Annotated in this window: 39 protein-coding genes and 19 pseudogenes; 18 read left to right on the forward strand and 40 right to left on the reverse strand. The window is 71.6% G+C overall.

Annotated features, from left to right (window positions below; all coding sequences use genetic code 11):
- Nucleotides 1-548 precede the first annotated feature (548 nt).
- Both UG55_RS11785 and UG55_RS11790 read left to right on the forward strand, forming a co-directional pair.
- Complete coding sequence (locus UG55_RS11785) at nucleotides 549-1,298, forward strand: PfkB family carbohydrate kinase (RefSeq protein WP_066067021.1); 750 nt, start codon at nucleotides 549-551, stop codon at nucleotides 1,296-1,298.
- 48 nt (nucleotides 1,299-1,346) lie between these two features.
- Nucleotides 1,347-1,751 (forward strand): PPOX class F420-dependent oxidoreductase, encoded by a 405-nt coding sequence (locus UG55_RS11790; protein WP_066067023.1) that lies wholly within the window; start codon nucleotides 1,347-1,349, stop codon nucleotides 1,749-1,751.
- Between the two features lie 699 nt (nucleotides 1,752-2,450).
- Here UG55_RS11790 and UG55_RS35790 read toward each other — a convergent pair.
- From UG55_RS35790 to UG55_RS47040, 3 pseudogenes are all read right to left on the reverse strand, one after another.
- Nucleotides 2,451-2,694, reverse strand: a pseudogene (locus UG55_RS35790) (aldehyde dehydrogenase); the annotation flags it as partial.
- Nucleotide 2,695: 1 nt separating this feature from the next.
- Nucleotides 2,696-3,836 (reverse strand): annotated as a pseudogene (locus UG55_RS47035) (aldehyde dehydrogenase family protein); the annotation flags it as partial.
- A pseudogene (locus UG55_RS47040) lies at nucleotides 3,836-4,311 on the reverse strand (phenazine antibiotic biosynthesis protein); the annotation flags it as partial. The pseudogenes UG55_RS47035 and UG55_RS47040, both read right to left, overlap by 1 nt.
- A gap of 840 nt (nucleotides 4,312-5,151) precedes the next feature.
- Here UG55_RS47040 and UG55_RS27195 point away from each other — a divergent pair.
- Together UG55_RS27195 and UG55_RS11810 are read left to right on the forward strand one after the other, a co-directional pair.
- Nucleotides 5,152-6,012 carry a toll/interleukin-1 receptor domain-containing protein gene (locus UG55_RS27195; RefSeq protein WP_083986696.1) on the forward strand — a complete coding sequence of 287 codons (861 nt, stop codon included), beginning with the start codon at nucleotides 5,152-5,154 and terminating at the stop codon, nucleotides 6,010-6,012.
- Between the two features lie 80 nt (nucleotides 6,013-6,092).
- A complete protein-coding gene (locus UG55_RS11810; RefSeq protein WP_066067028.1) occupies nucleotides 6,093-6,563 on the forward strand; it encodes a thioesterase family protein in 471 nt (156 codons plus the stop codon).
- 570 nt (nucleotides 6,564-7,133) lie between these two features.
- Here the strand turns inward: UG55_RS11810 and UG55_RS11815 are convergent.
- From UG55_RS11815 to UG55_RS11860, 15 genes and pseudogenes are all read right to left on the reverse strand, one after another.
- A pseudogene (locus tag UG55_RS11815) lies at nucleotides 7,134-8,249 on the reverse strand (TerD family protein); the annotation flags it as partial.
- Complete coding sequence (locus tag UG55_RS11820; protein ID WP_066067032.1) at nucleotides 8,246-8,764, reverse strand: hypothetical protein; 519 nt, start codon at nucleotides 8,762-8,764, stop codon at nucleotides 8,246-8,248. The pseudogene UG55_RS11815 and the gene UG55_RS11820, both read right to left, overlap by 4 nt.
- A 47-nt stretch (nucleotides 8,765-8,811) precedes the next feature.
- A partial coding sequence (locus tag UG55_RS35805; protein ID WP_242424201.1) for a toxic anion resistance protein occupies nucleotides 8,812-9,183 on the reverse strand: 372 nt, incomplete at its 5' end.
- Nucleotide 9,184: 1 nt separating this feature from the next.
- Nucleotides 9,185-9,235: pseudogene (locus UG55_RS35810) on the reverse strand (hypothetical protein); the annotation flags it as partial.
- Between the two features lies 1 nt (nucleotide 9,236).
- A pseudogene (locus UG55_RS35815) lies at nucleotides 9,237-9,704 on the reverse strand (toxic anion resistance protein); the annotation flags it as partial.
- Nucleotide 9,705: 1 nt separating this feature from the next.
- Nucleotides 9,706-10,038 (reverse strand): annotated as a pseudogene (locus UG55_RS35820) (toxic anion resistance protein); the annotation flags it as partial.
- A 264-nt stretch (nucleotides 10,039-10,302) separates the two neighbouring features.
- Entirely contained in the window at nucleotides 10,303-11,052 is a 750-nt protein-coding gene (locus UG55_RS11830) for a 3'(2'),5'-bisphosphate nucleotidase CysQ (RefSeq protein WP_066067036.1), read from the reverse strand.
- On the reverse strand, nucleotides 11,049-11,515 hold a 467-nt coding region (gene cysC / locus UG55_RS35825; protein WP_242424202.1), incomplete at its 5' end, for an adenylyl-sulfate kinase. The genes UG55_RS11830 and cysC, both read right to left, overlap by 4 nt.
- A gap of 1 nt (nucleotide 11,516) precedes the next feature.
- Nucleotides 11,517-12,971 (reverse strand): annotated as a pseudogene (gene cysN / locus UG55_RS11835) (sulfate adenylyltransferase subunit CysN); the annotation flags it as partial.
- A complete protein-coding gene (cysD, locus tag UG55_RS11840) occupies nucleotides 12,971-13,873 on the reverse strand; it encodes a sulfate adenylyltransferase subunit CysD (RefSeq protein ID WP_066067095.1) in 903 nt (300 codons plus the stop codon). The gene cysD and the pseudogene cysN, both read right to left, overlap by 1 nt.
- A 61-nt stretch (nucleotides 13,874-13,934) precedes the next feature.
- On the reverse strand, nucleotides 13,935-14,735 hold the full coding sequence (locus tag UG55_RS11845) for a nitroreductase family protein (RefSeq protein WP_066067041.1): 801 nt from the start codon (nucleotides 14,733-14,735) through the stop codon (nucleotides 13,935-13,937).
- A gap of 163 nt (nucleotides 14,736-14,898) precedes the next feature.
- A partial coding sequence (locus UG55_RS47045; protein ID WP_242424203.1) for a hypothetical protein occupies nucleotides 14,899-15,917 on the reverse strand: 1,019 nt, incomplete at its 5' end.
- A 226-nt stretch (nucleotides 15,918-16,143) separates the two neighbouring features.
- The coding region (locus UG55_RS35835) for a sulfotransferase (protein WP_242424204.1) at nucleotides 16,144-16,539 on the reverse strand (396 nt) is incomplete at its 5' end.
- 1 nt (nucleotide 16,540) lies between these two features.
- Nucleotides 16,541-17,295: pseudogene (locus UG55_RS11855) on the reverse strand (sulfotransferase family protein); the annotation flags it as partial.
- A 36-nt stretch (nucleotides 17,296-17,331) separates the two neighbouring features.
- Complete coding sequence (locus UG55_RS11860) at nucleotides 17,332-18,132, reverse strand: SDR family NAD(P)-dependent oxidoreductase (protein WP_066067044.1); 801 nt, start codon at nucleotides 18,130-18,132, stop codon at nucleotides 17,332-17,334.
- A 96-nt stretch (nucleotides 18,133-18,228) separates the two neighbouring features.
- Here UG55_RS11860 and UG55_RS11865 point away from each other — a divergent pair, with 96 nt between their 5' ends.
- On the forward strand, nucleotides 18,229-18,876 hold the full coding sequence (locus UG55_RS11865) for a TetR/AcrR family transcriptional regulator (protein WP_066067046.1): 648 nt from the start codon (nucleotides 18,229-18,231) through the stop codon (nucleotides 18,874-18,876).
- A gap of 29 nt (nucleotides 18,877-18,905) precedes the next feature.
- Here the strand turns inward: UG55_RS11865 and UG55_RS11870 are convergent, their stop codons facing one another.
- From UG55_RS11870 to UG55_RS11875, 3 genes and pseudogenes are all read right to left on the reverse strand, one after another.
- Nucleotides 18,906-19,835, reverse strand: a complete 930-nt coding sequence (locus UG55_RS11870) for a Sir2 family NAD-dependent protein deacetylase (RefSeq protein WP_083986697.1) — start codon at nucleotides 19,833-19,835, stop codon at nucleotides 18,906-18,908.
- A gap of 747 nt (nucleotides 19,836-20,582) precedes the next feature.
- On the reverse strand, nucleotides 20,583-20,679 hold a 97-nt coding region (locus tag UG55_RS45305; protein ID WP_255360468.1), incomplete at its 5' end, for a hypothetical protein.
- 1 nt (nucleotide 20,680) lies between these two features.
- Nucleotides 20,681-22,145 (reverse strand): annotated as a pseudogene (locus tag UG55_RS11875) (AMP-binding protein); the annotation flags it as partial.
- Between the two features lie 252 nt (nucleotides 22,146-22,397).
- Between UG55_RS11875 and UG55_RS11880 the strand changes: the two are divergent.
- Complete coding sequence (locus UG55_RS11880) at nucleotides 22,398-23,093, forward strand: DUF2599 domain-containing protein (protein ID WP_066067050.1); 696 nt, start codon at nucleotides 22,398-22,400, stop codon at nucleotides 23,091-23,093.
- 72 nt (nucleotides 23,094-23,165) lie between these two features.
- Here the strand turns inward: UG55_RS11880 and UG55_RS11885 are convergent, their stop codons facing one another.
- Nucleotides 23,166-25,409 (reverse strand): glycosyltransferase family 39 protein, encoded by a 2,244-nt coding sequence (locus UG55_RS11885; protein ID WP_066067053.1) that lies wholly within the window; start codon nucleotides 25,407-25,409, stop codon nucleotides 23,166-23,168.
- A 549-nt stretch (nucleotides 25,410-25,958) separates the two neighbouring features.
- Here UG55_RS11885 and UG55_RS11890 point away from each other — a divergent pair.
- On the forward strand, nucleotides 25,959-26,435 hold the full coding sequence (locus UG55_RS11890) for an HIT family protein (protein ID WP_066067056.1): 477 nt from the start codon (nucleotides 25,959-25,961) through the stop codon (nucleotides 26,433-26,435).
- Between the two features lie 59 nt (nucleotides 26,436-26,494).
- Here the strand turns inward: UG55_RS11890 and UG55_RS11895 are convergent, their stop codons facing one another.
- The 8 genes and pseudogenes from UG55_RS11895 to UG55_RS35855 form a co-directional block, all read right to left on the reverse strand.
- On the reverse strand, nucleotides 26,495-26,863 hold the full coding sequence (locus UG55_RS11895; RefSeq protein ID WP_066067102.1) for an RNA-binding S4 domain-containing protein: 369 nt from the start codon (nucleotides 26,861-26,863) through the stop codon (nucleotides 26,495-26,497).
- Between the two features lie 116 nt (nucleotides 26,864-26,979).
- Nucleotides 26,980-27,801, reverse strand: coding sequence for an SDR family oxidoreductase (locus UG55_RS11900; protein ID WP_066067058.1), 822 nt, complete (start codon nucleotides 27,799-27,801; stop codon nucleotides 26,980-26,982).
- A gap of 85 nt (nucleotides 27,802-27,886) precedes the next feature.
- The coding region (locus tag UG55_RS35840) for an aldo/keto reductase (protein ID WP_242424205.1) at nucleotides 27,887-28,373 on the reverse strand (487 nt) is incomplete at its 5' end.
- Between the two features lies 1 nt (nucleotide 28,374).
- Nucleotides 28,375-28,846 (reverse strand): annotated as a pseudogene (locus UG55_RS35845) (aldo/keto reductase); the annotation flags it as partial.
- 137 nt (nucleotides 28,847-28,983) lie between these two features.
- Complete coding sequence (locus tag UG55_RS11910) at nucleotides 28,984-30,933, reverse strand: ABC transporter ATP-binding protein (protein WP_066067060.1); 1,950 nt, start codon at nucleotides 30,931-30,933, stop codon at nucleotides 28,984-28,986.
- Entirely contained in the window at nucleotides 30,930-32,666 is a 1,737-nt protein-coding gene (locus UG55_RS11915; RefSeq protein ID WP_066067062.1) for an ABC transporter ATP-binding protein, read from the reverse strand. The genes UG55_RS11910 and UG55_RS11915 overlap by 4 nt, the downstream gene beginning before the upstream one ends.
- 432 nt (nucleotides 32,667-33,098) lie before the next feature.
- Nucleotides 33,099-33,352 (reverse strand): annotated as a pseudogene (locus UG55_RS35850) (hypothetical protein); the annotation flags it as partial.
- A 1-nt stretch (nucleotide 33,353) separates the two neighbouring features.
- Nucleotides 33,354-33,566: pseudogene (locus UG55_RS35855) on the reverse strand (hypothetical protein); the annotation flags it as partial.
- Nucleotides 33,567-34,046: 480 nt separating this feature from the next.
- Here UG55_RS35855 and UG55_RS11925 point away from each other — a divergent pair.
- From UG55_RS11925 to UG55_RS11935, 3 genes are all read left to right on the forward strand, one after another.
- Nucleotides 34,047-35,192, forward strand: a complete 1,146-nt coding sequence (locus UG55_RS11925) for an acyl-CoA dehydrogenase family protein (RefSeq protein WP_066067106.1) — start codon at nucleotides 34,047-34,049, stop codon at nucleotides 35,190-35,192.
- Nucleotides 35,193-35,467: 275 nt separating this feature from the next.
- Nucleotides 35,468-36,646, forward strand: a complete 1,179-nt coding sequence (locus UG55_RS11930) for a serine hydrolase (protein ID WP_066067065.1) — start codon at nucleotides 35,468-35,470, stop codon at nucleotides 36,644-36,646.
- Nucleotides 36,647-37,552: 906 nt separating this feature from the next.
- On the forward strand, nucleotides 37,553-38,359 hold the full coding sequence (locus UG55_RS11935) for a hypothetical protein (RefSeq protein ID WP_066067067.1): 807 nt from the start codon (nucleotides 37,553-37,555) through the stop codon (nucleotides 38,357-38,359).
- A gap of 28 nt (nucleotides 38,360-38,387) precedes the next feature.
- Here UG55_RS11935 and UG55_RS11940 read toward each other — a convergent pair whose 3' ends face one another.
- The 4 genes and pseudogenes from UG55_RS11940 to UG55_RS35865 all read right to left on the reverse strand — a co-directional run.
- Nucleotides 38,388-38,906: a methylated-DNA--[protein]-cysteine S-methyltransferase gene (locus tag UG55_RS11940; protein ID WP_066067068.1), complete on the reverse strand. Its 519-nt coding sequence runs from the start codon at nucleotides 38,904-38,906 to the stop codon at nucleotides 38,388-38,390.
- Between the two features lie 36 nt (nucleotides 38,907-38,942).
- Nucleotides 38,943-40,631: an AlkA N-terminal domain-containing protein gene (locus UG55_RS11945; protein WP_066067070.1), complete on the reverse strand. Its 1,689-nt coding sequence runs from the start codon at nucleotides 40,629-40,631 to the stop codon at nucleotides 38,943-38,945.
- A 143-nt stretch (nucleotides 40,632-40,774) separates the two neighbouring features.
- On the reverse strand, nucleotides 40,775-41,403 hold a 629-nt coding region (locus UG55_RS35860), incomplete at its 5' end, for an EAL domain-containing protein (protein WP_242424207.1).
- A 1-nt stretch (nucleotide 41,404) separates the two neighbouring features.
- Nucleotides 41,405-42,997 (reverse strand): annotated as a pseudogene (locus UG55_RS35865) (diguanylate cyclase domain-containing protein); the annotation flags it as partial.
- A 652-nt stretch (nucleotides 42,998-43,649) separates the two neighbouring features.
- Here UG55_RS35865 and UG55_RS11960 point away from each other — a divergent pair.
- From UG55_RS11960 to UG55_RS11975, 5 genes are all read left to right on the forward strand, one after another.
- A complete protein-coding gene (locus tag UG55_RS11960; protein WP_066067072.1) occupies nucleotides 43,650-44,057 on the forward strand; it encodes a YccF domain-containing protein in 408 nt (135 codons plus the stop codon).
- Nucleotides 44,058-44,308: 251 nt separating this feature from the next.
- Nucleotides 44,309-44,434 carry a hypothetical protein gene (locus tag UG55_RS45310; RefSeq protein WP_255360467.1) on the forward strand — a complete coding sequence of 42 codons (126 nt, stop codon included), beginning with the start codon at nucleotides 44,309-44,311 and terminating at the stop codon, nucleotides 44,432-44,434.
- On the forward strand, nucleotides 44,431-45,822 hold the full coding sequence (locus UG55_RS11965; protein ID WP_066067074.1) for a cystathionine beta-synthase: 1,392 nt from the start codon (nucleotides 44,431-44,433) through the stop codon (nucleotides 45,820-45,822). The genes UG55_RS45310 and UG55_RS11965 overlap by 4 nt, the downstream gene beginning before the upstream one ends.
- A gap of 67 nt (nucleotides 45,823-45,889) precedes the next feature.
- On the forward strand, nucleotides 45,890-47,047 hold the full coding sequence (locus UG55_RS11970) for a cystathionine gamma-synthase (protein WP_066067076.1): 1,158 nt from the start codon (nucleotides 45,890-45,892) through the stop codon (nucleotides 47,045-47,047).
- A 293-nt stretch (nucleotides 47,048-47,340) separates the two neighbouring features.
- Nucleotides 47,341-48,336 (forward strand): hypothetical protein, encoded by a 996-nt coding sequence (locus UG55_RS11975; RefSeq protein ID WP_066067078.1) that lies wholly within the window; start codon nucleotides 47,341-47,343, stop codon nucleotides 48,334-48,336.
- Nucleotides 48,337-49,118: 782 nt separating this feature from the next.
- On the opposite strand, the gene UG55_RS11980 is transcribed toward UG55_RS11975, so the two are convergent.
- The 5 genes and pseudogenes from UG55_RS11980 to UG55_RS11990 all read right to left on the reverse strand — a co-directional run.
- Nucleotides 49,119-49,445: a hypothetical protein gene (locus UG55_RS11980; protein ID WP_396230877.1), complete on the reverse strand. Its 327-nt coding sequence runs from the start codon at nucleotides 49,443-49,445 to the stop codon at nucleotides 49,119-49,121.
- A gap of 268 nt (nucleotides 49,446-49,713) precedes the next feature.
- Nucleotides 49,714-49,821 (reverse strand): annotated as a pseudogene (locus tag UG55_RS35875) (acyl carrier protein); the annotation flags it as partial.
- A 1-nt stretch (nucleotide 49,822) separates the two neighbouring features.
- Nucleotides 49,823-49,950: pseudogene (locus UG55_RS35880) on the reverse strand (acyl carrier protein); the annotation flags it as partial.
- Nucleotides 49,950-50,257: pseudogene (locus tag UG55_RS35885) on the reverse strand (methoxymalonyl-ACP biosynthesis protein FkbH); the annotation flags it as partial. The pseudogenes UG55_RS35885 and UG55_RS35880, both read right to left, overlap by 1 nt.
- A gap of 1 nt (nucleotide 50,258) precedes the next feature.
- Nucleotides 50,259-52,070: pseudogene (locus UG55_RS11990) on the reverse strand (HAD-IIIC family phosphatase); the annotation flags it as partial.
- A 750-nt stretch (nucleotides 52,071-52,820) separates the two neighbouring features.
- Here UG55_RS11990 and UG55_RS11995 point away from each other — a divergent pair.
- The 3 genes and pseudogenes from UG55_RS11995 to UG55_RS47050 form a co-directional block, all read left to right on the forward strand.
- Entirely contained in the window at nucleotides 52,821-53,381 is a 561-nt protein-coding gene (locus tag UG55_RS11995) for a flavin reductase family protein (RefSeq protein ID WP_066067086.1), read from the forward strand.
- A gap of 33 nt (nucleotides 53,382-53,414) precedes the next feature.
- Nucleotides 53,415-53,872: NADPH-dependent FMN reductase (locus tag UG55_RS12000; protein ID WP_242424210.1), on the forward strand; the 458-nt coding region annotated here is incomplete at its 3' end.
- 1 nt (nucleotide 53,873) lies between these two features.
- Nucleotides 53,874-53,963: pseudogene (locus UG55_RS47050) on the forward strand (NADPH-dependent oxidoreductase); the annotation flags it as partial.
- 54 nt (nucleotides 53,964-54,017) lie between these two features.
- On the opposite strand, the gene UG55_RS28455 reads toward UG55_RS47050, so the two are convergent.
- Complete coding sequence (locus tag UG55_RS28455; RefSeq protein ID WP_128422951.1) at nucleotides 54,018-54,944, reverse strand: hypothetical protein; 927 nt, start codon at nucleotides 54,942-54,944, stop codon at nucleotides 54,018-54,020.
- Nucleotides 54,945-55,225: the final 281 nt, after the last annotated feature.

Consider the following 55,225-nt stretch of genomic DNA (forward strand, 5'->3'; position numbering starts at 1 on the left):
GTCCCGATCCCGCCCGCGGACACCCGGGCCGGCGACCACCCGCAGAAGTGCGACTGGCCGGGCCGCCGGCCGCCCGCAGACCTCGCCGCAACGGCGCTACCAGGGCTTTCAGAGCACCCACAGGCCCCGCAACACCCGTCGCCCACCCCCGCGCCACGGATCCGCGAGGATTCGCCGACAGCGACTGAAGAGCTTTGCGTGTCCTTCGCCCGCAGGGGTTGCGGCCCCTGCGCCACCGTGGTCGTCAAGACGTTTCGGCAGGAGACACAAGGAGCCCTTCAGGCGCGCGATCGGCACTCCCGCGCACGCACCCGAAACACCACCCACCATCGTCAGATCACCGCACGCACCCGCCCGGAACCCGCCGAGCACTCGCCCGCGCCCCGAGCAGCACCCGCACGGTTCAAGATCCACGGGAAGTGCCCGGCCTTGACGCTGGGCCGGCCCCAGCGCCAGACCCGGCGCTGACGCGCTATGAACCAGCTGACGAAGCTCGAGCTGAGCGCCATTCTTACTGGGGATGACGACATCCGCCGCCAACAGCGGCCATGCTGCCCAGGTCGGTCGGGACGCGCACAGCGATCGGGCGGATCGGGGGCGACGCGGTCGGCGCCGTCATCCGGGCGGCCCTCGCCGATGACGGGGTCGACACGTCGGGCCTCGTCACCGTCCCGGGCGCCCCGACGCCCGTCTGCGTCGTCTACACCCGGGCTGACGGGGAGAACGCCATGGTCTGGCAGGTGCCGCCCGGGTTCGCCGTCACCGCCGACGCCCTGCTCGTCACCTTCGACTCTCCCGAAGAGGTTGGACGCCTCATCTCGGCGGCCGGCGAGCGGGGCCTGCGCGTGGCGCTGAATCCGGTGCCGCTGGCGGCGGACCCGTCGGTCCTCGGCGACGTCCCGTGGGAGAAGGTCGACATCGTGGTGCCGAACGAGGTCGAGGCCCGCGCGCTGCTGCATGGGCATCGCGCCGCGGACGGGCCGGCCCACCGCCTCGCGGACGCCATCGCGGACGAGCTCGGCGTGCCCACGGTCTGCGTGACCCTCGCGGAGCGCGGCTGCGTGCTGCGCATCGGCGGGACGACCACCGCCCACCCGGCGCCGCCCGCGGACGTCGTGGACACCACGGCGGCCAGTGACGCGTTCACCGCGGTGCTCTGTGCCCGACTCATCGTCGGTGACGGCTCCGCGGCCGCCGTCCGCGAGGCGCAGCGGGCGGCTGCTCTCACCGTCGCCCGTCCCGGGTCGTACGAGGCGCTGCCGACCGCGGCCGAGCTGCGCGGCGGTCCGGGAATATGAAATCCAGGTACTTGCCATGAAGTGCGGTTGAGGTAGCAGGATCGGCGCATGATCTTCACCGATGCCGAACTGGGATATCTCGCCGGCCAGCGACTCGGGCGGCTGGCCACGGTCGCGCCGGACGGCACACCCCAGAACAGTCCGGTCAGCTTCCGGCATAATCCCGACACTGACACTATCGACATCCACGGGTTCAAACTGGGCGCCAGCCGGAAGTTCCGGAACGTCGCGGCCACCCGGGTGGTGTCCTTTGTCGTCGACGACGTCGTTTCCGTCGATCCGTGGCGGGTGCGCGGCCTGGAGATCCGCGGGGAGGCCTCCGCCCTGGCTGGCGAGGAACCGCCGGCCAGTTACCTGAGCCCGGAGGTCATACGAATTCACCCACGCCGGATCATCAGCTGGGGAATAGCGGCCGAGGAGGCGGGACTGCGGGCCCGCGACATCTCGGCCTGATTAGTTTCCGACCGCTCCGGGTATCCCGGACCAGCAATGCCTGCCGGAACTTCCTCGATGCATTGGCGCACTGGCGCCGGAGGGAGCACAGATGGCGCACCGAACAGACAATTCGCTCCGAAAGGGCCGGCCGGTCCGGCTGTTGATCGCCACCGCGGCGCTGGGTTCAGTACTGTCCGCGGCTCCCGCCCAGGCGGCGCTGGCGGCGCCCTCAACGTCGCCACCGACCCACAGCCCCGGCAACAGCAACAGCGGTGGCAGCGGAAACTGGAGTGGCGGCGGCAGTGGTGGCAGTGGCAGTGGGGGCAGTGGCGGCGGCGGTAACTGGAGTGGTGGCAGTGGCGGCGGGAGCAGTGGCGGCGGCGGTAACTGGAACAACGGTGGCGGCAAGGGCGGCGGCAAGGGCGGCGGGTCCGGGCACGGACACAAGCAGCGCTGCTTCTGGCGCCACGTAAGCGGCCACTGGGTCTGGTCGAACGGCCATCGACACTGGGTTCCGCCGCGGTCCGTCTGGGTCTGCCGCTGGTAGTTCCGGTTGGCGGTTGCCGGTTGGCGGTAGCCGGTAACCGCCGGCGTGCCGGTAACCGCCGGCGGGACCAGCGGCAGATGTCGGGTCGGCGGGGCGGCCAGCGCACTTTGGCTCGCCCCGCCGACCCATCCGGTGCGGTCTCCCCGATTTTCGGGTGCGGTCTCCCGGGCTCAGTCCCGGACGACGGCTTTGCTTTCCATGAGGAAGTCCGCGAGATAGCCGTCGTGCGGAACGCCGACCGCCATCCAGACGGTGGGCTGGTCACCCAGATAGACGTTTCGGATGGTCGGCTCGTTCAGCAGGTCGTCGATGAGCTGGCCGTCCCGCGTCAGCACGGTGAGCACCAGGGAGTCACGCAGCGGAGCGATTCCCGCGGCCCGGGTCCACGGCGCGATCCACACGCAGGGAAAGGCCNGTTCCACACCTGCCTGCGGGGCGGTCGGTGAGTCCAGCTCGTGGACGGCGGGGCGCAGCACCGCGCTGCCGTCGCCGAGGTCGTCGACGATGCCGTCGCCGCCGAGCCAGGCCCGGGTGCCCACGGCACGTCGGGCCAGGTGAGCCTCGACGGCCCGGGCGCCGGGCAATGTCTGGACCGGGAGGGCCGCCGCGTCGTCCTCGGGAGGCAGGCTGGGCAGCCGGGCCAGCCGGTCGGCGACGGCTTCGGCCAGCGGCGCCGGATCACCCTCGACGAACACCGCGGTGGCGTTGATGCAGCCGGTGCCGCCGCCACGGGCGACGGAGTCGACGATGACGTCCAGATGGTCCCGCCAGTCGGTGTCGGCCGTGATGAGGATCTTCGACCGGCCGGGGCCCTGGGGCAGGATGCTGCGGTCGGAGCCGAACCGGCTCACCACCCCGTCACCGCCGTAGACCAGCCCGAGGTCCGCCGCGCGCAGGATGGCCTCGGCTCCGGCGTGATCGGTGGGCAGCAGCGCGGCCTGCTCGTTCGCGGCGCCGGCGAGCCGCAGCGCGGTGATGAGCCGGTGCGGGGTGAACGGGTCACGGCGGGACGGGCGCACGGCGACCCGATAGCCCAGCGTGAGTGCCTCCGGCCAGAGGGCGTGCGTGCCCGGATGGTTGCCCGCGGCGTGCACCGCGAACACCTCACCGCGCCGCGCCCAGACCGCGCGCCCGGACCGGGTCGACGGGTCACGCCAGTCGCTGGCCGTCCCCAGCGGGCAGGCCCGCTGGACGCTGTCACAGGCCCGGGTGATCCACTCCATGATGGTGGCGGTGGACGTCCGGACGGTGGAGATCGGCAGGCCGCCGACCCGGCTGACCAACCGCTGGTAGTCCCCGACCGACAGCCCGTCGAGGGTGGCCGTCCCGAAGAGCCGGGCCGCGCCGGCCAGCACCTGCATCCAGGCGTCGGCGGGCAGGCCGCGGGCGGCCCGCATCCGGCTGACGGCGCGGCGGGCGAACAGCGGCGGGACGAGGCTGAGCCGGGCCGCCTGCTGCCCGCTCACGTCGGTGACCAGGAGCTGGTTCCGGCCGCGGAACTCGCCGTCGGGGCCGAGGGCGGCCAGTTCGACCGGGGCCGCGAGGGTGGCCGACATCAGTACACCCCTTCGATCACGGTCTCGTTCTCGAAGCTGGCGACCGGGGCGACGTCGGCGACCGCGTCACCGACGTCGCCGTCGAGCGATCTGACCCGGGTCGCGGTGTCGCGTTCGAGGTTGTTCGGCAGCAGGAACGACCGGCTGACATGGCTGACCAGCACCTGGCCGCGCTCCCCGTAGTCGACGGGCGCGCCGGTCTGCGGATCGACGACGTCGAAGGTGATGTACGGGGAGTACGGGTCGAAGATGCAGGGCGCCTGCGCGGGCAGCCCGGGTCGCTGCGACGCGCTGCCGAGGAACATCGTGCTGCCGTACTGGCCGAAGAAGAGCGCCCGCGGGAACACCTGGGTTCGCAGGATGTCGAGGGTGTCGGGGTCCAGGTGGGCGCCGGCCCACATGATGGCGCGCACCTTCTCGTTCACCAGGTCGACCAGGTCCTCGCGCCCGGCCAGCCGCTCCAGCAGCGGCGGGGNGATGTTGAGGACGCCGATCTCCTGCCGGCGCAGGATGTCGGCGGCCTGGTCGATGATGTGTTCGGCGTAGGCCTCCGCGTCCGCGGCCCGGTTCTGGCTGAGGAGCTTCTTGACCCAGCGCGGGTCCAGATCGACGGTGAACGCGTACCGGCCGTGCCGGGCGGTGATCTCGCGGAGGAACGCTCCGATGAGGTGCGGCCCCGAGGGAACGACGCCCAGCCAGTTGAGGCCACGCGGGACGCCGTGCCGGTCGAGACCGCTCGCGACCACGTCCAGGATGCGATCCATCCAGTCCCGCATGACGAGCACCCGCTTCGGTGCGCCGGTGGTGCCGCCGCTCTCGTAGAACCCGACCACGTCGGGGTGGTCGCCGTAGCCCTTCGGGACGAGGTCCTCCGCCCGCACGTCGCGCAGATGGGGAAGCACGTTCGGAAACCGCCGGAGGTCGCGGTGGGTCCGGATCTCCGTCCGCGGGTCGAAGCCGAGGGTGTCGGCCTGCCGCAGCCAGAAGGGGCAACCCGTCTCGGGGCTGAAGTGCCATTGCATCGCGGCCCGGACGAACTCGTCCGGATCGGGCCGGGCGTCGAACGGCAGGTCCAGGGCCTTGTCGGCGAGCAGCGGCATGGGGTCTCCCTCGGGTCGAGGTCCGCGGCGGGGGATGTCGGCGCGCGCACGGGGGCCGGGCGCCCTCGCGCCGCCGGGGAGCGCGCGAAGGCTCGCGACATCCCGCGATGCTCGGATGATTCCCGGTGACGGAACGCCGACACTGCCACCTTCCAACCGGAAGCGCCGCCGCCCCGGTGACCGCACTAGGATCAAATCCCGACGGGAGGGCAGGAATGGGCCGCGGCGAGGATTCCCTGACCGCGCGGGAGCTGGAGGCGCTCGCGAACGCCTTCTCCGCTCCTGTGCCGGCACGGCAGCTGCTCGGCGCCGCCGGCATCGCCCCCAGCCGGGTGCCCGGCTGGCAGGCGGGGTCATCGCTGGCCTTCTGGCATGAGGTGGACGCGCTGCTGGAGGCGGGCATCCTGCCCGACGGCCGCCATCGCCTGCTCACCGAGGCCGCCCGGGTGTTCCCCGCGAACCCGGCCTGGTCCGCGTGGGGAACCGCCTCCTCGGCGGCCGCGCGCGCACCGCGGGCCGCGGAGCCCGGCACCACCGGCACCACCGGCACCACCGGCACCCACGCCGCCTCCACGGACCAGGAAGAACGACGCGACGACGCCGAACCGGCGGCGGGCGAGGCGGAGCGGTGGGACTTCCACGTGTCGTACGCCGACGCGGACGAAGACTGGGCCGCCTGGGTCGCCTTCATACTGGATTCGGCCGGCTACCAAGTGCACCTGAGAGCGCGGGAGACGGTCGCCGGGGCCCGGCCGATACATCTGCTGGAGCAGGCGATCCAGCGCTCGGTGCGGACCATCGCCGTGCTTTCCCCCAGCTACGTGGACTCGGCGGCGGTCCAGGTCCAGTGGCAGGCCGCCTGGGAGTCCGATCCGCAGGGCATCAGACGGCTCCTGCTCCCGGTGCGGGTCAGGGAGGTGCGGCCGCCGACGCTGCTGCGCGGGATCAACTACATCGACCTCGTCGGGCTCGACGTGGCGGCGGCCGAGCGGAAACTGCTCGACGAGGTCGAGGCCGCACTGGTTGGCCGCCGGCACCGCCCCACGACCCCACCCCCGTACCCGGGCCACCGCTGAGCCCTCCGCCGCCGCCCGCTCACAGCGAGACGCACGCCACGCCGCGCCGCCCGGGCCCGCCCACCGCGGTAGAAGGAGTCGTGGGCGCGAAATACGATCCGGCGCGGGCCGAGCTGACGAACTACCCGTTCGTCCTGACGATGCAGCCGCGCTTCGGTGACATGGACAGTCTCGGCCATGTCAACAACGTGGCCATCGCGGCCATGTTCGAGGAGGCCCGGGTCGCGATGAACCGGGAGCTGCTCGGTGCCAGCCATGTGGCGCTGCCGCAGGACGAACGGCCGCTCCCGGTCGTGGCGGCCCGGGTGGAGATCAACTACCTGGGCGAGGTCCGCTACCCCGGCTCCTACGAGGTCGGGGTCGGCATCGGCCGACTCGGCTCCAGCTCGATCGTGCAGGTCTGCGGGCTGTTCGAGGCCGGTGTCTGCCTGGCCCTGTGCGACACGGTGCTGGTGCACCGAGGGCCGACCGGCCCCGCCCCGGTGCCCGGGCAGGTGCGCGAGCTTCTGCTGACCAGGACCTTCCCCGCCAAGGCTGGCGTCACCGCCTGACCCGGCCGCGGGTCAGGCCGCGTCCCGCGGGACGGTGCCGTCGGCGCTCCACTCCAGCGACCAGCCGTAGCGTTCGGCGGCGTCCGCCTGGGTTCCCTCCAGGAAGTCGTTCTCCCGGCGGATCACCAGGTCGTCCCCGACCACGTGGAACGACACCGCCACGCACGTGCGGGTGTTCACGGGCGCGTTCCCGAGCCGGATGGTGAGCTGCTCACCGTTCCGCGCCGCCACGACGACGACCGGGCGCAGCAGATCCCACTCGGGCGCGCGGTGCAGACCGTAGGCGAAGACGAAGAACCGTTTGAAGGTCGAGAGGGTGCCCAGGTCGACGAAGATCGTCTGGGCGTCCCGCTCGTCCCGCCCCACCAGGCGCAGGGTCTGGCGCCCCGCCCGCCCGGTACCGGTGGGCGAGCCGCCGTGCTGCTGGATCACGCCCGCCGCGCCGTCCAGGGCCTGCCACAGGCAGCCGAAGTGGATGTTGCTGGGACGAGGCAGGCCGCTGCGGGTCGTCAGCGGGGTCCAGTGCAGTGAGACGGTCATAGCACCGGTCCCGCGCTGCTCGCCCGTCCNGATCGTGGCCGGATGGTTGTCGTCCAGCGTCGTGACGTGCTCGTGGCGCTGCCGGTAACGCGAGGATCGCCGACTCGCCTCGACGGCGGCCGGCCGCGAGTCCACGTCAGCCCGGCCGAGGTCCAGGGGGGAGGACGCGGCCTCCCGCGGTGCGGTCGGAGCGGCTGACGCGGCTGACGCGGCTGACGCGGCCGGTGCGACCCCTGGGGCTGGCCCCGGCACCCGCGGCGGAGCGAGCGGCGGCGGAGCCAACGGCGGCTGGGCGGGTCTGGGCGGGGGCTTCGGCGCCCCGGGCGCCGTGGCGGGAGCGGTGGCGGCACCGCGGGACGACGCGGCCGGAGATGCCGGCCTGGCCGCCAGTGCCGGTGCCGCCGGTGCCGGTGCCGCCGGTGCCGGTGCCGCCGGTGCCGCCGGCCGGGTTTCCGCCCGCAGGTGGTCGGCTACCTTCCGCCGGGTCCTGGTCGGGGAGAGACGGGCCACCCATGAGGCCACATCGGCGGGCCGGGCCACCGGTGGGCCAGCGGTCAGAACCCTGTCCGCCGGGACGCCGGCCAGCCCCGGCAGTCCGTTCGCGTAGCCCTCGCCGACCGCCCGGAACTTCCACCCGGCCGGGTGTCGGTACAGCTCTCCGAAGACAAGAGCCGTCTCGTAGCCGGTCTCCACCTCGAAGGTGCAGCCGGCGACCTCCCGGCCGTCGGCGGCGTCGTACAGCCGGACGTAGCCGTGGGGTGCCGCTCGGAAGCTCTGGCCGCGGCCGGCGGCGGCATAGATCGCGGCCGCGAACTGCACCCGGGAGACGTGCGCGGGCACCGCGTCGAGCGTGACGACGACCTCCTCCGCGCCGCCGCCCGCCTCGGGCGGCGGGGAGGTCGCGGCGATCCCCTCCGTGGGGTTCGGCACCTGCCCGGTGAGCAGGAGCAGCGGGTTGCTCTCCGCCTCGTCGACGAGCACGAGCACGCCGTCCACCTCGGGAGCCCGACCGCCCCGACCGCCCTGGCTGCCCGGACCTGTCGGGCCAGCCGGGCCGCTCCAGCCGGTCACGACCCGCACCCGCTCGATGCCCGGCGCCTCCTCGACCAGCAGCACGTTGCCGCCGCGGGACAGGATGGCCGTCATGTGTCGAGGTCGGAGCGACGGAACTTGGCTTCCAGAAAACGCGCCTGGATCGCCAGTTTCGCAGCATCCCCGGTGTAGACGGAGTCCTGGAGCTCGTGCGCGCCTTCGTCGAGGAACTGCAGCTGGCGCACCAGGTCCTCGGCCGGGGTCGTGCCGGTGACGCCCGGGCGGTCGGCGTACTGGGGCGGCAGCGCCACGAAGTCGGCCAGCGCCCGCGGCAGGTACTCCCGGATGATCGCGGTCAGATACCGCAGCTCCTCCTCGCTCGCGGGGCGCGTTTCCAGGTAACCCAGCAGGGGCCGCAGGACGTCGTCGATGTCCCGCACGGTCGGCACCGCTCCCGGCGGCAGCCGGCCGCCGTCGGCGTTCGCGCCGGTGACGATCCCCGCGAGCTCCGCCCGCAGCTGGGCTGTCTGGGTCGTCCGGGGCGTCCGCGTCGTCTCGCCGGCGGCGGGCGTGCCCCCGTCGCCGGCGGAGTCGTCGTCGGCCCGCCCGCCCCGCCACCGGAAGATCATGCGTCCGGCCTCGGGCCCGGGCCGGTGGGCCGTCGGGCGGGCACCCGTCAGCCCTCGCCGGCGTGGGCCCGCTCCAGATATGCCTTGGAGCGGCCGACCTGCGTCTCCAGCGCGGAGACGGTGGTCGCGAGGCTTTCCACCGCCTTCACCTTGTACGTGTCGATGGCGTCCATCGTCGCGAAGACGTTGTCGAATGCCTTCTGCAGAGCCTCGACGTCCACCGTGCTGGAAGAGGCCTGTTCCTGGATGCGTCCGGACTGCTGGCGCAGCAGCTCACTCGTCGAAACGATCATGTTGCTGGTGGTCGCGTTGAGCGCGGTGATCTGGTCGAGCACCAGTTTCTGGTTCGCCAGCGCCTGGGCCACGATCACCGCGGTGCGCAGAGCCGCGACGGTGGTCGTCTGGGCCCGGTCGACGCCNTTGATCAGCTCGATGTTGTTCTTGCGGACGAGGTCGAGCGCCAGGTAGCCCNGCACGCTCACCGCCAGCTGGGTGAGCAGGTCCTGCTGGCGCTGGCGGATGGGGAACAGCGCGTCGGAGGTGAGCGCGTCCGCCGCCGCCGGGTCGGTGGCCCGCAGCCGGTCGATCCGGGCCGTCACGGCCTCGTCGAGGGCCCGGGCCAGGGTCGCGTACTCGGTGATCTTGCCCATCGCGGCCCAGAGCGTGGCCTTCTCGTGCTCGATGGCGGCGTTGTCCTTGCGCAGCTCGTCCTGACCCGAGTCAAGCGCGCCGATGATGGCGTCGAGCTGCTTCTGCGCCGACTGGTACCGCTGGAAGTAGCGCGTGAGCCGGTTCCCCAGCGGCACCACGCCCAGCAGCTTGCGCGCCCCCTTCAGGTCCGCCTTCCCCGGGTCGAGGTCGGTGACGGTCTGGCGCAGCTCGAGGAGTGTGCCCGCGACCCGCGACTGGGCGTCCGAACCGCCGCGGCCCCGGCCAGCCCNCAGCGCGGCCGCCGGGCGGTCGAGCATGCGGCTGGACACCCGGGCGCTGGCCACGATCTCCCGCTCGCCCATGCGCACGATGTCGTCGATCTTGCTCTGGAAGGCGGGGCTGCGCGGGTCCTGGGCGGCGAGGTCGTCCGCGAAGGCCGCGGCACGCACCCGCAGCGCCGTTCGGGTCGCCTCGTCGAGCGGGACCATGCTGTCCACCTGGTCGTCGGCCACCACAGGCACCGGCGCGGGTGGAACGAGCTCCAGGGCGCCACCCGGCACTCCGGGGGAGGCGGTGCCCACCCCCGGAGGCGGTGAACCGCCCAGGTCCAACGAGTTCGACATGGCGTCCCNTTCCCGACATCCGCCGGGCAGGAGCCCTGCTCGGCCGGCGTGGCCCCGTCACCTGGGCCGCCCGAAGTGTCTGCCACTTTCGACCCTACGCGAAATGCCTTGTCGACCAGCGGACTGCCCGAGCTCCTCAGCTGACGCGGTACCCCTCGGGACCAGGCGGTACCCCTCAGGTGAGGCGGCGCTCGTCCGCCCGGTCGTGGGGACGGATCTCCGACAGCCGGCCAGCGCGTCACGCCACCGCCACCGCCGCCCGGGTTACTGGTCACGCAGGGCGGCGAGCACCTCCTCGGCCAGCTCGGGACGGCAGATCAGCAGGTCCGGCAGGTAGGGGTTGGCTTCGTTGTAGCGCAGCGGCGATCCGTCGAGCCGCGAGGTGTGCAGACCGGCGGCGGCGGCGACCGCCACCGGCGCGGCCGAATCCCACTCGTACTGGCCGCCCGAGTGGGCGTAGACATCCGCCTCCCCGCGGACGACCGCCATCGCCTTGGCGCCGGCCGAGCCCATCGGCAGGAGGGTGCCGTCCAGCCGGCCCAGCAGGTGATCGACGCAGGCCGGCGGACGGGTGCGGGACACCACCAGACGAACCGGGCCGGGCACCCGCGGCGGGACCACCGGCGGCTCACCCGTGTGCAGCACCAGGCCGCTGGCGGGGAGCGCGACGGCACCGATGGTCGCCACCCCGCGCACGGCGAGCGCGACGTGGACGGCCCAGTCCTCGCGGGGCGGTTCGCCGTACTCGCGGGTGCCGTCGAGTGGGTCGATGATCCAGACCCGCTCCCGCTGGAGGCGGACGAGGTCGTCCGCGCTCTCCTCGGAGAGGACGGCGTCCCGCGGCCGGGCCCGCGCCAGCCGTTCGAGCAGCAGCTCGTTGGACTGTCGGTCGCCCTCCGCGCCCCCCTGATCGCGGATGGCGACCAGATGGCGGCCCGCGGCGGCGGCCAGCGTGGCCGCGAGGGTGTGGTCGTCCGTGCCGAGCGCCTCGGCGGGCACGGTGCCGGCGGTCATGACGCCTCGGGCGGGGTGAGCACGCCGGCCTGGCGCAGGTACTCGACCACCGCTTCGGCGGAGGCCTCGGCGGAGACGGTTCCGCTGGCGTCCAGATGGATCTCCGCGCGCTCGGGGGGCTCGTAGGGCGAGTCGATGCCGGTGAAGTTCCGCAGGTCGCCGCGGCGGGCCTTGGCGTAGAGGCCCTTGCGGTCCCGGGCCTCGGCGACGGCCAGCGGCACGTCCACGAAGACCTCGATGAACTCACCGTCGGCGAGCAGGTCGCGGGCCATCCGCCGCTCGGCGCGGAACGGGGAGATGAACGAGGCCAGGACGATGGTGCCGGCGTCGACCATGAGCTTCGCGACCTCGGCGACCCGGCGGATGTTCTCGACCCGGTCGGCGTCGGTGAAGCCCAGGTCCTTGTTGAGCCCGTGCCGGACATTGTCGCCGTCCAGCAGGTAGGTGTGGAAACCCTGGTCGTNCAGGCGCTTCTCCACCAGGTTGGCGATCGTCGACTTCCCGGCGCCGGAAAGGCCGGTGAACCACAGCAGGGCGGGCCGCTGCCCCTTCTGCCGGGCACGGGCCGTCTTGTCGACCTCGACGGCCTGCCAGTGGACGTTGTCGGCCCGGCGCAGCGCGAAGTGCAGCAGCCCGGCGGCCACGGTGCCGCGGGTGAACCGGTCGATGATGATGAACCCGCCGGTGTCCCGGTTCGCGGCGTAGGGGTCGAACGGGATCTGCCGGTCGAGGTTGATGTTGGCCACGCCGATCTCGTTGAGATCGAGCGTGCGGGCGGCGGTGTGTTCCAGGGTGTTGACGTTGACCTTGTACTTGGGCTGGGCGATCGTCACGCCGACGGTCCGGGCGCCGATCTTGAGCAGGTAGGGCCGGCCGGGGAGCATCGGCTCCTCGCCCATCCAGACGATGTGCGCCTCGAACTGGTCGGCGATGCCCGGCGGCTCGGCGGCGGTGGCGATGATGTCGCCGCGGCTGACGTCGATCTCGTCAGTGAGGGTGAGGGTGACCGACTGGCCGGCGACGGCTTCGTCGAGGTCGCCGTCGGCGGTGACGATCCGTCCCACGGTGCTCTCCTGCCCCGTGGGCAGGACCCGCACCCGGTCACCGGGGCGGACGCTGCCGCCGGCGATCTGGCCGGAGAAGCCGCGGAAGTCCAGGTTCGGCCGGTTGACCCACTGCACCGGCAGCCGGAACGGCCCGGTGTGCACCTCGTCGGCGATCTCGACGGACTCCAGGTGACCGACCAGCGTGGGACCGCTGTACCAGGGCGTGCGCGGGCTGGGCTCGGTGATGTTGTCCCCGCGCAGCGCCGACATCGGGATGCACACGATGTCGGTGAGACCGATCTCGGCGGCGAACGCCCGGTAGTCCGCCTCGATCGCGTTGAAGACGTCCTGCGAGTAGTCGACCAGGTCGAGCTTGTTCACCGCCAGGACGATGTCGCGGATCCCGAGCAGCGACACGAGATAGCTGTGCCGGCGGGTCTGGGTCAGCACGCCCTTGCGCGCGTCGATGAGAATCACGGCCAGGTCGGCGGTGGACGCGCCGGTCACCATGTTCCGGGTGTACTGCTCGTGCCCCGGGGTGTCGGCGACGATGAACTTGCGCCGCTCGGTGGAGAAGAAGCGGTAGGCGACGTCGATCGTGATGCCCTGTTCGCGTTCCGCGGCCAGGCCGTCGACCAGCAGCGCGAAATCGAGCCCGTCGCCCTGGGTGCCGACCTTCTTAGAGTCGCTCTCCAGCGCGGCGAGATGGTCGGAGAAAACCAGCTTCGAATCGTAGAGCAGCCGGCCGATAAGCGTGCTCTTCCCGTCGTCGACGCTGCCGCAGGTGATGAACCGCAGCATCGACTTGTGCTCGTGCAGCGAAAGGTACTTCTCGATGTCGTCCGCGACGAGATCGGTGGTCGCGTGGGCCATCAGAAGTACCCCTCCTGCTTCTTCTTCTCCATCGACCCGGACGAGTCATGGTCGATCACCCGGCCCTGCCGCTCCGAGCTCGTCGTCAGCAGCATCTCCTGGATGATCTCCGGCAGGGTCGCGGCGGTACTCTCCACCGCCCCGGTCAACGGGTAGCAGCCCAGCGTGCGGAACCGCACACTGCGCTGGGCGGGGATCTCGCCCGGCGCCAGTGGCATGCGGTCGTCGTCAACCATGATCAGTGCGCCGTCACGCTCCACCACCGGGCGCGGCGCGGCGAAGTACAGCGGCACGATCGGGATCCGCTCCCGGTGGATGTACTGCCACACGTCCAGCTCGGTCCAGTTCGACAGCGGGAACACCCGCACGTTCTGCCCCGGCGCCCGGCTGACGTTGTACAGCCGCCACAGTTCGGGGCGCTGCGACTTCGGGTCCCACCGGTGTGCCGCCGAGCGGATCGAGAAAATCCGCTCCTTCGCCCGCGACTTCTCCTCGTCACGGCGGGCCCCGCCGAACGCCAGATCGAAACCGTGCAGGTCGAGGGCCTGCTTCAGGCCCTCGGTCTTCCACATGTCCGTATGCGTCGCGGAGCCGTGGTCGAACGGGTTGATCCCCCGCTCCACGCACTCCGGATTCCGGTGGACGAGAAGATCCACCCCGAGCTCCGCCACGGCCTTGTCCCGGAACTCGTACATGGCGCGGAACTTCCACGTGGTGTCCACGTGCAGCAGCGGAAAGGGCGGGCGGGACGGGTAGAACGCCTTCATCGCCAGGTGGAGCAGCACCGAACTGTCCTTGCCCACCGAGTACAGCATCACCGGCCGCTCGCTCTCGGCCACCGCCTCGCGGAAGATCTGGATGCTCTCCGCCTCCAGACGCTGCAGATGTGTCAGTCGGCCCATGCCGGGGCTGCCCTTCTCGTTCGGGTGGATCCCACCGTTCGCGGTCCCGTCATCCACGGCGTCATGGCCTCGGCCTTCCGTCACCGGGGGCGGCCGTGCCCGCCCTGGGCGGCCCGGCCGCGGTGAACGCGGTGCCGGGCGGGTCGAGCGCCCACCCCGCGGGGGTGCCCCATTCCTCCTCGTACACCAGCTCCGCCATCGGGCGCCGGCGCACCGGGCCATGCCGCCCCGCCGGCCTGCCCAGCGTTATGGTGCCGGCGAGGAACGTGCCGTCGGGCACCCCCAGCAGCTGGCGGAGCTCGGCGTCCACCGCGAAGTTCCAGCCGGTGAACGCGCCACCATACCCGAGCGCCCGGGCCGCGAGCAGGATGTTCTGGCAGGCCGGGTAGACGGACGCGCCTTCGGACGGCGTCGGATCCCGGTAGCGCACCAGGCAGGGCAGGATCAGCACCGGTATCCGCTCGAAGTCGTCGACGAACCGCTGCATCGCGCGGGCCGTGCGGGCCTTCGGTGAATCCGCCAGCGCCCCGGAGCCGCCGTCGTAGCCGTCGGCGCGGCGCTTGCCGTCCCAGACCCGCCGGGCGGCCTGCCCGATCAGGGCCTTCGCCGCGGCGGCCTTCGGCCCGTCCGTCAGCACGATGAAACGGAAAGGCTGTCGGTTGGAGCCGCTCGGCGCCCGGGTGGCCGCGAAGAGCACGGCGCGCAGTACCTCCCGGGGCACCGGCTCGTCGGTGTAACGGCGGATGGCCCGCGTCGTCGTCAGGCCTTCCAGCAGGCCCACGGTGTCGGCCGGCAGTGGTGTCGCCGCGAGCACCGCGGGCACCGCCGCGGCCGGTGACGCCGGCGTCGCACCCGTGGTCATGGCCCCGACCGACCCGTCCGCTTCCGATGCATCCGTCCATCCTCCCGCCGGTGGGCCGCCCGCGCGCGACTCGCCGCTGTCAGGACGCAACCATGGGCAGGCGCCTTCATACCCCCGTCATCGGTGTGTGCTCCGACACGGTGCGGTCCGCGCGGGTTCCACCTCACAGCCAGATGATCTTGTCGCGCATGGTGGAGCGCTCCAGCATTCCGTAGGTCTCCTGGCCGTCCCAGCGGTAGCGCACCGCACCCTGGTAGAGGACCGGGAAGTTCGGCATCTCCGGCCGCACGGTGACGTCGAACGTCGACAGCGCGGTCTCGCCCTCGATGGTGGTCCGGCCGAGCTCGGAGTCCAACACCACCGAGACGTCCTCGCCGGCCGGCTGGAGCACACCGAGCCAGGGCGCCCGCACCACCCTGGCCGGAATGAGCGGGCCGGCGCCGGTGTAGAGGAAACCCTCGTTGAACGTCGGCTCGCCGTCCGCCCGGGGAGGGTAGGCGATGTAGCCGAACGCCCGGCCGTCCGGGAAGACCGCCGACTGCCAGCAGTGCCCCCAGAAGCCGGCGAGCTCCCGGACCCCCTGGCGACGGATCCGCAGCCCGCTGCCGGTGAACGTGTGCTCCTCCGCACCCACCCGCAGCGTCCCCACCGCCCGGAAGAGCTGCTCATAGCGCGCGCCACCCATGAGCCCGCCCTCGACGGAGGTGGCGAGGCGCTCGGCCGCCTCCGGCAGCAACGAGCCCTGGATCCACGGCGGCACCGCCATCGTGGCCTCCACGTGGAACTCGACATCCACCGGCGGGCCGCCGGGCCGGCCGGCGATGAGCGCCCGCGTCGAGGTCTCGGTCGCCGTGCCCTCGAAGGCCACACTCCAGGAACGGAACGGCTCGACGCAGCGGAAGGCCAGGGGCCCGGTGCCGAGAACCCTCGGACGGCCCGCCTCGTCCAGCGGGGACCACGATTTCCCGGTCTCCCGGAGGCGGTAGACGCGGCCGTCGGCGAGGACGACGTTGAGCTGGTACTGGTGCGACTCCCAGGACGACGCGACGGCCTCGATCCCGATCCGCGGCAGCGCGAGCTCACCGCGGTCGTCGCAGATCCACATGCTGACCGAATCGCGCATGTCCGGGTTCTCCGGACGCTCGGCGAACACGTGCTCGCGGGTGGGTTCCAGGCCGCCGGNCAGGTCGGCTCCACCCCTGGGAGCAGCGGGGTGAGGAGGGTCAGCGGGGTCAGTGGGGTCAGCGGTCACGGCAGTGATCCCTTCGGCGCGGCGCAGACAGGGCAGCGGGGGGCAGAGCAGCGGCGGGACGGGTGCCGGGCAGCGGCCGGCACCCAGACGGGCTGGCGCGGTGGGACGAGGCGGGGCGGGACGAGGCGGGACGAGGCGAGGCGGGGCGGGGAGCGGTCAGCGGGTGGTCCAGCCGGCCAGCCGGCCCGTGTACTTCGCGAACAGCGGACGGATCCGGTCGACGTCGATGCCGAAGACCGACGGATCCGGGTGCACGTTCTTCTCCCGGTTCTCGGCGTTCTCCCGCCACCACCGCCGCAGACCGGCCTCGAACTCGGGGGTCACCGGCTCGCCGAGCCAGTCGTAGAGCCCGCGGACCTCGCCGAGCGGATCACTCTGCATCGCCCGGAAGTCGATGTCGTAGAACCGGTCGTCGCCGGCCTTCCCACGGAACGACAGGGCACGTTCCATCCCGACGGACCAGTGCTCGATGTTGAGCTGCCCGAGATAACGTTCGTCGACACTGTCCGCGTACGAACGGGCGACGGCGGCGTAGAGGTCCGACACCGAGACNATCACCTCGGCGGGATCCCGGTGCGTCATCACGAACCGGGCGTCCGGGAAGACCTTGTCAAGATGGTCCAGAAAGAGCAGGTGGGTCGGGCACTTCAGCCGCCAGGGCCGGCTGGGGAACCCCCACTGCAGAAGCTTCAACGCCCGCCGTTCGTACTCGTACGTCGAGCTGAGATCGGCGTCCAGAAACCAGCTTGAGTACGACGGGATGCGGGCGAACGCCTGGAAGTAATGCGCCTTGAAGTCGAGTGCCATCAGGGCCTGGCACTCCGTCGGCCCGGTGGCGCTGGCCGGGACGAGTGCCCCGCGGCGCGGTGACGTGCGGGTCCGGGCCACCACCTCCTCCCGGCCGAGGTCGATGCGCGGGTCGGAGTCGTCCGTGCCCACGGTCGACGGCGGCGGGCAGGGCGCGTTCGCCTCCCACATCCGCAGCGAACGCGCGTTGGGGTCCTCCGCCAGCAGGAACGACAGCGCGGTCGAGCCGGTGCGCGGCAGGCCGAGCCCGATCAGCGGAGCAATGATCCGTTCTTCCTCGATCTCCGGATGGCGGCGGTACCAGTCCTCGATCATCAGCCGCTGGCTGAGCAGGCCGACTATGAGCCGGCGCAGCGCGTCCTGGCCGGTGCTGTTGAGCTCGGCCTCGTCACGCAGGGCGCGGACCAGCCGTTCCAGGCCTTCCAGGAACGAGTCCGCGCCGAAGTCGTTCAGTCCGGTCGCGGCCCGGGCCGCGTCGAGTAACTCATGGTGCGCTCCCACAGGTTCTCCTCCGCAAAAACGGCGCGGTGACGGCGGTCAGCAGAAGTCGGACCCACCATCGATGTTGATGTTCGCCCCGGTCATGTATGTGTTTCGGCGTGAGGCCGCGAACGCGATCAGCGGGCCGATCTCGGCCGGCGCGCCCGCGCGCGGCAGGTGCGCCGGATGGCCGAAATGCGTCGCGATACCGTCCATGACGGCGTGCAGGTCCTCGGGATCGATACCGGCGCCGCGTGCCCAGGTGGCCAGCCCGTCCGAGGCGAAGCTGCCCGGCGAGACGGTGTTGACCAGGATCTCGTCGTCGGCGAGGGTCAGGGAGAGGTTCTTGGTGATGCTGGTGACCATTGACTTGGCCGCGGTGTAGGCGATCAGGGAGGCGGTCTGACGCTTGGTCGAATGCGCCGAGATGTTCACGATGCGGGCCCATTCGGCACCGCGCAGCAGCGGCAGCGCGGCCCGCACGCAGCGGACCATTCCCAGCACCCCGACATCGACCGCGGCAAGCCAGTCGTCATCGGTGAGTTCCTCGAACGGGCCCATCCGGCTCGCTTTGGGGCCGGCGGTGTTCACCAGACTGTTCAGGGTGCCCCACCGCTGCCGGACCTGCTCGAAGGCGGCGGTCACCTGCTCCGGCCGGGTGATGTCGGCCTGCAGCGCGACTGCGTCGGCCGCACCCAGCTCCAGCAGGCGCCCGACCGCCGCGTCCAGGTTCGCCCGGCCGCGGGCGAGCACTCCGACCCTCGCCCCCTCGATGGCGAAGCACTCCGCGGCGGCGAGACCCATGCCCTGGGTACCGCCCTGCACCACCACCGTGGCGCCAGCTAAACCAAGATCCACCTCGACCGCTCCCGTCTCTCCTGGTTCACGAACACCCGTCCACCCGCACCTGGACGATCACTTGAACGGATTTAACGACAGTATGATGTCACCAATATGAGCGTGTCCGCAACACCCGAAGATGACGACGGCCAGGCCCGGCAGCGACGGCGCTACGACAGCCCGGTACGGCGCGAGCGGGCCAACCAGACCCGCGAGCGCATCGTCACCGCCGGATCAGCGCTGGTCCACGGCCTGCCGACCTGGGACTGGAGCGCCCTGACCTTCCGCGCGGTGGCGACGCGCGCCGGTGTCGGCGAGCGCACCGTCTACCGGCACTTCCCCACCGAGGAGGACCTGCACAACGCCGTCATGCGCCGCCTGCAGGAGGAGGCGGGGGTACGTTACGAGGACCTCGAACTCGACCGGATCACCGAGGTAACCGCCCGGTCCTTCGCCTCGCTGTCGTCATACGCCGTCGCACACTGGGTGCCCGCGGAGGCGCCGCAGCCGGCCCTGGTCGCCGAGGACCAGCTGCGCCGCGACGCCCTCCTGCGCGCTGTCAGCGCACACAGCGCGGCGTGGACCGACGAAGAGCGCTCGGCTGCCGCCGCGATGCTGGACGCGCTGTGGAACATCCCGACCTACGAACGCCTGGTGCGCTCCTGGAGCCTCGACCCCGACACGGCGACGCAGGCCGTCAACTGGGTCATCGGCCTGGTCATCGAGGCGATCCGCGCCGGCCGCCGGCCAGGAACCCCCTAGTCGGGACGGTAGTCGGGACGGCTCAGGGCTCAGCGCAGGCGGGCGTCCAGCTCGGCCAGGGTGGCGAGCGCGCCGGCCCCAAGAGCGACCCCGGCGCCGGCGCGGATCCCGGCCTCCCGCGGATTCACCCGGATCAGCCGGCCGCCCGCGGCGGACTCCGCCATCCGGCGCACGGTCGGCACCGCGGTGCCAGCGCCTATCTCGAGGACGGCGAGCCGCCGCCCGGCGCCGCCACCGGCACCGGCACCGATCAGTCCGTCGAGCCAGGAGTTGCAGGCCCGCACGGCACGCTCGGAGCGATCTCCGACCCAGTTCCAGTCCCCGAACATCAGGATGTTCGGGCGGGCCAGCGCCCCGCAGCGCGGACAACGCGGCAGCGGCTCCAGCGCCCGCATCGTGTCCGGGTCGACCGCCACCTCGACCCCGTCGGCCGGCCAGACGTCCGGCGTGCAGGGAAGCGTGCACTGGAGGTGGTGGATCGATCCGTGCACCTCGGCGACCTCTCCGATACCCGCCCGCTGGAACTGCCCGTCCACGTTGGAGGTGAACACCCACATTCCGGCGGGCAGGCGGGCACCCCACCGGCGCAGCACCTCGAAACCCTGATGCGGCACCGTGCGGCGGTACAGACCGAGCCGATGACCGTAGAAGCCCCAGGCGAGGGCGGGGTCGGCGCGGAAATGGACCGGGTCGGCAAGCTGGGCGAAGGAGAGTCCGAGACGGGCGTAGGGCGGGTAGGCCCGCCAGAAGCCGGTGTCGCCGCGGAAGTCGGGAAGCCCGGAGTCCACCCCCATGCCGGCCCCGGCGCAGACCAGCAGCGCGTCGGACTCCCCGAGCCAGGTGGCCGCCTGGTCCAGCAACGCTTCTTCGGCCTCGCCGGGGCCGGCAGGCGTGCGGTCCCGTGCCGTGCCGGCCGTGCCCGCTGTGGGCCGGCCGCCCAGGCCGGACGTGCGCTCCATCGGAACCGCCCTCTCCTCCACCGCCCGCCACCGTCGATCGCTCGCGGGCTCGCGGGCTCGCGGGCTCGCGGGCTCGCGGGCTCGCGGGCTGACCATTCACGCCGCCAGTATCGATCACATCATCCACGCCGGGGCGACCGCGTGAAGCAGTAAGGAATTCCTCGCTCGCCGGGCCTGAAGGTGGCAGTAGTCGTTTCCCCGAACAGCGCCACGGCTGGGAACACGCCCGACCTACCCTTCGAGCGTTCTGACAATGATGGCCAGCTCTCAGCGCCGGCGGGATTCTCTCGTTCGCGCGACTAAAAGGCCACCTGTGCCTCTCCNCGGAGCATCTTGACATTCACTTCGACGCACATATTGCAAGCCCCTGGAGCGTACTTTTCAGAAGAGACACGGAGAGCCTTTTAGGCGCCCTTCGCAAAGCCTGCGGGACCCCCGCGGGTGCGGGAGTTCACTCGCGCAGCGGCCTGCCGGCGTCGCTGGCAATCGCTGAAAGTGCTGGCCGCGTGGATGGGCCGGGCTTCGCCGGCCACAGCAGCCCCGCCCCGGGCCGCCGAGGTCGGCAGCCCGGCCACCGAGGTCGGCAGCCCGGCCGCCAGACCGGGGCGAAGCACCTGCCCGGCCAGGAGACCGGCACCGCGGTTCCACCGCGAGCGGATTGACAGGATTCCAATTTCAGGCATCGCCGTCACCTCGACCAGGATTCGCTTTCCGGGTGACGGCTACCTGCCCGGCACCATGAGGGCCCTACGTCGCGGTCGGTTCCTTCGCCCAGTACGCGTCTCGCAACGGCTTCTTGTAGAGCTTGCCGTTGTCGAGCCGGGGCAGCTCCGGCACGAAGTCGNTGGACCGCGGCCATTTGAAGGGCGCGAGCCTTTCCTTGCAGTACTCCAGCAGCCGGGTCGCCAGCGCGTCCCCGGCCGCCGCCATCGTCACCGGCTGGATGACTGCCTTGACCTGTTCACCGAGCTCCGGATGCGGCACGCCGAAGACGGCGACGTCCACCACCTCCTCGTGCATCACCAGCACGTCCTCGATCTCCCGCGGGTAGATGTTGACGCCACCGGCGATGATCGTGAAGTCGCGCCGGTCACTGAGGTAGAGGTATCCGTCCTCGTCGACGTGACCGACATCGCCCAGGGTGCGCCAGCCTGGATGAGCGGGGTGGCTCACGGCCCTGGTCCGCTCGGGATCCCGGTGGTAGCTGAACCCGGCGCCCCGGCTCTCGAAGTAGACCGTCCCGGTCTCCCCGGCCGCCAGCTCCGTGCCGTCGTCACCGCAGATGTGCAGGACGCCGCCCTGGGGCCGGCCGACCGAGCCCGGGTGGGCCAGCCACTCCTCGCTGGACAGGCCGGTGCTGCCGAAGTTCTCCGAGCCGGAGTAGTACTCGTAGATGATCGGGCCCCACCAGTCGATCATCTGGCGCTTCACGTCCACCGGGCAGGGTGCCGCGGCGTGCATGGCGATGCGCATGCTCGACAGGTCGTAGCGTTCGCGGATCTCCGGCGGGAGCTTGAGCATCCGCACGAACATGGTCGGGACCCACTGCGCGGCCACGACCCGGTACTGCTCGACCGCGCGCAGCGCCTCCTGCGCGTCGAACTTCGGGAGCACGACCACGGTGCCACCCACACTGTGCAACACCGCGGACACCCGCAGTGGGGCCGCGTGGTACAGCGGCGCCGGTGACAGGTACACCGAGTCGGCGTTCAGACCGAACATCCGCGCGGTGCCGTTGAGCAGCTGGACGTCCCCGGCGGAGGCGGGAGTGTCGGGCAGCGGGAAGCGGATGCCCTTCGGCCGGCCGGTCGTCCCCGAGCTGTAGAGCATGAACGAGCCGCGGACCTCGTCGTCACGCGGCCCGGCGGAATACCCGGCGGTCGCGGCGTCGAGATCCTCGTAGTGCTCGGACGGCCCGTCGAGCATGAACCGCCGCAGGACGCCGGGGGTCTCGGGCACGAGCTCCTCGGCCACCCCCGCCAGTTTGCGGGTGCTGACCAACGCCTTGGCGCCGCTGTCGTTCACCAGGTAGGCGGCCTCGGGGGCGGTGAGGTGCGAGTTGATCGGTGTGATGTAGAGACCACAGTTGAGGCCCGCCCACACGAGCTCGAAGTACCGCAGGTGGTTCTCGGCGATGATCGCCAGGCAGTCACCCGGCCGCAGGCCCGAATCGACCAGCAGGCGAGACAGCCGCGCGGAGCCTTCGACAAGCTCCCGGTAGGTCTGGACGCGGTCCTCGCCGCCGGGGCCACCGGTGAGGATCACCGCGGGCTTGTCCGGGGTGAGGGTGACGTGGTCGGGCGGGTACATGGGTCCTCCGAGTCCTGCGGCAGGTGTTCCTCGACGGAACCCGCCCGGGTACCCCTACCGCCCTCCGGCGGGGAAGAACAGTTCGTCGCGGACAGAACGCCGCTCTGGTGTGAGGTGATACCAGATTCTCAACCGAGAAGGTAGATGTTGACATCGCCGGCAACCGCGCTCCGTGGCCGCTCCAGTGGAACACTCCGGAACCATCTGCCTCGATCGACCGGCGACCCGCCGGCGAGGACCTACGCTCGTCCGATGACACAGCAGCGCCGGTCCCGTGGGGCAATGATCGGCGGCCTCGGGATCCTGGCGGCCGCCGCGATCGCGGTGGCGAACGGCGGGGGCTCCGACGACCCGGAGGTGGTCACGCCCACAACCCCCGCTCCGAGCAGCCAGGACCGCTCCGCGGGCGAGGGCGCGGGCGCGGGCGTGGGCGCCGAGGCGGGGTCGACGCCCCCGCCGGGCTCGGCAGGAGCGGGCTCCGGGGACGGCGCGCAACGGGCGGGGTCGGCCGGGGCGGCCCCCTACTGCGGTGAAAGCCGGTACGTCCAGGAGATCTCCGTGCGCCGGTGGGCCGGCGGTGACTTCCAGATCTCGCTGTGGCCCACTGACGCCGCCCGGCAGGCCGATGACCGCGACGATGCGAGCGCGCAGCTCTGGACCGCCGTGCGGGACTGCGTCGGCACCCTGGACCCCGCGGTGACCGAGAGCCTGCGGGACCAGCTCAGATGCCACGAGTTCCTGGCCCTCGTCCCCGGTTCGGGCGCGGAGCGGTACGCCACCGGCGAGACCTTCGACATCGAGAGCTGGCGGCCGACGCCGGGACGCCGCCGCTGGATCTCCACTCGCTGCGGCAACACCCTCGGCACCGATCCGACCACGGCACCGGTGCGGACCTACCGCCCGGACGGCGTCCCCCCGCGTTCGCAACCGACGGGCGAACACGCCTGAGACGACACCGCCGAGGGGGGCGCCGGCAGGGCGGCGGGAGGCCCCGGCACAGTCAGGAGCGCCGCTGGAAGATCACCGGGCAGCGCCCGACGGCACGGAGCCCGTCACCGACACCCGCAGAACGGGGCTGGTGTCGGCGGCGTACCACCGGCCGCCCCCACTCGCGGGCAGCCGCCGCCAGCCGAGGCCGGGCGCCAGCAGCGACAGATCGCCACCGGGACGCCGCACGAGCGGGATCCGCTCCTCCCAGACCGCGGCCTCGGCACCCCGGCCTTCCGTGAAGCCGACGACAAGCTCGGCCGGCCGTGACCCGCCCACCATCCCGATCTCGTCCGGACCGGTGGCGGGCCCGGAGGTGAGCACGAACGGGCGGCTGGTCGTGGCGCCGGCCGACAACACCGTGCTGCCCAACCGGACGTACAGCGACCCGGTGGCCGCGGGTGATTCCACGTCCACCTGGATGCTGATCCGGGTTCCGGTGACCTGGCGGAGCTCCTTGAAGGAACCGCGCAGGCTCCCCGCAACCGCCGGGTCGACGATCTCCCCCGGCCGCAGCCGGTAGATCGTGCGGCCGGGCACCCGGTCGGGAAGCGCCGCCGAGCCGGGGCCGACGTCGGCCGCGTACACCACCGGCCCGTCCAGCCCGGGGGTGTTCCGCAGCGTGTGGTACGGAATCTGGGTGTAACGGCTCGAGGTCGGCGGAGTCACCAGGATCACCGCGGGACCGTCGAGCTGGCGGGGGATCACGGCGTCCAGGAAGGCATTGCCTTCGTTGATGGCCCGCTGCATGTCGATCCGGGCCGGCAGCGTGGGCAGCGTCATCGCCACCAGCCCCACCCCGACGACCACCGCGAGGCCCGGGCGGACCATGCGCCGGGTGAGCCGGCCGGGGACGCGCGCCGACAGCGCCCACAGCCACCGCGCGCCGTCCGCCGCGAGGATGACGACCGGGGTGAACGCCGCCAGGTGGTAGTGCGGCCCGAGCCCGTCCCGCAGTCCCGGCATCGCGAACGCGGACCCCCACCAGAACGTGTAGGCGGCCAGGACCATCCCGCTGGTCGCGAGCAGCATGAGCCGCTCGGGGCGGTGCCGCGGGACCAGCAGACCGACGGCGGCCAAGGTGACCAGGCCGACGCCACCGAAGAACCAGCTCGGGGCCACGGCGAGGGTCTCCCGCAGCGCATCGAACGCGAGCCGGCGGGTGAACAGGAAGGTCGGTTCGGACGGCAGGATCCGGCGCGGGCCGAAGCCGAAGCGGTCCAGCGGGTCGGAGGCGGACAGCGGCATTCGCAGCGGCGAACCCGTCACGTACCAGCAGTAGGCCAGCAGGATCACGACCAGCGGCAACGCCCCCAGCAGCGCCCAGGCGGCCCGCCGCGGCACCGTCCGCGGCACTGCCCGCCGCACTGCCCGTCCCCGCTCCCGACCCTGCGCCCGCCCCCGTGCCAGGACGACCGCGAGCACCGGAAGGACGACTATCACCGCGTCGAACGGCCGGATCAGCAGCGCGTACCCGGCGCCCGCCCCACCGGCGACCAGGGCGGCCCGCGACCCGGTGCGCGCCCCGCGGAGCAGTTCCGCGCTGGCCAGCGTCAGCACCGCCACACACGCCGCGTAGGCGAGCGGCAGTGCGGTGTGCAGCAGCACGAGCGGGGACAGCGCCACGCCCAGCGCGGCGAGCAGCGCCGTCCTGGCGTCGCGGAACAGTTCCCGGGCCAGTCGGTACGTCCCGGCCACCCACCCGGCCGCCACCGCCGCCGGGGCGACCGTCATGGTGCCGAACACGGCCTGCGAACAGGCGAGCATCGCGGGCCAGCCGGGCAGGTACTTGGTGAACACCTTGCCGCCGTGCTCACCGGTGAGCCACGGCCGGAAGAACGGCTCGACCGCGGATGCGTCCAGCGTCAGCCGCCCCTGGAGCAGCATCCTGGCCTGCAGCACGTAGGCGGCCTCGTCGGCGTCACCCGAGCCGTCCGGAAAAAGCTTCGCCTGCAGGACGAGGCTGCCGACGAACGACAGGAACGCGAGCAGCGTGACGGCCACCGCCGGTGAACGCAACGCCCGGGCGTCGGCGCCCGACCGGAGGCGCCCGGCACGCGCACGGGTACGGGTACGGGGTAGGCGCGGGCGGTCCGGATCGGCCGGCTGCTTCAGGTCGACCGAGGGATCCAGGCCAGCCAGGTGATCAAAACCAGCAAGGTGATCCAGGCAGACCGGGTTCAGGTCGACACCGACGAGGGGGGCCACGGCGATCGGGCCGGTGCCGGCACCGGCCGGTTCGTCGACGGTCGTGCCGACGGTCGCGTCGACGGTCATCGAATGCGGTCGGTGTCGGCCGTGCCGGTCATCCGCACGCCATAACCCGGCACCGCGCGTTCCTGGTCATGTGTTCAGCCCCATCCGACGCCGATCCGCCGATCCGCCCACGATCCGGTGGATCAATGGACGAACGCTCCGTATGCAGCATCTGGAATGATAGAAACCAGCAGACCGGTTCCGGACACCGGGGCAGAAAGCTGCCGCCGAAGTGCCACAACACGCTNCGAAGCGCGTCCGGGACTTCCCGGTGGAGGGAGCGCGGCCGGCGCCCCTTTGCCGCACGGAACGTGCCGCGGTGCCGCCGTTACGCCCGCCATCGGCGGAGCCCACACTTGCTGTCAGACAGGAACAATTAGTTGATCAAGGACTGCTGGTGCCTGCCGGCGCCGCCGGAGCCCGGCGGGCACGCCCGCGCCGGGGAGGCAATTTCCCCAGGGTTCCGCCGCCGAACACCTCGGCGCTACGCCCGGTACACCTGATCGCGGCATTTCATGCCCGAGATTCATCACGAATTCGGCCCCGAACACGCTCGCTAGTGTTCCGGGGATGGGTGACAACGAGGTTTCCAGCACCGACAGCTGCTGGTCCTGTGACCAGAACACGCAATGGGCGGGACTCCTGCCGCGGGAGAGAATTCATCTGGGTGACGGATGGCGGGTCGCACACGCCATCCGTTGCGCACTACCCGGGTGGCTGGTCGTCGTCGCCCGCCGGCACATCACCACGGTCGCCGAGCTGAGCCAGGCAGAGGCCGCCGAACTCGGTCTGCTGTGCACCCAGGTGAGCCGGGCGCTGACCGAGGTCACCGGCTGCACGCGCACGTACGTGGCGGCGTTCTCCGAGGCGGCCGGCTTCACCCACCTCCATGTGCACATCATTCCCCGGGCAGCCGACCTGCCCGCCGAGGAGCACGGACCGGCGATCTTCCACCACCTGCGCCGCCCGGAATCCGAGTGGGTGCCCGCCGACGTGATGGACGAGCTCGCCCGGGCGCTCTCCGCCCGGCTCGCCTCACAATTGTGATCAGACCGGAGCCGAGACCAGAGCCGGTGCCGGTGCCGACCGGCACTGGCACCGGGCGCTCAGAGGTTACGCAGGCGCTCCAATGCTCGGCGGTCGCGTTTGGTGGGCCGTCCCGCGCCTCGGTCACGTGCCGCCATCAACGGTTGGCGTTCCGGCGGCGGCGGGCTGTTGTCGACATAGCACTCCGCCGCGATCGCCGCGCCCACCCGCTTGGCGATCACCTTGGTCACCACGACGACCCGTTCGTGGCCGTCGAGCCGGAGGCGGACCTCGTCCCCGGCCCGCACCGGCCGCGCCGGTTTCACCCGCTCGCCGTTGAGCCGGACGTGGCCACCACGGCAGGCGTCACCCGCCATCGTCCTGGTCTTCACCAGCCTGACCGACCAGATCCAGATGTCGATCCGGGTGGTCCCTTCCTCCGCCACCATGCCGAGGATGCTACGAACCCGCGGCGGGTGGGGCCGCACCGCCACGGCGCACCGCCACGGCGCGGCATCACGGATCAGCGGGCTGCGAACGGCGGGGTGGGATCGGGTCGCCGCCGTCAGCCCACCGGCAGCAGCGGGCGGATGGCGGCGACGGTGCCACCGTCGACCAGGAGATCGGTGCCGCTGACGAAGCTGGCGTCCGGGCCGAGCAGGAACGCGGCTCCGGCGGCGATGTCGTCCGGAGTGCCGAGCCGCTTCGCCGCCGACATCGACACCATGATCCGCATCTGCTCGCCGGACTCGCCGGCCAGTTCCTGCTGGCCCATGGCCGTCGAGATGACGCCCGGGCTGATCGAGTTGATCCGCGCCCCGCGCTCGCCCCAGGGGCCGGCCGCCGCCTGGACCCGCACGATGTTGGCGTGCTTGGCCAGCGCGTACGCCGCTCCCGGCGAGCCGAGCACGCCCGGGTCGAAGAACGGCAGCGCCAGCAGCTCGTCCGTCGGCGTCGCGGCGACGGCCCGTGCCTGCTCCGGGGTCAGCCCACCCATGTAACCGGACATGCTCGCGATGACGACACCCGCGCCGCCGGGGGCCACGACCCGGGCGAACTCGTCGAGCACCAGCGCCACGCCGAGCAGGTCCACCCGCAGGATCGCCTCCGTCGGCGCCTGGGTGGGAGACAGCCCCGCCGTGTGCGCGATCTGTGTCACCCGGCCGAGACCCGCGGCGGTGTCGGCGAGCGCCGCCACCGACTCCCGGCTGGAGACGTCGACGACCTGGGTGACGACCTCCTGCCCCTCACCGCGCAGCGTGTCGGCCACCCCGAGCGCGGCCTCGTTGACGTCGGCCAGCAGGATCTTCCGCCCGCTGCCGATCCGCCGGGCGATGGCCCGGCCCATGCCGCCCACGCCGATGACGACGAGGATGTCCTTCTCCACCTGCAACCTCCACAATGCCGCGCCCCGAGACGGCAGGGATTGTACGGGCGGGGTCGCCGGAACAGCGGACGGGCTACCGGTCCACCTACCGGTCCACGCCGGACATGTCCGGGTAGCGCTCCCCCTGGACGCCGTCACCCGCCCGCGCGAGGCTCTCGACCTCGCCCGCGGTCAGGGCGATACCCGCCGCGGCGGCGTTCTGCTCCAGATAGGTGCGGCGTTTCGTCCCGGGGATCGGGACGATGTCGTCGCCCCGCTGGTGCACCCAGGCGAGCGCGATCTGTGCCGCGGTGGCATCGTGCGCGGCGGCGATCCGCTCGATCTCCGCGACCACGGCGAGGTTGCCGCGCAGGTTCTCACCCTGCATCCGGGGCTGGCCGGAGCGGAAGTCGTCTGCCGCGAAGTCGGCGGCGGAGCGGAAGGCGCCGGTCAGGAAGCCCCGGCCCAGCGGGCTGTAGGCGACGAACCCGATTCCGAGCTCGCGCAGCGTCGGCAGGATCTCCGCCTCGGGCTGCCGGGCCCAGATCGAGTACTCGGTCTGCAGGGCGGTGATCGGGTGCACCGCGTGCGCCNGGCGGATGGTCGCCGGCGCCGCCTCGGAAAGCCCCAGGTAGCGGACCTTGCCCGCGGTCACCAGCTCGGCCATCGCGCCGACCGTCTCCTCGATCGGTACCTGTGGGTCGACCCGGTGCTGGTAGTAGAGGTCGATGTGATCGACGCCCAGCCGAGCCAGGGAGGCGTCGCAGGCTGACCGCACGTACTCCGGCCGGCCGTTCACCACGCGCGCGGTGGGATCCGCCGGTTCCCGGACGATGCCGAACTTGGTGGCGAGCACGACCTCGTCGCGACGCGCGGCGATCGCCCGGCCGACGAGCCGCTCGTTGGTGTGCGGCCCGTACATGTCAGCGGTGTCGAGGAAGTTCACACCCAGGTCAAGCGCCCGGAGCAGAGTCGCCACGGACTCGTCGTCGTCCCGCCCCGGATAGAACTCCGACATTCCCATACAGCCGAGTCCCTGCGTGCTGACCCGCAGTCCCTGACTGCCNAGCGGGACCTGGCGCAGTGCCTCACGTCGCGTTTCGGTCATCAGACTCTGGTCCTCCCAAGGACTACGGGCGCGGAACGGGCCTCGGACGGGCTTGGGTGAGGGCTCCGGGCCACCCCGTCACCCCTGTCTCCCCGTCAGCCCGTCTCCGCCACGGCCTGCGCGAACTGGGCCTGGTAGAGCCGGGCGTAGGCACCGTCCGCCTCCAGCAGGCTCGCATGGGTGCCCTGCTCGACGATGGCACCGTTCTCCATCACCAGGATCGTGTCGGCGTCCCGGATCGTGGAGAGCCGGTGCGCGATGACGAAGGCGGTGCGACCGGCGCGCAGCCGGGACATGGCCCGCTGGATCAGTACCTCGGTCCGGGTGTCCACCGAGCTGGTGGCCTCGTCCAGCACGAGGATCAGCGGCTCGGCGAGGAAAGCACGGGCGATGGTGATGAGCTGTTTCTCGCCGCCGCTGACGCCGACGCCCTCGTCATCGAGCACGGTGTCGTAGCCGGCGGGCAGGGTCCGCACGAACCGGTCCACGTGCGCGGCGCGAGCCGCCGCGACGATCTCCTCACGGGTGGCGCCCTCGGCCCCGTAGGCGATGTTCTCCGCGATCGTGCCACCGAAAAGCCAGGTGTCCTGCAGGACCATGCCGATGGACGAGCGCAGGCCGGCCCGGGACATCGTGGCGATGTCGACGCCGTCCAGTGTGATCCGCCCGCCGGTGACCTCGTAGAAGCGCATCAGCAGGTTGATGAGCGTGGTCTTGCCGGCGCCGGTGGGCCCGACGATCGCGACGGTGTGACCCGGTTCGGCGACCAGCGACAGGTCCTCGATGAGCGGCTTCTCCGGCTCGTAGCGGAAGGCGACGTGCTCGAAGGCGACCCGGCCGCGGGCCTGCGCCGGGATGGCGGGAACCAGCGGGTCGGGGTCCTGCTCGGCGGCGTCCAGCAGGTCGAAGACCCGCTCCGCGGAGGCGACCCCGGACTGCACCATGTTGCCCATGCTGGCGAGCTGGGTCAGCGGCTGGCTGAACTGCCGCGAGTACTGGATGAACGCCTGGACGTCACCGATGGTCAGCGCCCCGGACGCGACGCGCAGACCACCGACCACCGCGACCAGCACGTAGTTCAGGTTGCCGATGAACATCATCATCGGCTGCATGAGCCCGGAGATCGACTGGGCCCGCCAGCTTGCCTCGTAGAGGCGCTCGTTGTGCTCGCGGAAGATCTCGGCGGCCTCCTCCTGCCGGCCGAAGGCGCGCACCAGCGCGTGCCCGGTGTACATCTCCTCGATGTGGCCGTTGAGCCGACCGGTCGACTTCCACTGGCTGACGAACTGCGGCTGGGCCAGCTTGCCGATCCGGGCGGTGACGAGGATCGACACTGGCACCGTCACCACCGCGATCAGCGCCAGCAGCGGCGAGATCCAGACCATCATGGCCAGCACGCCGACGATGGTCAGCACCGAGGCGATGATCTGCGAGAAGCTCTGCTGCAGGCACTGCCCCAGGTTGTCGATGTCGTTGGTGACCCGGCTGAGCACCTCACCGCGCTGGCTGCGGTCGAAGTAGCGCAGCGGCAGCCTGGTGATCTTCGCCTGGACCTCGCCGCGCAGCTCGGCCAGCATGCGCTGCAGGGCCTGGTTGACCAGCCGGGCCTGCAGCACCCCGCACAGGGCGGCGACCACGTAGATGATCAGCACGCCCAGCAGCACCACGCCGATCGCGTCGAAGTCCATCCCGTGGCCCGGGGTGACGTCGACCGAGGAGAGCAGGTCCGCCTGTGTGCCGTGGCCCTCGGCCCGCAGCATCGCGACGGCCTGTTCCTTCGTCATCCCGTCGGGCAGCCGGGAGCCGAGCAGGCCGGCGAACACCAGGTCGGTGGCGTGCCCGAGCAGCCGCGGACCGGTGACGGTGAGCGCGACGCTGACGACGGCCAGCCCGACGGCCGGCACCAGCAGGGCGCGCTGCCGGCCCAGCAGCCGAGTAAGCCGCCGGATCGAGACCCGGAAATCGCTGGGCTTCTCCGCGCCGCCGCTGAAGAAGCGCCCGGGGCCGGGCATCGGGCGCGGGCCGCCCGCCGGTGGGCGTGTCATGCTGCCGCCTCCTCCTCGGTGAGCTGCGAGAAGACGATCTCCCGGTAGGTCGGGTTCTCCGCCAGGAGCTCTTGGTGGGTCCCCGCGCCCACGATCCGGCCGTCGTCCAGGACGATGATCTGGTCGGCGTCGCGGATGGTCGCCACCCGCTGGGCCACGATCACCTTCGTCGCACCGGCTGTCTCGCGGGCGAGCGCCGCGCGCAGCTGGGCGTCGGTCGCGTAGTCGAGCGCCGAGAAGGAGTCGTCGAACAGGTAGATCTCCGGACGCCGGACCAGCGCGCGGGCGATGGCCAACCGCTGGCGCTGCCCCCCGGAGACGTTGGTGCCGCCCTGCGCGACCGGCGTGTCCAGCCCGTCAGGCATCGCCGCGACGAACTCGCTGGCCTGTGCGATCTCGAGTGCCCACCACAGCTCCTCGTCGCTCGCCTCGGGGTTGCCGTAGCGCAGGTTCGACGCGATCGTGCCGGTGAACAGGTACGGCTTCTGCGGCACGAGGCCGATCGTCTCCGCGAGCACCTTCGCGTCGAGGTCGCGGACGTCCACACCGTCGATCAGCACCGCGCCCTCGGAGACGTCCGACAGCCTGGGGACGAGGCCGAGCAGGGTGGACTTGCCGCTGCCGGTGCTGCCGATGACCGCCACGGTCTGCCCCGGGGCGACCCGCAGGTTCACCTCGCGCAGCACCGGCTCCTCCGCGCCCGGGTAGCGGAACTCGACGTCGCGCAGCTCCAGCTCGCCCTGGCGGGCCAGCTCCCGCACCGGGTCGGTGGGCGGGCGCAGTGTCGAGGAGGTCGCCAGCACCTCATGGATGCGCTCCGCGCACACCTCGGCGCGCGGGATCACCGCGAACAGGAAGGTGGCCATCATCAGCGACATCAGGATCTGCATCAGGTAGCTGAGGAAGGCGGTCAGCGCGCCGACCTCCATGCCGCCGCTGTCGATGCGGTACGCGCCGAACCAGATGACGGCGATGCTGGAGATGTTCACCACCGCCAGCACCAGCGGGAACAGCAGCGCCATGAGCCGGCCCATGCGCAGTGAGACGTCGGTGAGATCGGTGTTGGCGGTGGCGAACCGGCGCCGCTCGTAGTCGTCCCGGACGAAGGCGCGGATCACCCGCAGACCGGTGATCTGCTCACGCAGGATCCGGTTGACCTCGTCGAGACGGGCCTGCATCCCGCGGCCCAACGGCTGCATCCGCCGGATGATCAACAGGATCATCGCGGCCAGCAGCGGGACGATCGCGACGAGCAGCAGTGAGAGTTTCGCGTCCTGGTGCACCGCCAGCGCGATCCCGCCCAGGCACATGATCGGCGCGGAGATCATCATGGTGCACGCCATCAGGACCACCATCTGGACCTGCTGGACGTCGTTCGTCGCCCGGGTGATCAGCGAGGGCGCGCCGAACCGGCCGACCTCCCGGGCGGAGAAGGACTGGACCCGGTCGAACACCGAGGCACGAAGATCGCGGCCGATCGCCATCGCGGTGCGCGCGCCGAAGAACACCGCGGCTCCCGAGCAGGCCGCCTGCACCAGCGTCACGCCGAGCATCACCCCGCCAAGCCGGATGATGTATCCCGTGTCCCCCGGTACGACGCCGTTGTCGATGATGTCGGCGTTCAGCGTCGGCAGGTAGAGCAGGCCCAGCGTGGCGGTGAACTGGAGCGCGACCAGCAGGAGCACCGGCCATCTGTAGGGCCGGAGATGGCTCCACAGCAGTCTGACAAGCATGTGATCTCCGTCGACGGATGGACCGGACAGGGGGCCGGCGCGGGCCGGCCACACCGGCCCGGCCGCGGGAACCAGCTCGTGCAGGCCTCTCGGATCGGCAGGTTCGACCGATACGGAGAGTACGACTGAATCCGCGGATCGGGAGGGCCGAGCGACATCGAGGCACTCGGCAGGCTCGGCGTACCAGGCCCCGCCAGCCCGGCACACATCGTCCCTCCGGACTGCCGTCCGCTCCGAACGCCACTCCGACCAGCATGTTCCGAGAGCTCACCACGGAGGGCGACGTCCGCAAAGTCATTTTCGCGAGATACGAGGAGAAACGAAACCGGCCCCGGGCTCCGGACCCCGCCCCGAGGTGGGGCGCGGGTCCCGGGAGCACGGGGCCGGGACGGTACGACCCGACCGTGTTACGCGGCCGGGTCTGCCGTGACGTCAGCGGCGCTCAAGCACCCACGAGGCACCGAGAGCCACCGCCAGAACCAGGCCGACCATCAGCAGGCCGCCGAACGTGTAGAAGCCCACCGTCTTCACCAACGCCACGAGAATCGGCAGCGCGGCGGCGAGCAGGAAGATCCCGCGACTGCGCACCGGGGCGTTGAGCAGCGTGGTGAGCTTGCGCGGCCCGCTCGCCCGCGCGACATTCAGATCGTCGATCATCGACGGCACCGCACGGATGGTGGACCACGNCAGCACGGCGAACGCGATCGCCAGGCCCCACCCGTAGAGGAAGCCGAACCCCCGCCCGAACGCGTCGAACGAGGCACCGGCCCCGACAATCGTGATCGCCAGCGGGATGTACCAACCGGTCGTGCGGTCCTGCCTGGCCTGCCCGGCGAACCGGCGGGCCTGGGCGAACCGCTCCTGCTGCCAGCCACCTTCACCCGGGTTCATGTTGACCATCGACCTTCCTCCCTCGACGGCCCCCCGTCCGTCCTGACCCGCTGAACTCCCCCCACGGACCGCGCCCCCGGCCGTCGCGGACCGTGCGCCCCCGGTTGCGGCGGGGCGCCCTCGCATCGTCCTTCAGGACGGCACGCGACCGGGGCGGCTTTCGCCACCTTCGGAGGAACCCGCGAGCATCCGGCCCGACTGCCCGGCCTTCGGCGATCCGCCCGCATACCAGTATCCCTGAAACACACCCACCGCCGGACCAGATCAGCGGATCATCACAATCCTCCCCACGCGGACCGGCAGCCACCGGCCGGGCCGCCGAGCGACCGCGGCCGGGCCGCCGGGTTGACTGGTGGCAAGCACGCCATCGAAGCGGCGAGTCGCGGTACAAATCTTGCGTCTCTCGTTTCGAAGAGGACGCCAGACGATCGCGATCTCCGGGACGGCCCGGAGATCGCGGTGGTCGCTGTCGACGCACCGGAGGTCACGATGCCCGCCGAACGGCAGCTTCCCTCACCGGAGGCGAAGGAGCTGGTCGAGCTCACCGCGACCATGTGCGACCGGGAGCTCGCTCCCATCGTCGCCGAGTACGAGGCCGCCAGCCGCTTCCCCCGCAAGGAGTTCGCGGTGCTGGGCCAGGCGGGCCTGCTGAGCCTGCCGTACCCGGAGCGTTTCGGCGGTGGCGAGCAGCCCTACGAGGTCTACCTCCAGGTACTGGAGGAGATCTCCTACCGGTGGTCGGCGGTGGCGGTCGGCGTCAGCGTGCACGCGCTGTCCTGCTATCCGCTCGCGACCTTCGGCACACCCGAGCAGCAGGAGGAGCACCTGCCCCGGATGCTTTCCGGTGACCTGCTCGGGGCCTACTGCCTCTCGGAGGCGCACGCGGGCTCCGACCCCGCTGCGATGCGGGTGACCGCGACCCCCACCGCCGACGGCTACCTCCTGAACGGGACGAAGGCCTGGGTCACCCACGGCGGCGCCGCCGACTTCTACACCGTGTTCGCGCGGACGTCCCAGGACACCCGAGGTGGCATCTCCTGTTTCCTCGTGGACGCCGACACGCCCAACATCCGGTTCCACCCGCCGGAGAAGAAGATGGGCCTGACCGCCTCCCCGACGACCCAGATCAGCTTCGACGACACCCCGGTCCCGGCCTCCCGGCTGGTCGGCGAGCAGGGGCAGGGCCTGTCCATCGCGCTGTCGGCCCTCGACTCCGGCCGGCTCGGGATCGCCGCCACCGCGGTCGGGCTGGCGCAGCGCGCCCTCGACGACGCCGTGGCCTATGCCAAGGAGCGGGAGGCCTTCGGCCGGGCGATCATCGACCACCAGGGCCTCGGGTTCCTGCTCGCGGACATGGCCGCGGCCGTCGAGTCCGCCCGGGCCACCACCCTCGCGGCGGCCCGGCGCCGGGACGCGGGCCTGCAGTACGGGCGGGCCGCCTCGATCGCCAAGCTGGTCGCGACGGACGCCGCGATGAAGGTGACCGAGGACGCGGTGCAGGTGCTCGGTGGCGCCGGCTACACCAAGGACTTCCCGGTGGAGCGGTACATGCGGGAGGCGAAGGTCATGCAGATCTTCGAGGGCACCAACCAGATCCAGCGCCTCGTCATCAGCCGTCACCTCGCGCGCCCCTGAACCTCGCGCGCCCCTGAACCTCGCGCATCGCCGCCCCCGGTGTTTCCCGGGGGTGGTTTTAAACGTCGCATTGTCTCGGCCGCTGCCCGACCCACCCAAAGCCCGTCGCCGACAACCTGACATGTCAGGCGGGGTATCCATGCGCGCCGGCCGGTCGCCGGCACACTGCCACCCCGGAACCAGGCCGCACGTTCCCGCGAGAGGTTTTCAGCGCGCATCGGGACGTATACCGTCACACCTCGCGTTCCGAAGCCTGCGGCCAATCGAGGTTCTTGATGCGACGTTCGTCCCGTCTCGCGCTCTGTGTTGCGACGACAGCATGTGCCGCGGTCCTGGCCGCGAGCTGCTCCAGCGGCGGTGAGCCTTCTCCCACGGCCACCGGCTCGCCGGGGACGTCGTCCGCGGCGGCGGCGAAGATCACCGTTCCGGGCGATACCTGGGAGACGGTGAATCCCGCCGCGGTCGGTCTCGATCCGGCGAAGCTCGAGGCGATCGCCAAGACCGCGGAGCAGGGCAAGTCGACCTGCTTACTGGTGTCCCGTAACGGCCAGATCGCCGGTGAATGGTATTTTCGCGGGTCCACGCCGACCACCCCCGCCGCCGTCTACTCCGTGACGAAGTCGCTCACCTCCACGCTGGTGGGCATCGCGCAGGATGACGGTGACCTGCGGCTGGACGACTCGGCCGCCACCTGGATCCCGCAGTGGAAGGGCACGCCGGCCGAGGCCGTGACCGTCCGCGACCTGGTCAGCAACGACTCGGGCCGGCAGTGGAGCATCAAGATCGATTACGAGGACCTGATCCAGGCCGAGGACAAGACGGCCTTCGCCGTCGCACTGCCCCAGGACCGGAAACCCGGGGAGGTCTGGGCCTACAACAACTCGGCCGTGCAGACCCTTGAGGAGGTGCTGCGCGGCGCGACCGGCGAAGAGGTGATCGACTTCGCGCGCGAGCGCGTCTTCGAGCCGCTCGGCATGAATGACAGCAGCATGACGACGGACGCCACGGGCAACACCCTCACCTTCATGGGGCTGCAGTCGACCTGTCGGGACATCGCCCGGCTCGGATATCTGATGTTGGCTCACGGCGACTGGAACGGCGAACAAATCGTTTCCAGGGACTGGGTCGACGCGGCCGTCGGCGACTCGTCGACCAAGATGAACGCGGCGTACGGATATCTGTGGTGGCTCAACCGCGAGGGTGTTCTCGCGCAGCCGCTCGCCGCCTCCGACATTTCCGCGGCGGCCGACACGACGACGAAGCGCGGCCGCCTCGTCCCGGACGCGCCGGCAGACACCTTCTGGGCGATCGGTCTCGGGAACCAGATCCTGCAGATGGACCCCGGGTCCGGAACCGTCGTGGTGCGGTTGGGAACCCCCGAGGCCCGCCCGGTCCCGCCGACATTCGGCGCGGAGGAGGCGAGTCGGGTCCTCACCGAGGCACTTGTCGACTGAACCCGTCCAGAACGGCACATCTCGTCGGCAGAACGCAGATCCCTGGCTCGGGAGTGAAATACCCGGGGCCGCGCAAGCACGAATCCGGACCAGTGGAATCAGAATCGGCAAACCAGCCGTCACCCCGCTGAGGGCAGGCCGTCGGCGCGGCGAGCGATGCGCCGACGGCCCGGAACCAGGCCCTCGCGCAAACCCACCGCACCCCGCCTGGCGGCACTCCGGGCGGGTGCCGCGACACTCCGCCGTCGCAATCCCCTCCGGTTGCGCTGACCTGCTGCGACAGGACGACCACCCGGTCCGGGACGAGGCCCGCGCGAAGTTGTCCCAGTCCGCCGGTTGTGCGAACTTGCCGCGCATCCCGCCACCCAGTTACCTGATCCTGCGGCGCCCGCAGACAGCGAGCACCAGCACGGAAAAGAGGTAATGCCGATGCGGGAACGCGGTCGAGGCAACGCGACCAGGAGTCGCACTTCACGGCGCACGCACGAGATCGACCCGGGCCCGGCTATCGCGCCCCGCGAGCCCCAGAAGGTCCCGCACTTCACCAGACACGATCGTTCACCGCACAACGGAACCCCCGATGAGATACCTGACTTGCCCGCATCACGGGCACACCGCCCGTATCATGCGCAACAATCGAAGCGGGCTGTCGGGGAACCCGCTGGCGCCACCGTCCGATCGTCCGGCGCCCCGAGGGCACGCGGACGAACACAGCAGAGAGAGGATCTGCACAGTGCCGCGTACTCGTCCTTCGGCCAGCAGGCCAGCGCCCGCCCGGATGGTGTGTGGGTGACCCTCGCGGGGGCCCGCCCCAAAGGGCCGCGAGCCGACCTCGCGGACGGACCACAAAAAAACCTCCTGACCCGCTTAAATGAACTAAATAATCCATATCGCGTCAGTTATGAAATGGTCGCCCGTGAGCTGTGGGCGGAGGCCGACTCCACAAAGATCCACAGATCGCGTACCCGCGATCTCAGCCGCCAGTTCCGCGGTGAGAAGGCGATCGAGTGGCGGGTGGTCGAGGTCTACGCGAAGCTGCTGTTCACCGAGTCCGACCCGGAGCTCCCGAAGCACCTGGAACACCTCCGCCAGCTGCACGTCGAGGCGTTCGGCGTAGCGGTGGACCCCGACGGGCAACCGGCCCCTGAGGCCGAGGAGCCCGCCATCGATCCGGCCTACGTCGCCGAGCTCTCTCGACAGCTCGACGAGGCACGGACCAGGGCCGCGTTCGCGACCGCGCTGCTGGTGATCGTCCAGGCGGAGAACACCGCCCTGCGCGGCCGCGGGCGGCATTTCGACTGGTTCGGCCCCACGGCGCCGCCCGCGGCCGAGCCGCCCGCGCCGAACCGGCCGCGGCGGCGGGCAGCCACCGGGCCGGCCGGCGCCAACCGGCACGAGCCGCCCGCCGGCTCCGACGACCCGATCGACCCGATCACCGCTCCCATCGCGCGCCGCCAGGCCTACCGCGCCGCGCAGCGCCGGCGCTCGGGCTCCCCGACCGGAGCCGGCGAGGCACCCCTGGCTGGTTCCCGGGCGCCGGTCTACCCGGCGGTGCCGACCCAGTACCCGGGCTATTCGCTCGCGGCGCTCACCCGCTACCGGCCGGCGCCCGCATCAGCACGCCGGGCTCCCGGCAGCGAGCTCCCCTCCGATGATCTCGGGCCGGACATCCTGGTGAGCCGGGAGAAACGTCGTCGCGGCCGGCCGCGCTGAGCGAACCCTGCCGGGCGGGGCCCGATGGTCAGAGGAGCGAGAGACCGGCGACCCGCTGCTCAAGGGCCAGCAACTGGCGCTTGCGGTCCAGCCCACCGCCGTAGCCGGTGAGGCTGCCGTCCGAGCCGATCACCCGGTGGCAGGGCACGATGATGCTGATCGGGTTCCTGCCATTGGCCAGCCCGACCGCCCGCGAGGCCCCGGGCTGACCGAGTCGGTGGGCCAGATCTCCGTAGGAGACCGTCTCGGCATAGGGGATCTCGCGCAGCGCCGACCACACCCGGCGCTGGAAGTCCGTGCCGGCCGGCCGCAGCGGCAGGTCGAAGGTCGTTCGCCGGCCGGCGAAGTACTCGTCGAGCTGGCGGGCCGCCGCGGCGAGCAGCGGGTCCTCCTGGTGGTCGCCGAACCAGGCCGGCTCGGGGAGGTGGCGCCCACCCTCCATGAACACCCCGACTATCGCCCCCTCGCGGGCCACCAGGGTCAGCGGCCCGATCGGGCTCGCCACGACAGCGTGGCCGCGCCCGTCCACGTCATCCATCTCGGTCATCCGTCTCGGTCATCCGTCTCGCTCACCTCGGTCTGGTCACAGGTCAAGGGGCCCTTCCGCCGTGGGCGGCAGCGCGGCGACACCGGCGGCGCGGGCGCCGAGCAGGTGCTGCGCGGCGTACGCGCGCCAAGGCCGCCAGGCGGCGGCGCGACGAAGCAGGGCGGCGGGGGTGGTCGGCAGCCCGAGCCGCTCCGCGCCGCGCCGGACACCCAGGTCACCGGGCGCGAACGCGTCCGGGTCACCGAGCGCCCGCATGGCTATGGTCTCGATCGTCCACGGTCCGATGCCCGGCAGGCCCGCCAACATCGCCCTCGTCCGGTCCCAGTCACCGCCCGGGCCGAGCTCGACGTCACCGGCCGCCACCGCGGCGGCCAGCCCGGTGAACGCCCTCCGCCGGACGGCGGGTCCGGGCAGCCGCACCCCGGATCCCCGCGCGAGGTCGGTGACACTGGGCCACAGGTGGGTGAGCCCGCCGTCCGGGTCGTGCACCCTGGTCCCGGTGGCACGGACCAGCCTGGCGGCCTGTGTACGGGCGGCCGCCACCGTGGTCTGCTGCCCGATGACCGCGCGCAGCGCGAACTCGGCCGGGTCGACGGTGCGGGGCACGCGGCGACCGGGCGCCCGCGCGACCAGCGGGGCCAGCGCGGGGTCCGCGGCGAGCTGCCCGTCGACGGCCGTCGGGTCCGCGTCCAGATCGAGCAGGCGGCGGCAGCGGGCGATGACGAGGCCGAGGTCCCGCACGTCGGTCAGTGCCAGCCGGCACGCGATCTGATCGGGCAGCGGGCGCAGCGCGATGATCGCATGGCCCCCCGGCGTGCGCATCGTCCGGCGGTAGGCACCGTCCCGCCATTCCTCGACGCCGGGCACCGCGGTTGCGACAAGGTGACCGAACAGGCTGGCAGCATGCAGCGGCGCCCGGAACGGCAGGCGCACCGTCATCACCGCGACCAGGTTGGATGCCCCGCCCGGCGTCCCGTGCGGCTCTCCAGGCACTTCGGCCGACGCCTCTTCCAACGCCCCGGGCGCACCGACCGGCGACACCGCTGCCGGTGCGGGGATCCGGGCACGGACCTGCCCATTCGGGCGCGCATCGGTGGCCGGCCGGGCGCGACGGCGCAGGTCACCGGGGGCGGCGGCAAAGATCTCGCGCACCGTGCCGTTGAAGGCGCGGAGGCTGCGGAAGCCGGCCGCGGTTGCGACGTCACCCATGCTCATCGCCGTCGTCTCAAGCAGGAGCCGGGCGGTCTGGGCCCGCTGGGCGCGGGCCAGCGCGAGCGGCCCGGCACCGAGCTCGGCGAGCAACTGCCGCTCGATCTGGCGGGGACTATAACCGAGCACAGCGGCGAGCCCCGGGACACCCTCGCGGTCGACGACGCCGTCGGCGATGAGTCGCATCGCCCGGGCGACGACGTCGGCCCGGTGGTTCCAGGCGGGTGAGCCGGGGCTGGCGTCCGGCCGGCAGCGCCTGCACGCCCGGAAGCCCGCGCGCTGGGCGGAGGCGGCACTCGGGTGAAACCGCATGTTCTGCGGCTTGGGCGGCCTCGCCGGGCAGCTGGGACGGCAGTAGATGCCGGTGGACGTGACCGCGACGAAGAACCACCCGTCGAATCGGGCGTCCCGGGACCGCACCGCCCGCTCGCACAGCTCCGGGTCGAGAGGCGATGTCGCGGGCACCTGTCCAGGATTCGCGCCCGAAGCCGGTCCGGTCCAGCGAGAATCCGACATCACGCTGGGGCGCATCCGGCAGCCCGCGCGCGACACCGCGACACCGCGACACCGCCGCACGGACGCACGGACGCACGGACGCACGGACGCAGCGCGGTGCCGCGGCACCGCGGTGAGGGAGCGAACCTTTGTCGCGTCGTCGGTCAGCTGGCGGCGACCGCGCGGCGGAGCAGCGTCCCGGCGAACTCGTCGGCACGCACCGGCTCGCCGAACAGATGTCCCTGCCCCAGGTCCGCGCCGAAGCCACGCAGTGCCGCCGCCTGCCGCGGGGTCTCGATGCCCTCGGCTGTCACCGACAGCCGGAGCTTGCGCGCGAACTGCACGATCGCCTCGACCAGATGGTCGTCCCGGCCTGGTTCCGTGCCCTGGCCGAGTTTGGCGACGAACAGCCCGGCCAGTTTCAGCCCGCGTACCGGCATGGTGGACAGGTAGGCGAAGTTCGACCACCCCGTGCCGAAGTCGTCGATGACGATGCGCGCGCCGAGCGCGCTCAGCCCGTGCAGGGCGGTGACCTGCTCTCCCCCGGAGTCCAGCAGGACCGTCTCCGTCAGTTCGAGCTGGAGCCGCTCCGGCGGGAGGCCGGTGTGCGCCAGGATGCCCTCGACCACGCCCACCAGGCCGGGTTCCCGCAGCTGGCGAGCGGAGAGGTTCACGCTGACGAACATGTGCGCCGGCCAGTCCCGCGCCACCTCACAGGCCCGCTCAAGCACCCACTGCCCGAGCTGGACGATGAAACCCGAGTCCTCCGCCAGGTCGATGAACTCCCCCGGGCNGGTGGGGCCGAGGTGCGGATGGTCCCAGCGCAGCAGCGCCTCCGCCCCCGCCACCGCCCCACCGACGAGGTCGACGATCGGCTGGTACGCCAGCGAGAACTCGCCGCGGGCGAGCCCGGGACGCATCGAGCGAGACAGCAGGCCGCGGGTCGCCTCCCGGGTCCCCCGGTCCGGGTCGAACGCTGTCAACCGGTTCTTTCCACCGCTTTTCGCCCAGGTCAGCGAGGCGTCGGCCGCGGCGATCAGGTCGGCCGGCCGGGTCTCGGCGGCGGCCATCTCGACCACCCCGATGCTGCAGGTGACCGGCAGGTCACGGCCGTCGACGCGGACGGGGTCGCGCAGCACCGCCAGCGCCCGCCGGGCCAGTGCCGTTACCTCTGCGAGGCCGGCGCTGTCCGGGACGAGGATCACGAACTCGTCACCGCCTATCCGGGCCACGGTGCGTTCCGCCCGCGGGCGCTCGAAGGCGGCACCCCACCCGGCGGGCCCCGCCGAGATGATCTCCGGGCGGGCCTCCGGCAGCCGGCCGTCGGGCAGCCGGCGGGCCGGGATCGCGGTGGGCGGGCACACAGCCGGCGGAGGGGTCGGGACCGAGGCCGCGACCAGGTCGTCGAGCCGGCGGGCGACCTCGACGAGCAGCTGGTCGCCCGCCTCGTGACCGAAGCCCTCGTTGATCATTTTGAACCGGTCGAGGTCGAGGTGGCAGAGGCCGATCCGCGTCGCGGGCGTCGCGTCCCGGAACGCGGCCTCCAGCCGCTCGAGGAACGCCGCCCGGTTCACCAGCCCGGTGAGCGGATCACGCCGGGCATGCGAGCGGATCTCCTCCTGCAGGCGTCGCCGCTCGGTGATGTCCTCCAGCATCGCGACGCCGAACCAGTCCCCGGCGCCGGCCCGCGTGGTCGTCAGGGTCATCGCCACCCACATGGGCGTCCCGTCGGGACGCAGGATGCGGCACTCTCCCCGGGAGCGGCCGCGCCGGGCCTCCCGCCACAGCCGGGCGACCACCTCGCGGTCCGCCGGGTGGACGATCTCGTGCAGCGGCCACGCCACCGGCGGGCGCTGGCCGGCGAGGCCGAGGATGTCGAGCGCGGCGTGGCTGGCTTCCAGGATCCGTCCGGTGCGGTCGGCGACGATCATGCCCAGCGCGGCGCCGCTCATGACCGCGTGCAGTCTGCTCTGGGAGATCTGCCGTTCGCGTTCGGCGCGGACCCGGGCGCCGAGCTCGGCGCGCCGCAGTGCGGCCTGGCCGTCACGGGTGTGCTCCCGCAGGGTCTCGGTGTGGCCTCGGACGAGCTCGCCAAGCAGGTCCGCGATCCGCTCGCCTGGCATCCGCGAGCCGGCGGCTCCCGCGCAGGCCCGGGCCAGATGGCGGCCGAGCAGCCGAACGGTGCGGCCAAGCGCCTCACCGGACGTCACCTGACCCCGCACCAGCCGGACACCGATGTCATATCCGACCTCGGGTCGGAACGGCTCGGCGTTCACCGCCCGGAGTAGATCCACCGCCAGGCGTGACAGCCAGGCGCGGGCCTCGCCGGCGGCGAGTGGCAGGAGATCGACCGCGGTGATCTCGGCGAACCACTGGTCCACCAGGTCNGCCGTCTCGGTCTCGATCGTCACCGGATACCTCAGTCCCGCCCGTTGAGTACCGCTCCCGCTTTGCCGCTCATTCACCGGAACTGTGCGCTCACATCGCGTTATCATCCCGACAAAACGGTCTATTTAGCCAACGCCGCAAACCGTACTCCAGTCTGCGTGGCCCGAGCGGCCGACAGCCCATGGGCGCCATGCCGAGGATTGCCGCCCCGCCATCGTTTGGCGGTCGCGGAACGGGGCATCCAGCCACGGCGGCCACGTCCGGAAAGCACTATGAGGCCGTCGGCGTCGCACTTATCCTGTGAGGATTGCCACGCCACGCGAAGCCCCGTTCCCGGCCGGTCCGCCGGAAGGACAGGAAGGAGACGGGAAATGCCGCCCGGGGGTGCCCGCCGAACGGCCCGAGCAGAGGGGCCGCCCGACCCGAACACCCTGGCGACCGTGGTAATGAGCGAGCGACAGCCGTCAGCCCGTCCGGGGTGGTCCGTCCGGGGCAGGAGGTCCGGGCCTGTCCGAGCCATCGAAGCCCGCGCCACCTCGGCTCCCGGACCCGGGGTCGGGTAACGCCGAGGATCCCGGGGGCAGCCCCCGAATCCGAGCGACGACACCCCGAGCACGGCACTCGGACACGGCCCAGAGAGGCGGGACTCAGATGCGCATCCTACTCAATGTGATCTGGCTGGTGCTGTGTGGAGTCTGGCTGGCGATCGGTTACGCGCTCGCGGCGCTGATCTGCTTCCTGCTCATCATCACGATTCCGTTCGGGATCGCGGCCCTGCGCATGGCCAACTACACCCTGTGGCCCTTCGGCCGCCGGGTGGTGGACAAGCCGAGCGCCGGAAGCGCGTCACTGGTCGGCAACGTCCTGTGGATCCTGTTCGCCGGCTGGTGGCTGGCGCTCGGCCACCTGACGACGGGCGTCGCCCTCTGCCTCACGATCATCGGCATCCCCCTGGGGCTGGCCAACTTCAAACTGATCCCGATATCCCTGCTCCCGCTGGGAAAGGACATCGTCTCCGCGGACGATGATCGAGCCCCTTACGGGCCGTCCATCCGATAGCGACAGCGCGCTACCGTGCGCCGGTAATTCCGGCCCGCGGGTCNCCGTCCCGACCAACGAAGTAGCGAATCCCGCGCGCAGACCGTTTCGCCCCCGCATTCCCGCCGGGTACCACCTCGACGCTGTCACACCACCACTTCGGGGAATCCCGGGGATACATCGCGTATCAGCGGGGTCTCAGCGGGGTATCGGCCTGGAATCGGTGTGGGAGTCGAATCAACTGCCTCCGGTCGCGCCCGCGGTGTCTCCCCGTGTCCGGCCCGGTCTTCGCGGAGCGGAGCGGGGAGACCACCGGTAGCGTCCCACCCGGCGGCTGTTCCACCGACCGGCTCGCCCGGTCGGCGGGAGCGGAGGTCCTCGGCGAGGGGCAGACATGAACGTCTACGACCACATCACCGATCTGGTCGGCGGCACGCCGCTGGTACGGCTGACGCCGACGATCGCCGACACCACGACGCCGGTGCTCGCCAAGCTGGAGTACCTCAATCCCGGCGGCTCGGTGAAGGACCGCATCGCACTGTCCATGGTCGCCGCGGCCGAGCGGGCCGGCCAGCTCCGCCCGGGTGGAACGATCGTCGAGCCCACCAGCGGCAACACCGGTGTGGGCCTGGCGATGATCGCGGCGCGCCGCGGCTACCACTGCGTCTTCACCATGCCCGACAAGATCAGCGAAGAGAAGCGCGCCGTTCTGCGGGCCTACGGCGCGGAGGTGGTCGTCTGCCCGACGGCGGTCGCGCCCGACGACCCCCGCTCCTACTACTCGGTCGCGCAACGGATCGAGCGCGAGACCCCCGGGGCGTGGCGTCCCGACCAGTACTCCAACCCCGAGAACCCGGCCGCGCATTCGGCCACCACCGGGCCCGAGATCTGGCAGGCCACCGAGGGCAGGATCACCCACTTCGTGGCCGGCATCGGCACCGGCGGCACGATCAGCGGAACCGGCCGCCATCTCAAGGAGGTCAGCGGCGGCGCCGTCAAGGTGATCGGCGCCGACCCGGAGGGCTCGGTCTACTCCGGTGGCAGCGGCCGGCCCTACCTCGTCGAGGGCGTCGGGGAAGACATCTGGCCCACGACCTACGACAAGTCCGTGGTCGACCGGGTCGAGGCCGTGAGCGATCGGGAGTCCTTCCTGATGACCCGGGAGCTCGCCCGCCGGGCGGGAATCCTCGTCGGTGGCTCCTGCGGGCTTGCGGTCGTCGCCGCGCTGCGGATCGCCCGCGAGCTCGACGCCGCCGGGACCACCGACGGCTGTGTGGTGGTGCTTCTCCCCGACTCCGGCCGCGGTTACCTCTCCAAGATCTTCAACGACGAGTGGATGTACGACAACGGTTTCCTCGACCCTCCCTCGGACGAGCCGACCGTCTCCTCCGTCCTCGCGCACAAGGCCGCCCAGACCTCCGGGCCGCCCGACCTCGTCCACGTGCACCCCGACGAGACCGTCGGCGCGGCGATCTCCTACCTGCGCGAGTACGGGGTCTCGCAGATGCCGGTGGTGCGTCATGAGCCCCCGGTCCGGGCGGCGGAGGTAGCCGGTGCCGTGCTGGAGCGCGATCTGCTGGACGCGGTCTTCGCCGACCGCGCAACGGTGGGCGCCCCCGTCGTCGAGCACATGTCGGCGCCGCTGCCGACCGTCGGGGCCGGTGAGCCGCTGTCGGTACTCGTCTCGGCGCTCGGCGCGGACCCCGCCGCGCTCGTCCTGAACGAGGGAAACCCCACCGGGATCCTGACCCGGGCCGACCTGCTGGGCTTCCTCGCCTCCCGCTGACGCCCCGGCTGCCGGCGGCGGGGTGTCCGTCCCGGAGGTGGCCCGGGCACCGTGCGAGGGTGGGTCCATGACTGATCGCAACGCGGAATTCGAGACCCTGGCCGTGCACGCCGGCCAGGAGCCCGACCCTGCGACCGGAGCGGTCGTGGTCCCCATCCATCCCGCGTCGACCTTCGCTCAGGACGGTGTGGGCGAGTTGCGGGCCGGCTTCGAGTACGCCCGCTCGGGCAACCCCACCCGCGCCGCCCTGGAGACCAGTCTCGCCGCGCTCGAACACGGTGCCGCCGCGCTGGCGTTCGCCTCCGGGCTGGCCGCCTCCGACGCGCTGCTACGCGCTGTCTGCCGGCCGGGCAGCCACGTCGCCATCCCCGCCGACGCCTACGGCGGCACCTACCGTCTGTTCGCCCGGGTGCTGGCCGAGTGGGGCGTGGAGCACACCGCTGTCGATCTGAGCGATCCGGCCGCGGCCGCCGCCGCGATCCGGCCGGGGTCGACAGCGCTGGTGTGGTGTGAGACACCCACGAATCCCCTGCTCGCCATCGCGGACATCGCCGCCCTCGCCGGTGCCGCGCACGGGGGCGGCGCGCTGCTCGTCGTCGACAACACCTTCGCCTCGCCGTACCTGTGCCAGCCGCTGCTCCTGGGCGCGGATGCCGTCGTGCACTCGACGACGAAGTACCTGGGTGGGCACAGCGACGTGGTGGGCGGTGCCGTGGTGGCCGCCTCGTCCGAGCTGGCCGACCGGGTGCGTTTCATGCAGAACGCGGCCGGTGCGGTCCCCGGGCCGTTCGACGCGTGGCTGGTGCTGCGTGGGATCAAGACCCTGGCGGTGCGCATGGACCGGCACTGCGCGAACGCCCGCGAGGTCGCGGCGCTGCTCGCCGGCCACCCGGCGGTGCACACGGTCCACTACCCGGGGCTGCCCGGTCACCCGGGCCACGAGGTCGCGTCCAAGCAGATGCGCGACTTCGGGGGCATGGTCTCCTTCCAGCTCAGCGGCGGTGCCTCCGCGGCACTGGCGGTGTGCGCCGCCACCCGGCTGTTCACCCTCGCCGAGTCGCTGGGCGGGGTCGAGTCACTCATCGAGCATCCCGCCCGCATGACACATGCCTCGGTCGCAGGCTCACCGCTGGCGGTGCCCGACGACCTCGTCCGGCTCTCGGTCGGCATCGAGGCGGTCGACGACCTGCTGGTCGACCTCGAGCAGGCACTCGACGCGCTGTGACTCGCGGCCTCCGACCCACAAGTCAGGAGAAATCCGCGCATCCGCAACCGGACAGAACACAATTTTCAGATAACGCACACCCACCAGCAGGTCAGAGTGGCAGGGTTGCGACGAACCCGTTACCAGATGACGAAAGTCCCGAGATCCGGCCATGCCGGCGACAGAGCGCGTTGAAATAGCTACCCTCGGAGCAGCTTCGCGATCATCTCTCTCCGGAGACTAATCATGAGATTACGTCCGGATCATCCGGGCCTCTGCCGCCGTGACCGGACAACGACGCCCAGGAGTGCGGGATGGACGAAGCGGCGGACAGGCGGCTGGTGGTTGCCACATGCGCGGCCACAGCCGCTCTCGCGTTCGGGGGATCACGCCTCATGATCTCGCCGGATGACCGGGGTACGGACTCGCTCGCCCGGATCGAGACCGGCCTGGCCACCATGGCCCGCCGCTGGGAGACGATGGCGCCCTCGGACCTGGTCGAACGGCTCAACGTCATCGCCCGGCACACCGAGGCCATGGCTGGTCGGCACCAGCCCGCCGGGCTCCGCCGGGACTGGCGGCGAACTCACAGCCGGGTACTCCTGATGTCGGCGGTGGCGCAGGGGGACGGCGGGCTGTCGGCGCGCGCGGTCGTGTCGGCGCGCACAGCACTCGTCCTCGCCCGCCATGTGGGTGACGCGCCGACCGCCGCTCACGCCGGCGTCGTACTGGCCGAACTGGCCGCCTACACCTTCGACAGCCCCGACGACGGGCTCTCCCTCACGCTGGCCGCCCGGGCCACCGCCCCCCACTCCCACACGGCGATTCTGGCCATGACCACCGAGGCCAACATCCGCGCCGGCCGTGGTGAGCCTGCCGACCGGGTGATGGAGGTGGTGCGGGAGGCCGAGGAGCTCGCCCGCGAGATGCCCCCCGCCGCCCAGGGCTACGCGCTGGACGGCCTGCACCCGGGCTATCTGCCGACCTTCGGCGGCGCGGCGCTGGTGGGCGCGGGCGCGCTGAACGAGGGCCGCCGCCGGCTCGCGACCGCGGCGACGATGTTCGACCGTTCACGCGCGCCCGGGGCACTGGCCGCGGTACGCCTCTACCAGGCGTCCGCCGCGGTGCATGCCGACACTCTCGACGAGGCTCAGACGCTGGCCACCCGGGCGCTGGCGACCTCGGCCGTACGACCCACCGCCTGGCTGACCGACGGAATCATGTCCCTGGCGACCCGGGCCCGGCGCCGTGGAGCCGACTGGACGGGGCTGGTGGCCCAGGCCCGGGAATGGGCTCCGGCCGCCGTGTAGATCCGCCCGGGGTCGATGCCGCGACCGCCACGACGCGCCCACCCGACCACCCCCCGGACGGACCAGGCGACAAGAACCACCAGCAGGCCCCCGACCAGTAGCACGACGAACGCGGCGAGCACCGGAGAGCCAGTCAGCGCATCAACCAGCCAGCTCCCGTGTTTCTCGGCCCCTCCGAGCACGGAGTGTCCATTCATGCGAATAGGCGGGGGCGTCCGCAGCGCGGCCGGGGCCGACGGCGGAGCAACGGAAATCTCAGATAGCGAACTCAACGACACGGCCGGCACGGTAGCGGATGCTCGATTGGTCTTATCAAGTGACCTGATCATTCGCAGAGAAGTGCAGCCCGGATCGCTCAGCTTCCTTTCCTTCGGATGCTTCGTCAACGCATAGACAATTGACGCATCTACCCTGGACGACCTCTCACCGAGGCCCTTCCGTCAAGAATTATCCGTAGACAGACGATAGTGCGAAAAGGCCGCGTAAACCAGCAGCGAATGCACACCATACGCTCAGGTGCTCCACCTTTGCACGCCGCCCGAGCGGCCCGGCCTCCGCGCGTACCCGGCTCCCGCTCGCCGCCGGCCCCCACCCCGGCCCGTCCGGCCGAAGGCCCCCGAGGCGGGCCCCGGCCCCGGTCGCGCATGACGCGTGACGCGACACCGCTACTCCCACCCGGTCAGCGCGGGCCGATGCGGCCGCGCCCGTAACGTTCCAGCTCTGGCCGAATCGGTACGGGCGCGCGACAGCCACTCCGTGCGCCAGCCGCGGAGCCGACCTGGTCAGGCCGGCGGAACGACCGAGCTGGGGGGAGTAGCCGGGATGACCGGGGCAGCCGGCGCGGCATGGGCGCGTGGTCGCATGATCCTCGCTGGGGCGGCGAAGACGGTCGACCCGGCGGGGACATCCGTTGTCACGATCGAACCTGGCCCGATTCTGACGTCGTCGCCAATTGTGATCGGCCCGATCAGGTGTACGCCCGGGGCGATATCCACCCGGGCACCGATCTTCGGGACGTCCTCGGGCGGCGCGGTCATTCCCACATAACCAATGGTCACCCCATGGCGAATGATCGTGTCATCGCCGATCACACAGTGCCGCGGAATCATCACCGCCTGATGGTGCCCGATGTGCACACGACGTCCGATGCTGGCGTCGACGGAGATCTCGGTGCCGTAGACGTTGCGTATCAGGACGTTGTTCACGACCNTGAAGGCAACCAGGCCGATTCGGCCGACCAGACCCCCGCGGCGCTGGCACCACCGGCCGAACCGGTGAACAGCGAGCGCCTGGTAACCAGGATGCAGTCGTGAGCTGTAGTGGACCGCCCTGTCCTCGCGGAGCTGCTTGCGCAGAGGAAGAGCCGCGTCCGCCGCCTCATCGAACACCGCATAGCTCCTCGATGCATGCGCGCAGCTCACCGACGTTCGCGAAGGAGGAGAGCAGTTCGTCCGGAATACTCACGTCGAACTCGCTCTCCACCGCNTAAATCAGGTTGATGTGAGCCAGGGAATCCCAGCCCGGGACCTCGTCCGCCGTGGTCGCGTCCGTGACGACCAGGTCGTCGTCACTGAAGATCTCTCTGAAAACCTGGGCAAGGCGCTCGCTCACCATCAGCCGGCCACTTCTTCCATCGTCCGTGCGGATGCGTTCAGTTCGGTGGTTCCGGTGGCCCGCGACCGGGACCGCGGCGCACTCGCCGCCGGCGGGCTCGGGCGGGCGTCGACGATCCGGATCAGGCCGGGTCGTTCCGGAGCCTGTGTCACCGGAAGCCACCAGTGGGTGGCGCTGTCCGTGGTGGGGAGCGGCCGGAAGCCCAGCCGGGGATAGAGGTCCGCCACCAGAGCGTTCTTCGCGGTCGGCAGATAGTGACCCCGGACGGCTGCGCAGCCGAGCCGCCGCGCCTCCGCGCAGATCAGCCNGATGATCTCGTCCTCCAGCGTGCGGCCGATCACCCGGCAGCTCATCAGCCAGGTGTCCACGTCCAGCACCGGCGTTCCCTCGTCGAGCACACGCCGGGCGATCACCACCGCCACCAGGCCGTGATCGGCGAACCGGTCGACGAGCCGCACACAGAGCACCGCGGCCGACGGATCGGCCGCGAGATCGGCGACCTCCGCCTCCCCGCGCCGCCGGGTGGTCAGGTTGAACTGATTGGTCTTACCGATGAGCTGGGCGACGCGGGGAAGCGTCAGCTCGTCGAGCCCGACCACGGTCGCCACCATCTCCAGCCCACGGTGGAACTCCTCCAGTGTGGAGGCGGAGGCGGCCAGCTCGGCGGCCCGCGCCCTGGCTCGGTACTGCTCCGTACGGGCGGAGTCCTCCTCCGTGAGTGCACCCGACTCGAAGAAGGGGTAGTCGGCGAGCGCACGTACGTAGCCGTGGGGGCTCTTCGGCAGGGCGATCACATCCACCTCGGGAACGAGCTGGCGTACCACCTCACGCTCGGCCGGGTTGTCGTCGACGAAAACGAGGGAATCCAGGCCGATGCCCAGAGTGTGGGCGATCCGCCGGATCTGCGCGGGCTTGTCGTCCCAGGACGCGCTGAACATCGCGATCTCGTCGAGCCGCAGCCGCATCGCGGGATGCCGCTCGAATGCCTCGCGGGCGTCGGCGTCGTTGTTCTTCGAACAGACCGCGAGGATCACACCGCGCTCGCGTAGCAGGGCGACGTACTCCTGGAACGCGCTGAACGCCTCACCGACCGGGCCGTCCCCCAGCGCGATTCCGGCGAGCCCGTCCTCACCCAGCACCCCACCCCACAGTGTGTTGTCGAGGTCGAGCACGAGGCACTTGCGGCTGGTGCCCAGCTGGGCCCCCACCACCGCGCCGGTGTGCCGGGCCAGCGCGGGAACATGCGCCAGGGACACCGCCTGCTTGGCGCGGTGCCAGTAACGCGGGTCGAACCAGTCGCGCTTGCCCACCGTCGCCGCGAGACGCTCGCAGTCGACGAAAGCGACCTGGCCGGCCCCGAACCCGAACCGTGACCCGGGGTTGGTACCGCTGCCGCCGTCAGTGTCAGCGCGGGAGCCGGAGCCGCCGTCAGCGGCGGCGGGCATCGCCGCGGCCGCACCGAGAGCCGCGTTCAGCGCCGCGAGCATCGACGACCGCGCGCCTGGCGTTCGCCGGGCCAGATGACCGAACGGGTCGCTCTCCGGCAGTACGAAGGTGTGCTGGACGACCCGGGCACCGAGCCGCGAAACGATGGCCTCCCACAGTGAGGTCCACCGCGTGACCTCCGCGGCGACCGCCTGGTCGGGGTCACGGGCAAACGACGGGAAGGCCGTGTCCCCCGCGTGTACCGCGAGGACCACGACGTCGGGACCGAAGCGGTGAAGGCCACTCGCCGGATCGAGAACCTCCTGCCTGTACTGGCCATAACCGCACTCGTACACTTCGGCGGCCACACCGGCGCGCGCCGCGGCGAGCGGCAGGAGCGCCGCGAACTGCGAGGTGGTGTAACTGCCGAGCACCGCGACCTTCGCCGGCCGCAGCGGCAGATCGGCGGCGGGGAGCGCGCGGCGCAGCACGCCGGCGGCCGCCGTCCAACAGGCGAGGTCTCCCCCGGCATCAGTCGCCGCCAGCGCCCACCGCACGGCCGCGGTCGGATCACCCGCCCGCTCGTGGGCCAGAGCGAGATCACGGCACAGCCCGGCCGTCGGCACCTCGGCCGTGGCCGCCGCGGCGGTCAGGTTCTCGACGCTTCGCGGACCTGTCCGTACGGGATCAGCCATAGATCGAATTCCTCCCCGGGCGCCGCGCAGAGGGCGCCTCCATCGTGGAGATACAAAACAAACCCTACCCTTACGTAAGAGTCTCCACGGTCGTGCTGGGCACGTCCGATGGAAAGCGAGAAGACACCGAACGACCACGGCGTACTGCCCGGAAAGCCGGCGTGCACCTGCGTGAGCAGGCCCGGAGCCCTAGCCGGACGGCCAGCGTGCGGGCCGCCCGACGGGGCCGGCGCCGCTCCCGAGTCCGGAAATCCTGGCATCAACTCGCGGCACCAAGGAGTACCTGTGTGGTCCGCCCAGCACTGAGACACGCAGGCGGGCACAGGGGCGCGGACCCCCGACGAGGTGCGGTGACCCAGCGGCAGGCGGAGGCTGGGCACCGCGGCGTGACATCGCGCGGTGAGGCGACGCGGCGGCGCGGCACCGGTGGGACGCGACACCGGTGGGACGCGGCACCGGTGGAGCGGAGAGGTGGGCCTGGAGAGCGCGGGCCGGCGCGGGCAGCGGAATCCGGGAGAATCGCCCCGCTCTCACTGCCGGATCAGGAGACCTGCGCGCCGGCGGGCAGCGCAACGGCCGCACCACGGTGACGTAACAGCAACGACACCTCTGCGCGTGACCGTACCGGCAACGCCCCACACCAACCGGGCCAGCGCGGACTGGTCCCGGCCCACGTTATGGCACTACTCGCCGGTTCATCTCCGGTCTCCCCTGACCGGTGCCTGGCCGGCCCAACCCGCGGAGGCACCGATGACCCAGGCAACGCGTGGCGTGATCGCGCAGCGCCAGCCCCGGGAGGACGTGGCGACACCCACCGCGAAAGTGTTCGCCGCGACCGAGGCCGCGGACTTCCGCGCCGTCCTCGGCCATTTCTGCTCGGGCATCGTGATCGTCACGGCGATGGACGGATCCGAGCCGGTGGGAATGACCTGCCAGTCGTTCAGCAGCGCGTCATTGGAACCACCTCTGGTGATGTTCCTCCCAGCCCGGTCGTCCACCAGCTACCCACGGATCCGCGCGGCCGGCAGCTTCTGCGTCAACGTGCTCGACAACGCGCAGGAGCCGATATCCCAGCAGTTCGCGCGGAGCGGTACCGACAAGTGGCGCGGGATCGCCTGGCGGCCGGGTGAGAACGGAGCGCCCGTGCTCGACGGGGCACTCGCCTGGATGGAATGCTCCCTGCACCGCGAGTACGATGCCGGAGATCATGTCATCACCCTTGGGCTGGTCGAGCGTCTGGGTGCCGCCGCCGCCGGGGAACCACTACTCTACTTCCGGGGCGCCTACGGCCAGTTCTCGGCACGCTCCTGATCCGGATCGCGTGAACCACAGAAGGGTTGATCGATGCCGCAGCGCCGCGTTCTGAGTGTCGTGGGCAATCCGAAACCGAACTCGCGCACGCGCGCGGTCGCGGAGGCGGTGGCGGCCCAGGTCGCGGCCGCCTTTCCCGCCGGTGTCGAGACAGTGGCCGAGGTGATCGAGGTCAGCGCACTGGGTCCGGGGCTGCTCGGTTGGGGTGATCCCGCCGTCAAGGAGGCCGTCGCCTCCATGCGGACGGCGGACGTCCTGGTTGTCGCGACTCCGACCTTCAAGGCCACCTACACCGGCCTCCTGAAGTTGCTTCTCGACCAGATCGGTCAGGGCGAGCTGGCCGGTGTACCGACGGTGCCCGTGCTGGTGGCGGGTGCTCCCGAGCACGCACTGGCGGTCGAGGTGCACCTCCGCCCGGTGCTGGTGGAGATCGGCGCCTCGTGCCCGACCCGCGGTGTGTTCGTGCTGGACTCGACCCTTCCCGAGCTGCCNGCGCAGCTTGAGGCATGGGCGGCGGGCAACGTGGCCGCCATCACCGCGCTCGCCGAGGCACGGGCCGCGGTACCGCAGAACCTGGGCTGAGGCGGTCACCCGCGCCCGGCACCGCCATCCCGGTGGCCGCAACCGGGCCGGCGGTCACCCGCACTGCCGGGCCGACTCGGCGGGGGCGCCCCAGACGGAGACCTCGGGCAGCTCGAAGTCCAGAACACCGGCCTGCTCCCCCTCACACCCCTGCTCACCCGCGGAGGCCGGCGTCGTCGGCGCCGCCGCTCCTCCGGCTCGCGGGCCGTTCGCCAGCGAGCCCTCCACGGGCGAACCGGCCGAGCCCGAGGTGCCCGCGGCGGACCGGTCGTCCGCCCGCGGCGCCGGCCCCTGAGGGTTACCCGGCACACCAGCCGGGCCGGTCGACGGACCGCCGCCCACCGCGGCGCCACCACCACGCGCTCCGCCGCCCGTGGTGCCGCCGCCCGTGGTGCCACCGCCCGGCGCAGGTGCTTCGGCCGGATAGCCCGGTGTAGCCGTGGCCGTGGCCGTGGCCGTGGCCGGCGAGGATGAGGGGGTCGATGAATGATCTCCCCCACGAGGCTCGGGCGACCCGCTCGGGGTCGGGAGATCACCGGGAGCCCGCTGGCCACCACCGTTGCCGGATCCGGGCGGGGAACCGTCCTCCTGCCGGCCCGAGGCAGGAGGGGCGGGCGGCCTGCCGACGGTACCCAGCCTTGATGAACCGGCCCCGTAGGTTTCGGGGAACTGCCGGGCCTCTGCTCGCGGGAGCCCGGTTGCCAGGTCGCCCACCTGCCTCTTAGCCCGATGCCCGAAGTCTGGGCCCGAGTTCGCTTCCAGCGGGCGGGCGGCCACCGTCGTGTCACCGCGGCTGCCATCCGGCGCCAGCGCGCCGAAGGTCGCCACAGCGACCGTGAAGCTCGCCGCCGTCACGAGGCCCGCGACCGGCCGACTATCGATCATCAGACGGGTCACGTGCCCGCGAACCAGGCCCACGATGCCGATGACGAGCGCACTCATGGCCAGCGCCGCCACCACACCGCCTACGGCAGTGATCACAGCTGTCTCCGCGACGTCACGGCTACCCGCATTCGTCCCCCAGGCGCACCGATCCGATGTCCGCGGGAACTTACCTCACCAAGAGTGCCCGAGGCGTCACCGGAACAGGCGTGTCGAGGGGTGCGCACGAAGCGCGCCCACCGTCCGCAGAGCAGCTCCCCCTCACCGCTGCGACGCTCGTCCAGCCGGCTTCTGCGCCGCCGGCTTCTGACTCGGCTTCTGCGCCGCCGGCCTCTGCGTAGCCGGCCTCTGGCTCGGCTTCTGCGCCGCGGGCTTCTGCG

It is taken from the genome of Frankia sp. EI5c (assembly GCF_001636565.1).
Taxonomy (GTDB): domain Bacteria; phylum Actinomycetota; class Actinomycetes; order Frankiales; family Frankiaceae; genus Parafrankia.

What these genes read in the sequence shown, in the direction of transcription:
- UG55_RS11785 (WP_066067021.1), top strand. Translation starts at nt 549, where the DNA reads ATGCTGCCCAGGTCGGTCGGGACGCGCACAGCGATCGGGCGGATCGGG.
- UG55_RS11790 (WP_066067023.1), top strand. Translation starts at nt 1,347, where the DNA reads ATGATCTTCACCGATGCCGAACTGGGATATCTCGCCGGCCAGCGACTC.
- UG55_RS27195 (WP_083986696.1), top strand. Translation starts at nt 5,152, where the DNA reads ATGGGCCGCGGCGAGGATTCCCTGACCGCGCGGGAGCTGGAGGCGCTC.
- UG55_RS11820 (WP_066067032.1), bottom strand. Translation starts at nt 8,764, where the DNA reads ATGATCTTCCGGTGGCGGGGCGGGCGGGCCGACGACGACTCCGCCGGC.
- UG55_RS11830 (WP_066067036.1), bottom strand. Translation starts at nt 11,052, where the DNA reads ATGACCGCCGGCACCGTGCCCGCCGAGGCGCTCGGCACGGACGACCAC.
- cysD (WP_066067095.1), bottom strand. Translation starts at nt 13,873, where the DNA reads ATGGGCCGACTGACACATCTGCAGCGTCTGGAGGCGGAGAGCATCCAG.
- UG55_RS11845 (WP_066067041.1), bottom strand. Translation starts at nt 14,735, where the DNA reads ATGACCACGGGTGCGACGCCGGCGTCACCGGCCGCGGCGGTGCCCGCG.
- UG55_RS11865 (WP_066067046.1), top strand. Translation starts at nt 18,229, where the DNA reads ATGAGCGTGTCCGCAACACCCGAAGATGACGACGGCCAGGCCCGGCAG.
- UG55_RS11870 (WP_083986697.1), bottom strand. Translation starts at nt 19,835, where the DNA reads ATGGAGCGCACGTCCGGCCTGGGCGGCCGGCCCACAGCGGGCACGGCC.
- UG55_RS11880 (WP_066067050.1), top strand. Translation starts at nt 22,398, where the DNA reads ATGACACAGCAGCGCCGGTCCCGTGGGGCAATGATCGGCGGCCTCGGG.
- UG55_RS11885 (WP_066067053.1), bottom strand. Translation starts at nt 25,409, where the DNA reads ATGACCGTCGACGCGACCGTCGGCACGACCGTCGACGAACCGGCCGGT.
- UG55_RS11890 (WP_066067056.1), top strand. Translation starts at nt 25,959, where the DNA reads ATGGGTGACAACGAGGTTTCCAGCACCGACAGCTGCTGGTCCTGTGAC.
- UG55_RS11895 (WP_066067102.1), bottom strand. Translation starts at nt 26,863, where the DNA reads ATGGTGGCGGAGGAAGGGACCACCCGGATCGACATCTGGATCTGGTCG.
- UG55_RS11910 (WP_066067060.1), bottom strand. Translation starts at nt 30,933, where the DNA reads ATGACACGCCCACCGGCGGGCGGCCCGCGCCCGATGCCCGGCCCCGGG.
- UG55_RS11915 (WP_066067062.1), bottom strand. Translation starts at nt 32,666, where the DNA reads ATGCTTGTCAGACTGCTGTGGAGCCATCTCCGGCCCTACAGATGGCCG.
- UG55_RS11925 (WP_066067106.1), top strand. Translation starts at nt 34,047, where the DNA reads ATGCCCGCCGAACGGCAGCTTCCCTCACCGGAGGCGAAGGAGCTGGTC.
- UG55_RS11930 (WP_066067065.1), top strand. Translation starts at nt 35,468, where the DNA reads ATGCGACGTTCGTCCCGTCTCGCGCTCTGTGTTGCGACGACAGCATGT.
- UG55_RS11935 (WP_066067067.1), top strand. Translation starts at nt 37,553, where the DNA reads ATGGTCGCCCGTGAGCTGTGGGCGGAGGCCGACTCCACAAAGATCCAC.
- UG55_RS11940 (WP_066067068.1), bottom strand. Translation starts at nt 38,906, where the DNA reads ATGACCGAGATGGATGACGTGGACGGGCGCGGCCACGCTGTCGTGGCG.
- UG55_RS11945 (WP_066067070.1), bottom strand. Translation starts at nt 40,631, where the DNA reads ATGTCGGATTCTCGCTGGACCGGACCGGCTTCGGGCGCGAATCCTGGA.
- UG55_RS11960 (WP_066067072.1), top strand. Translation starts at nt 43,650, where the DNA reads ATGCGCATCCTACTCAATGTGATCTGGCTGGTGCTGTGTGGAGTCTGG.
- UG55_RS11965 (WP_066067074.1), top strand. Translation starts at nt 44,431, where the DNA reads ATGAACGTCTACGACCACATCACCGATCTGGTCGGCGGCACGCCGCTG.
- UG55_RS11970 (WP_066067076.1), top strand. Translation starts at nt 45,890, where the DNA reads ATGACTGATCGCAACGCGGAATTCGAGACCCTGGCCGTGCACGCCGGC.
- UG55_RS11975 (WP_066067078.1), top strand. Translation starts at nt 47,341, where the DNA reads ATGGACGAAGCGGCGGACAGGCGGCTGGTGGTTGCCACATGCGCGGCC.
- UG55_RS11980 (WP_396230877.1), bottom strand. Translation starts at nt 49,445, where the DNA reads ATGATTCCGCGGCACTGTGTGATCGGCGATGACACGATCATTCGCCAT.
- UG55_RS11995 (WP_066067086.1), top strand. Translation starts at nt 52,821, where the DNA reads ATGACCCAGGCAACGCGTGGCGTGATCGCGCAGCGCCAGCCCCGGGAG.